33 protein-coding genes and 2 pseudogenes (2 of these 35 cut by a window edge) are annotated in these 57,671 nt (G+C 71.0%); 19 read left to right on the top strand and 16 right to left on the bottom strand.

Translation table 11 applies throughout. The features are described from left to right. Window positions 1-134 carry the 5' end (the start) of a hypothetical protein gene (locus NQZ70_RS40610; RefSeq protein ID WP_129579009.1) on the bottom strand. 541 nt of this gene lie to the left of the window's left edge, so only the first 134 of its 675 coding nucleotides appear in the window; its start codon is at window positions 132-134; its stop codon lies beyond the left edge, outside the window. Between the two features lie 203 nt (window positions 135-337). Here NQZ70_RS40610 and NQZ70_RS40605 point away from each other — a divergent pair, with 203 nt between their 5' ends. From NQZ70_RS40605 to NQZ70_RS40595, 3 genes are all read left to right on the top strand, one after another. Continuing rightward, window positions 338-976 (top strand): hypothetical protein, encoded by a 639-nt coding sequence (locus NQZ70_RS40605; RefSeq protein WP_237244497.1) that lies wholly within the window; start codon window positions 338-340, stop codon window positions 974-976. Window positions 977-1,071: 95 nt separating this feature from the next. Next, window positions 1,072-3,864, top strand: a complete 2,793-nt coding sequence (locus NQZ70_RS40600; protein WP_129579008.1) for a tetratricopeptide repeat protein — start codon at window positions 1,072-1,074, stop codon at window positions 3,862-3,864. 277 nt (window positions 3,865-4,141) lie between these two features. Continuing rightward, window positions 4,142-5,623, top strand: coding sequence for a hypothetical protein (locus NQZ70_RS40595; RefSeq protein WP_129579007.1), 1,482 nt, complete (start codon window positions 4,142-4,144; stop codon window positions 5,621-5,623). 217 nt (window positions 5,624-5,840) lie between these two features. Here NQZ70_RS40595 and NQZ70_RS40590 read toward each other — a convergent pair. Further along, window positions 5,841-7,370 (bottom strand): annotated as a pseudogene (locus NQZ70_RS40590) (ATP-dependent DNA ligase); the annotation flags it as partial. Between the two features lie 1,076 nt (window positions 7,371-8,446). Here NQZ70_RS40590 and NQZ70_RS40585 point away from each other — a divergent pair. Further along, window positions 8,447-9,484 carry a D-alanine--D-alanine ligase gene (locus tag NQZ70_RS40585; RefSeq protein WP_129579006.1) on the top strand — a complete coding sequence of 346 codons (1,038 nt, stop codon included), beginning with the start codon at window positions 8,447-8,449 and terminating at the stop codon, window positions 9,482-9,484. A 98-nt stretch (window positions 9,485-9,582) separates the two neighbouring features. On the opposite strand, the gene NQZ70_RS40580 is transcribed toward NQZ70_RS40585, so the two are convergent. Both NQZ70_RS40580 and NQZ70_RS40575 read right to left on the bottom strand, forming a co-directional pair. Next, a complete protein-coding gene (locus tag NQZ70_RS40580) occupies window positions 9,583-13,734 on the bottom strand; it encodes a kelch repeat-containing protein (RefSeq protein ID WP_272826574.1) in 4,152 nt (1,383 codons plus the stop codon). Between the two features lie 111 nt (window positions 13,735-13,845). Next, window positions 13,846-14,331: a hypothetical protein gene (locus tag NQZ70_RS40575; protein WP_129579005.1), complete on the bottom strand. Its 486-nt coding sequence runs from the start codon at window positions 14,329-14,331 to the stop codon at window positions 13,846-13,848. A 224-nt stretch (window positions 14,332-14,555) separates the two neighbouring features. On the opposite strand from NQZ70_RS40575, the gene NQZ70_RS40570 reads away from it, so the two are divergent. After that, window positions 14,556-15,578, top strand: a complete 1,023-nt coding sequence (locus tag NQZ70_RS40570) for an NADP-dependent oxidoreductase (RefSeq protein WP_129579004.1) — start codon at window positions 14,556-14,558, stop codon at window positions 15,576-15,578. Window positions 15,579-15,674: 96 nt separating this feature from the next. Here the strand turns inward: NQZ70_RS40570 and NQZ70_RS40565 are convergent, their stop codons facing one another. Then, window positions 15,675-18,053 (bottom strand): alpha-amylase family glycosyl hydrolase, encoded by a 2,379-nt coding sequence (locus NQZ70_RS40565; RefSeq protein WP_272826573.1) that lies wholly within the window; start codon window positions 18,051-18,053, stop codon window positions 15,675-15,677. Between the two features lie 353 nt (window positions 18,054-18,406). Here NQZ70_RS40565 and NQZ70_RS40560 point away from each other — a divergent pair, with 353 nt between their 5' ends. Continuing rightward, window positions 18,407-19,114: a glutathione S-transferase N-terminal domain-containing protein gene (locus NQZ70_RS40560; protein ID WP_129581869.1), complete on the top strand. Its 708-nt coding sequence runs from the start codon at window positions 18,407-18,409 to the stop codon at window positions 19,112-19,114. A gap of 812 nt (window positions 19,115-19,926) precedes the next feature. Here the strand turns inward: NQZ70_RS40560 and NQZ70_RS40555 are convergent. Beyond that, a pseudogene (locus tag NQZ70_RS40555) lies at window positions 19,927-20,577 on the bottom strand (right-handed parallel beta-helix repeat-containing protein); the annotation flags it as partial. A 606-nt stretch (window positions 20,578-21,183) separates the two neighbouring features. On the opposite strand from NQZ70_RS40555, the gene NQZ70_RS40550 reads away from it, so the two are divergent. Together NQZ70_RS40550 and NQZ70_RS40545 are read left to right on the top strand one after the other, a co-directional pair. Then, on the top strand, window positions 21,184-22,032 hold the full coding sequence (locus NQZ70_RS40550; protein ID WP_129581868.1) for a glycoside hydrolase family 11 protein: 849 nt from the start codon (window positions 21,184-21,186) through the stop codon (window positions 22,030-22,032). Between the two features lie 174 nt (window positions 22,033-22,206). Further along, the gene (locus NQZ70_RS40545; protein ID WP_165374410.1) at window positions 22,207-22,626 is read left to right on the top strand and encodes a peptidase inhibitor family I36 protein; all 420 of its coding nucleotides are present in this window, start codon (window positions 22,207-22,209) and stop codon (window positions 22,624-22,626) included. A 331-nt stretch (window positions 22,627-22,957) separates the two neighbouring features. Here the strand turns inward: NQZ70_RS40545 and NQZ70_RS40540 are convergent, their stop codons facing one another. The 4 genes from NQZ70_RS40540 to NQZ70_RS40525 form a co-directional block, all read right to left on the bottom strand. Next, the gene (locus tag NQZ70_RS40540) at window positions 22,958-24,157 is read right to left on the bottom strand and encodes a glycoside hydrolase family 11 protein (protein WP_129579000.1); all 1,200 of its coding nucleotides are present in this window, start codon (window positions 24,155-24,157) and stop codon (window positions 22,958-22,960) included. A 571-nt stretch (window positions 24,158-24,728) separates the two neighbouring features. Further along, entirely contained in the window at window positions 24,729-24,866 is a 138-nt protein-coding gene (locus NQZ70_RS40535) for a hypothetical protein (protein ID WP_237244494.1), read from the bottom strand. A 111-nt stretch (window positions 24,867-24,977) separates the two neighbouring features. After that, window positions 24,978-26,159 carry a cytochrome P450 gene (locus NQZ70_RS40530; RefSeq protein ID WP_129578999.1) on the bottom strand — a complete coding sequence of 394 codons (1,182 nt, stop codon included), beginning with the start codon at window positions 26,157-26,159 and terminating at the stop codon, window positions 24,978-24,980. 180 nt (window positions 26,160-26,339) lie between these two features. Continuing rightward, window positions 26,340-27,377 carry a sigma 54-interacting transcriptional regulator gene (locus tag NQZ70_RS40525; protein WP_129578998.1) on the bottom strand — a complete coding sequence of 346 codons (1,038 nt, stop codon included), beginning with the start codon at window positions 27,375-27,377 and terminating at the stop codon, window positions 26,340-26,342. Between the two features lie 422 nt (window positions 27,378-27,799). Between NQZ70_RS40525 and NQZ70_RS40520 the strand changes: the two genes are divergently transcribed. The 10 genes from NQZ70_RS40520 (at window position 27,800) to NQZ70_RS40475 (ending at window position 46,159) form a co-directional block, all read left to right on the top strand. Then, window positions 27,800-28,144: a DUF2934 domain-containing protein gene (locus tag NQZ70_RS40520; protein ID WP_129578997.1), complete on the top strand. Its 345-nt coding sequence runs from the start codon at window positions 27,800-27,802 to the stop codon at window positions 28,142-28,144. A gap of 280 nt (window positions 28,145-28,424) precedes the next feature. Next, the gene (locus NQZ70_RS40515) at window positions 28,425-32,306 is read left to right on the top strand and encodes a serine/threonine-protein kinase (protein WP_129578996.1); all 3,882 of its coding nucleotides are present in this window, start codon (window positions 28,425-28,427) and stop codon (window positions 32,304-32,306) included. A 443-nt stretch (window positions 32,307-32,749) separates the two neighbouring features. Next, on the top strand, window positions 32,750-39,979 hold the full coding sequence (locus NQZ70_RS40510; protein WP_129578995.1) for a DUF6972 family protein: 7,230 nt from the start codon (window positions 32,750-32,752) through the stop codon (window positions 39,977-39,979). After that, window positions 39,976-40,191, top strand: a complete 216-nt coding sequence (locus NQZ70_RS40505; protein WP_129578994.1) for a hypothetical protein — start codon at window positions 39,976-39,978, stop codon at window positions 40,189-40,191. The genes NQZ70_RS40510 and NQZ70_RS40505 overlap by 4 nt, the downstream gene beginning before the upstream one ends. Before the next feature lie 508 nt (window positions 40,192-40,699). Then, entirely contained in the window at window positions 40,700-40,930 is a 231-nt protein-coding gene (locus tag NQZ70_RS40500; RefSeq protein WP_237244493.1) for a hypothetical protein, read from the top strand. A gap of 367 nt (window positions 40,931-41,297) precedes the next feature. Next, window positions 41,298-42,164, top strand: coding sequence for a hypothetical protein (locus NQZ70_RS40495; protein ID WP_207217610.1), 867 nt, complete (start codon window positions 41,298-41,300; stop codon window positions 42,162-42,164). Window positions 42,165-42,481: 317 nt separating this feature from the next. Beyond that, window positions 42,482-43,048 carry a hypothetical protein gene (locus NQZ70_RS40490; RefSeq protein WP_129578992.1) on the top strand — a complete coding sequence of 189 codons (567 nt, stop codon included), beginning with the start codon at window positions 42,482-42,484 and terminating at the stop codon, window positions 43,046-43,048. Further along, window positions 43,045-43,770 (top strand): hypothetical protein, encoded by a 726-nt coding sequence (locus NQZ70_RS40485; protein WP_237244492.1) that lies wholly within the window; start codon window positions 43,045-43,047, stop codon window positions 43,768-43,770. The genes NQZ70_RS40490 and NQZ70_RS40485 overlap by 4 nt, the downstream gene beginning before the upstream one ends. A 100-nt stretch (window positions 43,771-43,870) precedes the next feature. Next, on the top strand, window positions 43,871-44,980 hold the full coding sequence (locus NQZ70_RS40480; RefSeq protein ID WP_129578991.1) for a hypothetical protein: 1,110 nt from the start codon (window positions 43,871-43,873) through the stop codon (window positions 44,978-44,980). A gap of 78 nt (window positions 44,981-45,058) precedes the next feature. Continuing rightward, complete coding sequence (locus NQZ70_RS40475) at window positions 45,059-46,159, top strand: hypothetical protein (RefSeq protein WP_129578990.1); 1,101 nt, start codon at window positions 45,059-45,061, stop codon at window positions 46,157-46,159. Window positions 46,160-46,201: 42 nt separating this feature from the next. Here NQZ70_RS40475 and NQZ70_RS40470 read toward each other — a convergent pair whose 3' ends face one another. From NQZ70_RS40470 to NQZ70_RS40460, 3 genes are read right to left on the bottom strand one after another with little or no spacing between them, the layout of a single operon-like run. Next, entirely contained in the window at window positions 46,202-47,728 is a 1,527-nt protein-coding gene (locus NQZ70_RS40470) for a hypothetical protein (protein ID WP_129578989.1), read from the bottom strand. Between the two features lie 37 nt (window positions 47,729-47,765). Then, window positions 47,766-49,406, bottom strand: a complete 1,641-nt coding sequence (locus NQZ70_RS40465) for a hypothetical protein (RefSeq protein ID WP_129578988.1) — start codon at window positions 49,404-49,406, stop codon at window positions 47,766-47,768. Window positions 49,407-49,426: 20 nt separating this feature from the next. Further along, complete coding sequence (locus NQZ70_RS40460) at window positions 49,427-50,530, bottom strand: PEGA domain-containing protein (protein WP_408022404.1); 1,104 nt, start codon at window positions 50,528-50,530, stop codon at window positions 49,427-49,429. A gap of 242 nt (window positions 50,531-50,772) precedes the next feature. On the opposite strand from NQZ70_RS40460, the gene NQZ70_RS40455 reads away from it, so the two are divergent. After that, the gene (locus NQZ70_RS40455; protein WP_129578987.1) at window positions 50,773-51,858 is read left to right on the top strand and encodes an RNA polymerase sigma factor; all 1,086 of its coding nucleotides are present in this window, start codon (window positions 50,773-50,775) and stop codon (window positions 51,856-51,858) included. Between the two features lie 124 nt (window positions 51,859-51,982). Here the strand turns inward: NQZ70_RS40455 and NQZ70_RS40450 are convergent, their stop codons facing one another. The 3 genes from NQZ70_RS40450 to NQZ70_RS40440 all read right to left on the bottom strand — a co-directional run. Beyond that, window positions 51,983-53,452, bottom strand: coding sequence for a right-handed parallel beta-helix repeat-containing protein (locus tag NQZ70_RS40450; RefSeq protein ID WP_237244491.1), 1,470 nt, complete (start codon window positions 53,450-53,452; stop codon window positions 51,983-51,985). Between the two features lie 920 nt (window positions 53,453-54,372). Next, complete coding sequence (locus tag NQZ70_RS40445) at window positions 54,373-55,827, bottom strand: ATP-binding protein (protein WP_237244490.1); 1,455 nt, start codon at window positions 55,825-55,827, stop codon at window positions 54,373-54,375. Window positions 55,828-56,425: 598 nt separating this feature from the next. Next, window positions 56,426-57,671 carry the 3' portion of a M23 family metallopeptidase gene (locus NQZ70_RS40440; protein ID WP_129578986.1) on the bottom strand. Its footprint extends 224 nt past the window's final position, so only the last 1,246 of its 1,470 coding nucleotides appear in the window; its start codon lies off the right edge, out of view; its stop codon occupies window positions 56,426-56,428.

Below are 57,671 nucleotides of genomic sequence, written 5' to 3'. Positions count from 1 at the left end.
AGCTTCGTCAGGAAATCGATCCTATCTGGCGGCAGCGACGCGATCCGGTTTCTCAGCTCATCGCGATCGCTGGGATCCACGATGGAGCAGCCGCAGGCAAGCACGACGAGCAAGACGCCGCACCGATGGTTCATCGGTTTCCCCTCCCCAATTGACCGATCCACCTACTCGAAGATGGTGGCCGACCTTACCAGAGCCCCCCTGGCCGGTCAATGCCCGAAGGGCCACAGCACGAACGCTCCCGCCGCTCCGCCTTGGCTTCGAGCGCACGGAACCGGCGGTGTCCGCCCCGGAGCCCCGCACCCGCCGCACCCGGTTTCGATTAACATCCGGTCTCATGGGTTCTGTTCATCGCTCCGGAGGGATCGGTCTCTACATGAAGGGCGCCCGCGCGCTGGCGCTGGCAACAGGGATGCTCGGCGCCCTGCTCTGCGCCGCCTGCGCCGCTGATCCCGAGCCCGCGCCGCCCGAGATCTCGGTCGGTGCGGTCGACGGCACCGACGCCGTGCTCGCCGTCGTGCGCGGCGAGGGCGGCGTCACGCTCTACGTCTGCGGGGGCGCGAGCAGCTACGCGACCATGACCCGCTGGTTCGAGGGGCCCGAGGACCCGAGCGGCGCGTTCTCGCTCGAGAGCGTCGGGTGGACGGCCACCGCCGATCCCGGCGGCGAGTCCGGCTGGTTGCGCACGCCCGAGGGCGCGGAGCTCGCCTTCCGCGCGCGCCCCGCGGCGCTCGACAGCATCGAGGGCCTCTACGCGGCAGACGACGGCGGCTGCCGCACCGGCGCCGTCGTCTTCACCCCCGAAGGCGCCGAGTCGCCCGCGCTTCAGGGAACCTGGTGCGCCGTCGGCGACCGCTTCGCCCAGGTGACGCCGCTCCGGCCCCTCTCCGTGCTCGATCGACGCGGGATCGAGGTGCAGGTCGAGCTCGAGGGCGCACGGAAGAACCTGCTCGTGACACCGCTCGGGCGACCCTGAGCCGCCGCCGCGCCTCGGCCGCCGCTCCCGCCGCACCCCCGCCGCCCTCCCGCTCCGGCGTTGAGTTCCGCTCCCGCCTGATCGAGAGTCAGCCCATGGCCGACGCAGCCCGGCCGCGCAGGCGGCACCTCGCCGTGCCCGCGTCTCGCTTCCTCGGCCGTGAACGCGAGCTCGCCGCGATCGCCGAGCTCTTCCGCCGCGGCGAGCGGCTCGTGACCGTCTGGGGGCCGGCCGGCATGGGCAAGACGCGGCTCGCCCTGGAGCTCGCCAGCCGCTGGGACGAGGCGCGGCCGGCCGAGGCCGTGTGGCTCTGCGAGCTCACCGCCTGCCGCGACCTGCGCGCCGTCTGCGGCGCGGTCGCGCGCGCGATCGGCGCGCAGGTCGCGGCCGGGCGCCGGGAAGCGACGCTCGTCGAGCGGATCGGCCGCGCCCTCGCGACCGAGGGGCCGGCGCTCTTCGTGCTCGACAACCTGGAGCACGTGCTCGAGCAGGCAGCGCCCGCCCTCGACGCGTGGGTGCGCGCGGCGCCCGAGGTCCGCTTCCTCGCGACGTCGCGCGAGCGCACCCGCCTGCCCGGGGAGATCGGCTGCGAGCTCGGCCCGCTCGCGCTCCCCGCCGAAGGCTCGGCCGAGCGCAGCGCAGCCGTGGCCCTCTTCCTCGACCGCGCCGCGGCCCACCGCGGCGGCGCGCCGGCCGGCGACGAGCGGCTCGCCGACGTCGCCGCCTTGGTGCGGCGGCTCGAGGGCATCCCGCTCGCGATCGAGCTCGCGGCGGCGCGCGAGGGCGTGCTCGGGGTGCGCGGCCTGCTCGCGCGCCTCGGGAGCCGGCTCGACCTGCTCGCGGGCGCGGCGCGCGGCAGGGAGGCGCGGCAGGCGACGATGCGCAGCGCGATCGAGTGGTCGTGGGACCTCCTCGACGACCGCGAGCGACGGGCGCTCGCCTGCTGCTCGGTGTTCCGGGGGCCGTTCACGCTCGCGGCGGCCGGGGCCGTCCTCGCCGAGCCGGACGCCGCCGCGGTCGACCGGATCGAGGCGCTGCGCGACAAGTCGCTGCTCCGCGCGGCGCCCCCGGGGAGCGACGGGGCGACGCGCTTCGCGCTCTACGAGGCGGTGCGGGAGCTCGCCGCCGAGAAGCTCGCCGAGCGCGGGGAGCGCGGCGCCGCGGCCGAGCGGCACGCGGCGTTCTACCTGGCCGCCGGCGAGGCCGCCGCCGCGGATTTCGAGCGGCGCGGCGCGCTCGACGCGCTCAACCGCATCGCCGGCGACCTGGAGGAGCTGCTCGCCGTCGCCGAGGGCGCGCTCGCAGCGGCGGCGACGCCCCGCGCCGGGGACGGCGCCGCGGTCGAGGACGCGGTCGCCGCCGCAGCGACTCGCGCCGCGGCCGAGCGCGCGCTGCGGGCGCTCTCCGCCATCGAGCCGGTGCTCAGCACCCGCGGCCCGTTCGGCGCGCAGCTCGAGCTGCTCGACCGCGCGCTCGCCGCGGCCGAGGCGCTCGCGGCCGATCCGGGCGTCGCGGCCCGCGCGCTCGCGGCGCGGGGGCGCGCGCGGCGGCTGCGGGGGCAGGCGGAGGCGGCGCTCGATGACCTCGAGCGCGCCCGGGCGCAGGCGGCGGCGCTCGGCGAAGCGGCGCTCCTCTCCGGGATCCTCGCGGACCTCGGCGTGCTCCACCACGGCCGGCGCGAGATGGAGCGCGCGCGAGACCACTACGAGCAGGCGCTCGCGCTCCACCGCGCCCTCGGCGACCGCCGCGCCGAGGGGCGCGCGCTCGGCAACCTCGGGGCGCTCCACCACGACGAGCGCCGCGAGGCCGAGGCCGCCGCCTACTACGAGCGGGCGATCGCGATCGCGGCGGAGATCGGCGACGGCCGGCAGGAGGGGATCTTCTCGACGAACGCCGGCCTGCTCGAGCAGGAGCGCGGCGCGCCCGCGCTGGCGCGGCGGCGCTACGAGCGCGCGGCCGCGATCCTCGGGGAGGTGGGCGACCTGCGGCTGCTCGCGATCACGCTCGGCAACCTCGGCGCGCTCCACCACGAGGAGGGCCGCCTCGCCGACGCGCGCGCCTGCCACGGCCGCGCCGTGGCGCTGCTCCGCGAGGTCGGGGATCGCCGCTCCGAGGCGATCGCGCTCTGCCGCCTCGGGGCGGCGCTCGCGTCGGTGGGCGAGGTGGGCGAGGCGCGGCGCGCGCTCGAGCCCGCCGAGCGGCTGCTCGCGCAGCTCGGCGACGAGCCCGACGTGGAGCTCGCGCGGGTGGCGTCGGGCTTCGTCGACCTCGCGCTCGCCCAGGCGGCGCGCCGCGCCGGGCAGGGCGACGAGGCCGCGGCGCGCGTGGTCGCGGCGCGGCGCAGGATCGCGCGCGCCCGCGAGGGGGCGCCGTCGAGCGCGAGCCGCTCGGACGACGTGCGGTTGCTGCTCCGGATCCTGGAGCGCAGCCTGGCCGCGCTGGGCGGCCTGGCCGAGGCGCGGGCGGGGGCCGAGCGCGAGCTCCTCCTGACCGAGGGGGCGCGCTTCGTCCGCCCGCCGGGCAGCGGCTGGCACGATCTGCGCGAGCGCCACGCGGCGCGGCGCCTGCTCCTCGCGCTGGCCGAGCAGCAGCGGTGTGCGCCGGGGCGGGGGCTCTCCCTCGCGGCGCTGCAGGAGGCGGGGTGGCCGGGCGAGCGGATCTTGCCGGAGGCGGCGGCGAACCGGATCTACGTGGCGATGAACCAGCTGCGGAAGCTCGGGATGAAGCCCTGGCTAAGGAGAGACGCAGAGGGGTACTCGCTGGATCCGGCGCTGCCCGTCCACTACGTCGCGGTGGAGCCGGGCACGAGGGGAGGGGGCGATGCGCGCGGGGGGACGGGCGAGGGCGAGGGCGAGGGCGAGGGCAGGGGCGGGGGGAAGCGGCGGTAGGGGCAGTTGCCGGCTGGACGGCCCCCGGAGAGGGTGATCGTGGGGCGGGGCGGGGTGGGGGCCCCGCCGAACTCGGCAGAGACATGGCGCCGGAGGCGCCATGTCTCTGCCTCAAACATCGGCCCATCCCCCACCCCGCCCCGCCCCACGATCACCCTCTCCGGGGGCCTGCGGATAGCGGTGGGTGACGGCCCGGAGGAGCGCGCGAGTCGCTTTAAGAGAGGATTAAGGGGCGACGCTGCGGCGGGGACATAGCCTGTTCGGCGGAGGTCTCACCATGCGCATCACCACTTCTGCTCTGCTGATCCTCGGCCCTTCGATCATCCTCTCCGGCTGCAGGGAGATCCGTGAGACCGAGCCGGCCGCCAGCTCGAGCGGCAACACGAGCGCTGGATCGTGGGGATCCGGCGGAGGCGCGGGCGGCGACGCCGTGGGGGGCGGGGGCGCGGGGGGGAGCGGGGGATCGCCTCCGGCAGAGGAGGCATGGCACCGGCAGATCTCGGGGCCCGACATGGAGGACGCCATGGCCCTCGCGATCGACTCCGGCGCGAACGTCGTGCTGGCCGGCAGCTCGCGGGGAGCGGCCGACTTCGGCGCGGGCGCGACGCCGCTCGCCGGCTTCGAGGACCTCTTCATCGCCAAGTACGCGGACGACGGCGTCCTGCGCTGGGTACACCGCTTCGGCGGCAGCCTGGTGACGGCCACGGGGATCGCGGTCGACGCAAACGACGGCATCGCCGTCGTCGGCCACATCTCGAGCGGACCGCTCGAGGCCGGCGATCTCTCGCTGGATGAGCCGGAGCGAAACGACATCTTCGTCCTCGCGCTCGACCGGGCCGGCGCCCCGCGCTGGATGCACCGCCTGGGCGGCGCCGGCTTCGATTTCGGAGGCCGTGTGGCCACCGGTCCCGACGATGACATCGTCGTCGCCGCCCAGTCCGAGGGTCGCCTCACGCTCGCCAGGTTCGCCGCCGACGGGACGGCCCGCTTCGCGAGGGACCTGGGACACCTGTCCGGATACGCTTCGTCCTTCGCCCCGATCGGCGGGGTGGCCGTGGACCTGCACGGCGACATCCTCGTCGCCGGGAACTTCTCGGGCGGCGCCGATCTCGGCGGGGGCGCCATCACCGGGCTGAGGGGCGATCAAGCCTGGGTGGCGAAGTACTCGGGGGAGGACGGCGCCCACGTCTGGTCGAGGCACTTCGGCGCGCCCGAGGACCACGGCATGGGCCTCGGCGACAAGGCGCAGACCCTGCTCGTGGACGAGCGCGGCGACGTGCTGATCGCCGGCCAGTTCGCGGTGGGCGCCGATCTCGGGGAGGGGCCGATCGGCGAACCGGGCGGCGCGTTCCTCGCGAAGCTCGCCGGCGAGGACGGCGCGGTCCGATGGGCGAAGCCGCTCCCGGCCGCCGGCGTCGTCTCGACCAGCCTCTCGTTCACCCCCGACGGCCGGGTCGCGCTCATCGCCTCGCTCAGGGCGCCCTTCGACCTCGGCGGCGGCACGGTGGACGAGCGGGGAAGCTACATGGCCACCTACGAGCCAACCACTGGCGCGTTCGTCGCGCAGCGGCGGATCGTCGAGGTCGGCACGATGATCAGCGACACGCAAAACGGGTTCTTCGGCATGGGCGCCTCCGCGATCGACGCGAAAGGGAACCTCGCGATCGTGACGAGCTTCTACGAAGAAGCGCAGACCGGCTTCGGCGCCCTGAAGAGCGAAGGCTGGGGCGACATCCTCCTCGCGCACCTTCCGCTCTGAGGCGGACGGCGGTCATCAAGCTTCCTCCGTCCCCCCATCACCCGTTCCCCGTCTCCCGTCCTCCGTCTCCCGTCTTCGTGCTCGTGCTCGACTTCGCCCCCGTATTCCGTGCTCGCCCCCCTCTCACCTTCCGCTCATCCTCTCCCCCCTCCCTCCCACCCATCTCTTCTCCTCCTCCTCCCGCCTCCCTCCTCTCCGCCGCCTCATGCGCCAGCGCCCCCGCATGGATGGCCCTCACCTCGTCGATCGTGCTGGCCTCCCCCGCCGCCTTGTCAGGCCGGTACCGCTTCACCCGCGCGAACCGCAGCGCGACCCCCCCCGGGTACTGCGGGCTCGCCTGCACGCCGTCGAACGCAATCTCGACGACGACCTCCGGCCGCACATACACCGTGTACGCGTCGCGCGCGATCTCGAGCTCGAGGAACCGCTGCGTCTGCCATGCGAGCATCTCGTCCGTCATGCCCTTGAACGTCTTGCCCAGCATGACGAACCCGCCGGCGCCGGGATCGCGCGCGCCGAGGTGCAGGTTGCTGAGCAGCCCCCGGCGCCTGCCGCTGCCCCACTCGACCGCGAGCACGACGAGGTCGAGGGTGTGCGCCCGCTTCACCTTGAGCCACGAGCTGCCGCGCCGGCCGGCCTCGTAGGGCGCGGCGAGCGACTTCGCCATCACCCCCTCGTGGCCGCGGGCGAGCGCGTCGGCGAAGAACGCCTCGGCCTCGGCCCCCGTCGGCAGCTCGATGCGCGGGACGCGCAGCGACCGATCGAGCGCCTGCCGGAGCGCGGAGGCGCGCTCGCTGCCGGACCGATCGAGCAGGTCCTCGCCGTCGAGGTGCAGCACGTCGAAGAACAGGGCGCGCAGCGGCAGCTCGGCGCGCAGCGCGGCCACGTCGAGCGTGCGGCCGAAGCGGCGCATCGTGACCTGGAACGGGTGGGGCGCCCCGTCCGCGCGGAAGGCGATCGCCTCGCCGTCGAGCACGATCGAGCGGACCGGGAGCGCCCGCACCGCCTCGACGACCTCCGGGACCGCCTTGGTGACGGAGTTCAGGCTGCGGCTGAAGACGCGCACCTCGTCGCCGGCCTTGTGCACCTGCACGCGCGCGCCGTCGAGCTTCCACTCCAGCGCCGCCGCGCGGAGCTCGCCGAGCGCCGAGGCGACGTCGTCGGCCCCCTGCGCCAGCATCGGCTGCACCGGGCGGAGCAGCTGCAGCGAGAAGCGCTGGAGGCCGGGCGCCCCCTCGAGCAGCGCGGCCTTGGCCACCTCGGCCGCGTCGCCGGCGAGCATGACCGCGCGCCGCAGCGAGGCCGGCGGCAGCCCCGCGGCGCGCGCCACCGCCTCGATCATGACCGCCTCGAGCGCCCCCTGGCGGAGCTCGCCGACGAGGAGCCGCGCGAAGAAGTCGCGCTCGAGCTCGGTGGCGCGCGCGAAGAGCCCGCCGAGCGCCGCGCGGCGCTGCGCCGCCGACCCCGAGCCCGAGGTGCGCGCGACCTCCGTGAACACCGCGTCGGCCTCCCCCAGGGTGAGCGCGGGCTCGACGGCGGACGGACCAGCACGGCGGGCCTCGGTGACCATCGCAGGCCCGAGCCCGATCCGGCCCTGACGCAGCCGCCCGGCCAGCCAGTCGACGCCGATCCGCACCTCCTCGGGCGAGAGGCGGCGCAGGAGATCGGCGAGCGCACCGATCTTTTCGAGACGGCTGGAGGTCGTGGCGACACGATCGGAAGTGGCGACGAGATCGGAAACGAGCACGCAGGTATCCTACCGTGGCACCTCGAGGGCGCACGCTCGGGGTCCTAGGATGAGGCCGCCGCGGTGTGTCCTTTGCTACCGAGCGCTACCGAGCGCTACCGAGCGCTACCGAGCCGAGGAACTCCGCAGGATCAAACCTGACCCACAGGCGCCAAGAGCTCTCCGCATGGGCTGAGAGGGAGCCTACCAAAGGGTGTAAGGCCGCGGGACAGAAAAGCGCTCTTTCGTGCCCGATTCGCGGCCGTTCTCCTTTGCGGCCACTTACGGAGAATGGTGGCGAATTATCAGACTATCTCGGGCGACTCGAACGACGACAGACACCTGAGCTGACGGCGGCGCCGGCGCCGCCGCGCGCCGGGCGCTCGATCCGAGCACGCGAGCCGACGGCGCAGTCGCGCCAACGATTCAGCACGGAGACACGTAAGCAGGGAGGGCAACGAACGTAAGCCGGAACGCAGAAACCGGAGGCGGCGGTCCCGCCGGGGACCAGGCAATGGGGTCCTTCGCGCGGCTCTCGAGCGCCTTGCAGTACAAGGTGACAAGGAGCGTCTCCTTCTCCTTCGTGAGGTCGACCTTCTCGGTGCCCATGAGTGCCTCCGTTCCTCCGGTGCCCGCGCCGTGAGCCGGCGAAGGTGCTGCCCACCTTCCCAAGATCCGGTGTGCCGCTCGTGGCGAGTCGTCGGGCGCGAAGCGCGCGACGCGCCAGCGCCACCCCGGCGCGGAGGGCCGCGCGGAGCAGCCCCGCGACTCCCGAGCACGCCGCGAGCGGGGCCCGCGAGACGGCCCGGCCGCGTCCGCCGTCCGACGGCGCGATCGCTCCGTTTAGTTGACCTCCGCCGCCGGCCTTGATACCGGGTTGGGCGTCAGCGCGCCGTGGGCAGGTGAACACGGCGGGCGGGCGCAGTTTTCCTCAACCACAGCTCAGGAATACCGCCCTCCGCTGCAAGGCCGCCGATTTTTTGGCCTTGAAAGCAGCTGGCTTGGTTTTTGCGCGGCACCTCTCCGGCAGTTTGACTGGAACGGGAGGCGCTGGCGTGGCGTTGGTGTCCTCACGAGAAGGCGACGGAGGTTCTTCGATGGTGGAGCGGCAAGTCCGGAGGCGGGTCGGCGTCGTGATGGGCGGCTCGTCGGGCGAGCGCGAGGTGTCCCTGCGCTCGGGCGCGGCCGTCGCCGAGGCGCTCGAGGCGCGCGGGTACGATGTCGTCCGGATCACGCTCGGGGATCGGTTCGGCACGGAGCTCTGCGCCACCCTGCAGCGCGCGCGGCTCGACGCGGCGTTCCTGGCCCTGCACGGGCGGCTCGGGGAGGACGGGTGCGTGCAAGGCGTCCTGGAGCTCGCCCAGATCCCGTACACCGGGTCCAGCGTGCTCGCGAGCGCCCTCGCGATGGACAAGCTCAAGGCCAAGGAGATGTTCCGGCTGCACAACGTGCCGACGCCTCCCTACTACACTGTGGGTGCGCACCAGGACCTCGATGAGCTCGAGGCGATCCACGGCTCGTTCGGGTTTCCGGTCATCGTCAAGCCGCGCGGCGAGGGGTCGAGCCTCGGGGTGACCAAGGCCGGGTCGCTCGAGGAGCTCCGGTCGGCGATCGCCCTGGCGTTCGAGTTCGACGACGCCGCCATCGTGGAGCGGTTCGTGGCGGGGACCGAGGTCAACGTGGGGATCCTGGACGGGAAGGTCCTTGGCGCGATCGAGATCGTCCCGAAGAAGGGGCTTTACGACTACGAGGCCAAGTACACGCCGGGGATGACCGAATATCACATGCCGGCGCGCCTCCCGCCGACCCGGTACCGCGGGGTCCTGAACCTGGCGGAGCGGGCGGCCCAGGCGCTCGGGTGCACCGGCGCGGTGCGCGTGGACCTGCTCGTGACCGGCGGAGAGAACGAGTACGTGCTCGAGGTGAACACCCTGCCGGGCATGACGCAGACGAGCCTCCTGCCGAAGATCGCGGCGGCCGCAGGCTACGAGTTCGGCGACCTGTGCGAGGCCATCCTGGCGAGCGCCCGGCTGCACCAGCCGGTGCGGCGCCGCGCGCCCGCCGCGTCGGAGCTCCGGCTGAGCGAGCGGGGACAGGCCGAGAAGCGGCTGCGGCTCGTGAAATCGGCGATCTGACGGCGGACGCCCCCGCGGGGGGCTGAAGGCGGGCGCCCCGCGCGGGGCGCCCGGCAGCAATCTGGCACCGACCTCATGCCATTGCCCTCAGGGGCAGATCAGCGCGACGTCTGAACCGTAGGTCCGGGGGCAGGGGACCGCATCGCGTGTGGACCGCGGCCCGGGCGCCGCCGCCGCGTGGCGGCCAGGGCCACGGCGAGCAGCCAGGGCGCGGCCGAGCCGAAGGGGCCAGGGCCGGTGTCGGGCGCCGCGGCGCAGCCGTTTCCGTGCAGGTGCGGCGGGCCGCTCCCCTCCGGGACGGGCCTGGGCGGCGCACCGCCGTCGCCGCTGGAGCCGCCGTCGCTGGAGCCGCCGGCGCCGCTGCTGGAGCCGCCGGCGCCGGTCGACGCGGCGGCGCCGCCATCTCCGCCGGCGCCGCCGGAGCCGCCGTCGCCCCCCGCGCCGCCGTCGCCGGAGCCGTCCGCGAGCAAGCAGCCCCCGGCGATGCACTCGCCGCCCGGACAGGGCGCGCGATCGAGCTTGTAGCGCTGTCCGCAGTTGCCGGTGGCCCGCTCGCAGACGGCGACCCGGCAGACGGCGAGGTCGGGCTGCGGGCAGACGAAGGGATTGCCGCCGATGCAGGCGCCGTTCTGGCAAGTATCGGTCTGCGTGCAGGCGTTGCCGTCGTCGCAGGGGCTGCCGTCGGCCTTGCGCGGGCTCGCGCAATCGCAGGCGTCGCCGATCCCGTCGCCGTTGGCGTCGGCCTGGTTGGGGTTCGGGATGAGGGGGCAGTTGTCCGCCGCGTCGGGATGGCCGTCGGCGTCGTCGTCGTCGTCGCAGGCGTCGCCGAGAGGGTCGCCCGCGGACAGGCCACCATCGGTGTTGGCCTGGGACGTGTTCGGGACCTCAGGGCAGTTGTCCTCGTGGTCGGCGACCCCGTCACCGTCGCTGTCGCGCGCGCAGACGCCGGCTTGGCACAGGCCGCTGAGGCACTCCTTCGGGAGCGCGCACGCGGCGCCGTCGCGCTTCTTCGGCAGGCAGTCGCCGCCGGTCGCCGCGCAGTAGGCGGCCTCGGCGCACTGGGTGTCGAAGGTGCAGCCCGCGAGGCAGGCGCCCGAGACGCAGCGGTAATCGCCGCAGGACCGGGTGTCGCTCTTGGCGCAGACGCCGAGCCCGTCGCAGAGGGGGGCTTCGACGACCTCGGTGGCGCCGTTGCACGAGGCCGCGCCGCAACGGGTGCCCTGCGCCTGCAGCTGGCAGGCGCCGCGGCCGTCGCAGAAGCCGGTGGCGCCGCAGGTGGTGACCGGCGCCGCGGCGCAGTCGCCGTCCGGATCGGCGCCGGCCTGGACGGGCCCGCACTTGCCGTCGGGGCCGGCGCCCTTCTTCGCGGCGGAGCAGGCCATGCAGGCGCCCGCGCAAGGGGCGTCGCAGCAGACGCCATCGACGCAGGAGTCGCCGGCGCAGTCCGCGTCGGCATCGCAGGGAGCGCCGGGGAGGACGGGGGAGTAGATCTCGGCGCTGGCGAGGATGCCGCCGGGGCCCTCACCGCCGGCGACCAGGATCTTGCCTTGGCGCAGCAGGGTCGCTGTGTGGCCAAATCGCTCGGAGTACATCGTCCCTGCCGGAGACCAGCTGTCCGTGGTCCGGTCGTAGACCTCAGCGCTCGCGCCGCTGAGGCCCTCGGTTACGGCCTTGCCCGCGACCAGGACCCGCCCGTCCAGGAGCCGCGTTGCCGTGTGCAGGTATCGCCTGGTGCTCATGGGAGCCCGCGCCGTCCAGCGATGGGTCGCCGGGTCGTACACCTCCGCGCTCGAGAGGTCGACGTACTCGGCCCCGTAGCCGCCGGCGACCAGGACTTGCCCGTTGTCGAGCAGCGTCGCCGTGTGGTGATAGCGCGCGGCGATCATCGGTTCTGCCGCCGCCCAGGTGCCCGTCGTGGGGTCGAAGATCTCCGCGCTCGCGCTGGAGATATAGTCGGTCCCGTAGCCGCCCGCGACAAGGACCCGCCCGTCGTCGAGGAGCGTTGCCGTGTGCTGGTTGCGCGCGGCGTTCATCGGTGCTGCCGCCGTCCAGGTGCCCGCCGTGGGATCGAAGATCTCCGTGCTCGCGATGGGGATGTAGTCGGCCCCGTAGCCGCCCGCGACCAGGACCCGCCCGTCGTCGAGGAGCGTCGCCGTGTGCTCGGAGCGCGCGGTGAGCATCGGCGCTGCCACCGTCCAGGTGCGCGCGTTGGGGTCGAAGACCTCCGCGTGCGCGATTGGGACGTAGCTGGACCCTTCGCCGCCCGCGACCAGGACCCGCCCGTCGTCGAGGAGCGTCGCCGTGTGCTCGTGGCGCGCGGCGAGCATCGGTGCTTCCTCCGTCCAGGTGCGCGCGATGGGGTCGAAGATCTCCGCGCTCGCGATTGGGGTGTGGTCGATCCCGTAGCCGCCGGCGGCCAGGACCCGCCCATCGGCCAGCAGCGTTGCCGTATGCCGGTTGTGCGAGCGGATCATCGGCGCTGCTTCCGACCACGGGCTCGCGCCCGACGGGTCGTAGACCTCGGCGTTCGCATCACCGCCCTGATTGCCGCCCGCCACGAGCACTCCGCCGCCCGGGAGCAGCGTCGCGGTATGACCGCTGCGACCCACGGCCATCGCCGGCGCATTCGACCACGACCCCGCCGTCGGATTGTAGATCTCCGCGTTCGCCAGGTACCCGGACCACTCGGACTCGCCCATGACCGTGGAGCCGCCCGCGACGAGGACCCGCCCGTCCACCAGCAACGTCGCCGTGTGCTGAGAGCGCCCGAAGCTCATCGGCGCCGTCAGCGCCCAGCTGCCGCTCACCGGATCGTAGATCTCCGCGCTCGCGAACTCGCCCTCTCTCGCCTCCTCTTCTTCCTCCTCTTCTTCCTCTCCCCAGTAGATTTCGGCGCCGCCCGTGACCAGGACCCGCCCGTCATCGAGCAGCGTCGCCGCGTGCCGATGACGCCCTGCGCTCATCGGTTGCACCGGCGTCCAGCTGTTCGCCGCCGGGTCGTACAGCTCCGCGCTCTCCACCGCGTCCAAGCCGTCGTAGCCGCCCGTGACCAGGACCCGCCCGTTGCCGAGCAGCGTCGCCGTGTGCCCGTAGCGTCCGGTGCTCATGGGCGCCGCCGCGGTCCACGTGTCCTCCCGTGGGTCGTACAGCTCCGCGCTCGCGAGATGGGTGCCGTCTCTCCAGCCGCCCACGACGAGGATCAACCCGCTGTCGAGCCGCGTCGCCGTGGCGCCCTGGCGCGCGTCGCTCATCGGCCGCGCCGGTGTCCAGCGGTCCTCCGCCGGGTCGTACAGCTCCGCGCTCGCCAGCGTGCCCGAGCCGTCGGAGCCGCCCACGACCAGGACTCGCCCGCTGTCCAGCAGCAGGGCGGCGTGATCGTGGCGCGGGCCGCTCATCGGCTGTGCCGGCGCCCAGCTCTCGTCCGTCGGGTCGAACAGCTCCGCGCTCGCGAGATAGGCCTCGCCGCCCCAGCCGCCCACGACCAGCACCCGCCCATCGTCACCGCCGAGCCGCGTGGCCGTGTGCCCCCCGACCCGCCGCTCGACCATCGCCCCGACGGGGCGCCACAGCGGATCCACGAGCAGGAGCTCCCCCGACGCCTCGGCCAGCAGCGCGATCTCCGCCCCGCGCGCCTCGAGGCGCACCGCGACCGGCCGTCCGCCCTCCGCGAACGCTCGCGGCGCGGTGACGCGCAGCCGCGGCACCCCCGCCGCGTCCACCACCTCGACGGCCTCGCCGCGCTGCCGCAGCGCCGCGCCGTCCACCTCCCAGACGGCCGCGGGCGCGCCGGCCGGCGCGGCGCCGGGCTCCACGGTGAGCCATTCCTCGATGCCGCCGGCGGCCGCCCGCCAGAACGACGCGCCGCCAGCGCGGCCGTAGATCACCGCGCCGTCCACGATCGCCCCCGGGCCGGAGGCGCCGGTCTCCCGCACCCGCACCTCGAAGCCGCCCAGGCCCGAGAGCCGCACCCAGCCGCCGCCGTCGCGCGGCAGCTCGGCCTGGAGCCGCGGCCCGCGCCCGGCCGGGCCAGCCGCGCCCAGCGCGAAGCCTCCGTCCCTCACCGACGGCGCGTCGAGCGCGCTGCCGCCCAGCACCTCGGCGGCCTGCGCAGGGAACCGCTGCTGCACCTGCGCTGCCGCTGCGGCGGCGCGGTCGCGCCCCCCCGCGCAGCCGAGCGCGCTCATCCACCCCGCGACAGCCAGCACCAGGACGACCACGGCCAGCACGCGAAAAGCCCACCCAGCTCGCATGCCAGCGAATGTCTCACGCCGGCCCGCCAGCCACAACGGCGCCGCGAGCGCCCCACCGCCCGAGCCCCGCGGCGCGCGCCGCTCACCCCCGAACGGCGCGGCCCGCGCGGCTCACACGAGCGATGTGCAGATGCCGATCTTGGGATGATAGACGCCGACTCTGCGCTTCCCCCTCGTCGTCTCCGGCGTCACGAGCACCACCATGCTCTTGAGGAGCGGCGCGTCCGCGCGAATCCGCACGTGCTGGCCGGCGACGACGACGTGCCAGACGTTCACCGTCCCGAACCTCGTCACGACGACGCCCTCGTAGATCTGCGCGGCCGACGGCGCGCCGCGCAGCGCCAGGCGGCAGGCGGTGTAGCTGCCCAGCACCTGATACAGGAGCACGAACGGCATGACCGCGAAGGAGAAGGCGAGCAGCATCGCGACGAGATCGATGTGCCGGTAGAGCGAGCCGACCCCGAGGAGCCCCGCCCAGACGAGCAACGCGTAGCCCACGCCAGCCAGCTGGTGCCGGGCGTGCCGCAGCGCCGCCCAGGGGCGCGGGGGCGGCTCGCGGAGCTCCTCGGGCAGCTGGATCGCGTTGAGTGACTGCATCGTGCGGCCTCGGCATACTCGCGACGGCTGCGGAGCTCAATCGGACAGCGCGGGCGCGGCGCATTCCTCAGGTCCTTCGCCGCCCGCCGCCCGCCGCCGCGGGGCAGCCCGCCGGCCGCGAGCGCCGCTCCTCGGATCCCCGCGCCTCGCCGAGCTCGCCGGATCCCTGCGCCTCGCCGATGCGCTCTGGCAATCGCGCGCGGTTCGGCCAGGATCGACGGACCATGACCTCCCTGCGCAACCGCAAGATCGTCCTCGCCGCCCGGCCGGTCGGCGAGCCCAAGCCGTCCGATTTCAAGCTGATCGAGGAAGAGCTCGCCGAGCCCGGCGAGGGCCGCGCGCTGCTGCGCACGCTCTATCTGTCGCTGGACCCGTACATGCGCGGCCGCATGAGCGCCGGCCCGTCGTACGCGCCGCCGGTCGAGATCGGCGACGTGATGGTCGGGGGCACCGTGAGCGAGGTGCTGCGGTCGAGCGTCGACGGCCTGTCGCCGGGAGACCTCGTCGAGGGGCGGACCGGTTGGCAGGCGTACGCGATCACCGATGGGAGCGGCCTGCGCAAGGTGGATCCAGCGCTCGGCCCGATCTCGACGGCGCTCGGGGTGCTGGGCATGCCGGGGATGACGGCCTACACCGGGCTGCTCAACCTCGGCCAGCCGAAGCCGGGCGAGACGGTGGTGGTCGCGGCGGCCTCCGGGGCGGTGGGCTCGGTCGTGGGGCAGATCGCGAAGATCAAGGGCTGCCGCGCGATCGGCGTCGCCGGCGGGCAGCGCAAGTGCGACTACGTGGTGCGCGAGCTCGGCTTCGACGCCTGCGTCGACCACCGCAGCCCCGACATGGCAGCGCGCCTGAAGGAGGCCTGCCCGGGCGGGATCGACGTGTATTTCGAGAACGTCGGCGGCGCCGTGTTCGAGGCGGTGCTGCCGCTCCTGAACCCCTTCGCCCGCGTGCCGGTGTGCGGCCTCATCGCGCACTACAACGACACCGCGCCGCCCCCCGGGCCGGATCGCCTTCCGGGCCTGATGAAGCAGGTGCTCGCGAAGCGCCTCTCGCTGCGCGGCTTCATCGTCGGCGACTTCGCCGAGCAGCGCCCCGAGTTCCTCCAGGAGACGAGCCGCTGGATCCGCGAAGGTCGCATCAAGTACCGCGAGGACATCGTCGACGGCCTGGAGAAGGCGCCCGAGGCGCTGATCGGGCTGCTCAAGGGCGAGAACTTCGGCAAGCTGCTGGTGCGCGTGGCGTCGTGAGCGGCGCCGGCGCCCTCGCCCGAAGGCCGGGCCGGCGCGGGCGAACCGGCGTGAGCTCGGCCGGCGGAACGCCGGGCCACCCGCCGGAGGCACGGATCACGGCGCGAGGATCACCGCCCCGCCCGGCGGGATGCTCATCGAGAGCATGCCGGTCTCGGAGACCACCTCGGCCCCGCCGCCGAGCGCGTCCGTGAGCCCGGTGCCGGCCGGCAGGCCGAGCGCCTCGGCCACCTCGACCGAGATGCGCTGCGCCGTCGCCGCGCGCGTCAGCGCCACGACCGCGGACCTCCCCCCGGCGAGCCGGCGGCCGAAGACCAGCGTGTCCTCCGTGGCGGTGAGGTTCACGTAGGCGCCGCGGCGGAGCGCGGGGATGCCCCGGCGCGCGGCGCCGAGCTGGCGCACGAAATCGAGCGTCTCCCGCTCGTCCGGCGTGAGCTCCTCCTCCGGACGCCACAGGCTGCGGTTGTTCGGGTCGACGCCGCCCCACTCGCCGTACTCGTCGCCGTAATAGAGCAGCGGCGCGCCGGGGAGGCCCAGCAGCCACGCCATCGCGAGCCGCACGCGGGCATACGGCTCCGGCGACCCCGGGCTCCCCGCGGTGTCCGACCACTGGCGGCCCGGGACATCCCGGCCGTGCGCGATGTCCTGGCCCCGGTAGTCGGCCAGCGTCGCGAACCGGGCGGTGTCGTGGCTGCCGATGTACGGCGTCATGATCGCGCCCTCCGGCCACCGCTTCTGCCCGTCCTCGACCCAGTACGCGGCGTGCAGCATGCCCCGGTCGCCCCAGGCGAACGTGCGGTACGAGACCCCGTGGTAAAGGACGAAATCGAACTGGCCGTCCAGCCCCTGAGGGCCGATGTACCTCGCGATGGTCCCGTAGTTCTCGTCGTTGCACGGCGCGGCGCAGTCGTTCCAGCCCATCGCCGTCTCGCCCATCAGGAAGTAACGGGTGCCGGCCGGCTCGAACGTCTCCCGGACCTCCGCGGCGAGGTTGCGCGTCGCGATCTCCTCGACGTGCTTCACGGCGTCCACCCGGAGCCCGTCGAGATCGAACTCGTCGAGCCAGTAGACCGCATCCGAGACGAACGCGGCGTTGGCCTCCGGCACCGTGTGGTTCACGTCGGGCAGATAGCCAGAAAACATGCAGTCGAGCGCGTGCGACGTCCAGTCGCAGCCGTCCGTGCCGCAGACGCACCCCGTCCGGAACCAGTCCGGGTGCGACGCGACGTACTCGTGGGCTTCGTGGACGTGGTTCACCACGAAGTCCTGGAGCACGCGGATCCCGTGGCGGTGCGCCTCGGCCACCACCGCGCGCAGCGCCTCGGCCCCGCCGAGCCGCGGATCCACCTCGCGCGCCTTGATGGGCCAGTACCCGTGATATCCGGTCACCTGGTGGACTCCATCGCTCGCCGGGTACGCGCCGGCCGGGTTCTCCTGGAACGGCGTGAGCCAGATGGCCCGCACGCCCAGCGCGTCGAGCGTGCCGTCCTCGATCGATCGCCGCAGCCCCTCGAGATCTCCGCCGGCCCAGTCGCCCCGCGGATCGGCGCCCGGCGTGGCGGGCGCGTTCAGGGCCGGATCGCCGTCGCGGTAACGATCGGTGACGACCATGTAGATGAGCGCGTCTTCCCAGGAGAACGGCTCGGCCTCGACCCAGAAGACGAGCCGGAGCGGCTCGCCGACACGGCCGCTCCGGGTCGCCCCGCGCAGGGTGATCCGGTACTTGCCGTCGTCGAGGCCCCGCACGTCGATCCGCACGTCGCCGCGCTCGTCCACCGAGAGCTCCTGCTCGGTGAGCGGGCGCGCGTCGCCGTCCTGATCCTGCAGCATCGCCTCGAACGCGTCCGCGTCCGGGCCCGCGCCCTCGATGCCGTCCCGGTACGCGAGCCGCGCCTCGAAGGCGCCCTCTCCGGCGGCGGCGCGGGCCACCTGGCTCGAGGCGACCGAGAACGCCGGAAGGCGGCAGTCAGGGACCTTGACGGCGGAGTTCTCGATCCCGTCCACGTACTTGCGGCGCCCCTCGGCCGGGTCGAGCACCCACGCGAGCTCGCCGCCGTATCGATACGTGATCTTGTAGGCGTGCAGCCCGGGCGGCAGATCGACCGTGGCCACGAGCTGCCCCTGTGCGCCGCCCTCGCGGAGCTCCGGGGCGGTGTCGAGATCGAAGCCGTTCCACTCGCCGGGGACGCGGACGTCCGTCGCGCCCGGGGGCGCGTTGAACGCGAACGAGGTCGGACAGAGCACATCGCCCTGCCAGGTGGCGCCGCCGCTGCCGCCGGCCCCGCCGCTGCCGCCGGCCCCGCCGTTGCCGCCGAGCCCGCCGCTGCCGCCGGCCTCGCCGGTGCCGCCGAGCCCGCCGCTGCCGTCGGCCGCCCCGCCGCCGCCGGTGCCCTTTCCCTGACCGGCGTCGAGCTCCTGATCGTCCCCGCACGCGAGCGGGACGGCGAGGAGCATGGCGGCGTAGACAGCGGACATCACGAAGGCATTGCGGCGGCGCGACATGGCCTCGAGGAGTATCCGATCACGGGAGGCGTGTCAGCGCATGCGTCGCGGAGAATCGCCCCAAACGGAGCGGAGAAAGGCGACGCTCCGCCCATGCTGTCGCGTCGCCAACCGGTGAGGCGCCGGTTCCGCCGGAGCTCCGCCCCGTACTCGGGCGTTCGCCTCGCGCCCCCGGCGAGTCAAGCCGGGGCGCGTCCCTCGGCGGGGGCTTGACGCCTCCGAACCGTTTCGATTTCCTCTCCCGCGGGCGCGAGAGTGCCTCGCGTCCCGGCCGCGAACCGGCCGACGTGGTTCACACCGGCGCTTCCAACAACAAGAGATCCCGTATGACCGATTTGTCTTCCTACCCCATCACACGCAAGTGGCCTGCGCAGCATCCCGATCGCATCCAGCTTTACTCGCTGGCCACGCCCAACGGCGTGAAGGTGTCGATCGCGCTGGAGGAGATGGGCCTGCCCTACGAGGCCCACCTTGTCTCCTTCGATACGAACGACCAGCTCTCGCCAGAGTTCCTCTCGCTCAACCCGAACAACAAGATCCCGGCGATCCTCGACCCGCAGGGCCCGGGCGGCAAGCCGCTCGCGCTGTTCGAGTCCGGCGCGATCCTGCTGTATCTGGCGGAGAAGAGCGGGCAGCTGCTGCCGCAGGACGCGGCGCGCCGCTACGAGACGATCCAGTGGGTGATGTTCCAGATGGGCGGCATCGGCCCCATGTTCGGCCAGCTCGGCTTCTTCCACAAGTTCGCCGGCAAGGACTACGAGGACAAGCGGCCGCGCGACCGCTACACCGCGGAGTCGAAGCGGCTGCTGGGCGTCCTCGACCGCCACCTGCGCGGGCGCGCGTGGATGCTGGGCGATGACTACACCATCGCCGACGTCGCGATCTTTCCGTGGGTGCGCAACCTCGTGGGCTTCTACGGCGCGGGGGAGCTGGTGGGATTCGACGGCTTCAAGGAGGTGAAGCGCGTGCTCGACGCCTTCGTCGCGCGGCCGGCGGTGGTGCGCGGGCTGGACGTTCCGTCGCGCAACGGCTGACCGCCGACCGGCGGGCGGCGCCGGCCGCCGCGCGCCACGACGGCCGCGCCGATCACGAGGCCCGCGATCCAGCCGAACGAGCCCCGAGCGCCGCCGCCGCCGCCGACCCGGCACCCGCAGCTCCCATCCTCGCCGGCGCCTCCGTCGTCGCTTCCGCCCGCGCCTCCGCCAACGCCTCCGTTTGCGCCCGTGCCTCCGCCGCTGGCGCCGCTGCCTCCTCCGCTCGCGCCGGCGCCGCCGCTGCCGCTCGCGGCACCGCCGCTGCCGCTCGCGGCACCGCCGCCGCTGCCGCCCGAGCCTCCCTCACCGCCGACCTCGTAGGCGCCGATGTCGATCGTGCCGACCGTCGTGCGCCCCGTGGCGCCGGCCGGGTGCACGTAGTGGAACTTGGGGGTCAGATCGATCCCGCCGCCCATCCCCGGCGCCTCGCCCTGATCCACGCAGGGCGAGCCGTCCTGCAGCCGGTAGTCGAACGCGGCCTGGTCGACGAACCTCGGATCTCCCTGGAAGTTCGCCCCGAGGCTCGCGTCGCCCTGGTTCGTCAGCGTTCCCGGACCGGCGAAGATGTTGTTCCGGACGACCGCTGGGGCCGCGCTCGCGTCGATGTTGAGGAACGTGCCGCCGTTCGGGCGCTCGTTGACGAACGTGTTGTTCACGACGAAGAGCTCGGTGTTCGCGTTCGCCCCGCTCGACTCGAGGCGATACGCCACGATGGAGCCGTTGCCGGTGCTCGGCCCCTGCTGGACGAGATTGCCGATGATGAACGTCAGGCCGCCGCTCGGGACGTCGATCTCATAGCTGCCAGTGCCGTCCTCCTGCGTGAGGCGGTTGTAGAGCACGTGGTTCTCGAGCGCGCGCGTCTTCAGCAGGTGGCCGGCGTTCGAGGCGTGCGAGTAGTTGTGCTGGAAGATCAGCTTGGCGACGTGGTTGATGTAGAGGTTGTGCGACTGGCCGTCGCCGGCGCCGTTCCTCGCGAACTCGGTGTGCTCGACGAGGATCGTGCTCGACGCGTTGTCGCCCGCGAGGATGCCGTTCTCGTTGTCGTGGAAGAAGCAGCCGCGGACCGTGAGATTCGCGCCCTCCTGACGGATGCCCGCGCCGTTTTGATCCGGGACCGCGGCGCCCGTGAACTCGATGTTCTCGACGACCGTGTCGTCCCCGGCAATGACCCAGATCGCCTTGCCGCCCGAGCTCTTCCCCGCCGCGTCGATCTTCGCGAGCCCACCGACGCCGCGCAACGTGAGCCCGTCCTTCGACCAGCCGCAGACGTCGCCGGCGTAGCTGCCGGCCGCGTCGATCTCGATCGTGTCGCCGTCGCTCGCCGCCGCGATCGCCTGGCAGGGTGTCGCGTGCGTCTTCCCCGGGCCCACGGTCAACGTCGCCGCCGACGCCGCCTCCGCCGCGAGCGCGCACGGCGCCGCGACGAGGACCGCCCAAAGCTCCTTCGAACCCCTCCGCGTCATCATCGTCAAGACCTCCTGCTCACGCGTCGTCCGCCGCGCGCGCGGCGCCCTGCGCGGCACGCCGAGCTCGCCGACCAGCGCGCGCCTCGCGTTCGTCCGGAGAGCAGCCAGCCGTTCTCCCTGCCAACGAGGGTTCCCACGGGATCGTCCCCAGCCGTTCCAATCTCCAGCCGCCGTAGCACGGGCGCGCTATGCTGGGGAAGGCCTCGCGGGAGCGAGGCGGCTCGCTCGAATCGTTTTGCTTTTTCTACCCCCTTATGCCATCCGGTCGATCGCGGGCGGATCGTCTCGGTAACTGTTAGTAAACCAACCTTAATCGGTTTTGCGGCCTTGTTCGCAGCTTGGCCAGGTCGAGCCCTGAGAGCGGGCCCTGGATCGGCGGCTGGAACGCCCCTCTGGGTCGTTGCGGCGCCAAGCGCTGGTGCCAGCCGTGATCACAAAGTCGGCTGCCGGGAATTAGCGTCATCAAGCCAAGGAGGATCTGTGCGTCTAGCTTCACTACAAACTTTCACTTTGGTTTTAGGGTTCGCTGTCGTGGGTTGCGCGGGGTCGGACGATTCCTCTGGGGATCCCGGGTCGGGCGGCAGCTCGGCTGGGCCGGGGAGCGTGACCACGGGCGGCGTTACGAGCAGCGGCGTAACGACGACGACGACGACGACGACGACGAGCGGGGCCGGGGGCTCGGACGCGTCGAGCAGCGCGACCACGGGCGTCACGACCAGCAGCGGCGCGACGACGACGACGACGAGCGGGGCCGGGGGCTCGGACGGGACCGGGGGCGCGGGCGCGACCACGAGCGCGGGCGCGACCACGAGCGCGGGCGCGACCACGAGCTCGAGCTCGACCGGCGGCATGCCTGCGGCGTGCACGGAGCCCGACAGGGAGGTCTGCAACAATGGGACGAACACCCATTGCGGATACACCTACGAGTACTGGAAGGACTCGGGGAGTGGATGCCTGACCAACAAGAGTGATGGCTTCAGCGTAGATTGGAACAACATCAACAACTTGTTGGGTCGTAAAGGCCTGAGGCCCGGGTCCAAGGACCAGATCGTCACCTACGAAGCCAACTATCGCCCGAACGGGAATTCGTATCTGTGTGTCTATGGGTGGACCAAGGGCCCGCTCATCGAGTATTACATCGTCGACAGCTGGGGCACCTGGCGTCCGCCGGGCGGAGAGGGGTTCATGGGTACCGTCGACAGCGACGGCGGCTCCTATGACATCTACCGGACCGAGCGGAGGAACCAGCCTTCCATCGAGGGCACCGCGACCTTCTATCAGTTCTGGAGCGTCCGCAAGGAGAAGCGCACGAGCGGCACCATCACCGTTGCCAACCACTTCAACGCATGGCAGCGCCTCGGGATGAACCTGGGGAGCCTGTACGAGGTCTCGATGACCGTGGAAGGGTATCAAAGCAGCGGGCAGGCCGATGTAAAATTCTCGATGGAATGAACGCTGGGCCTTGAGCGCCGCCGCGCGCGGCGCGGATCCCGCCCGCCGAACATCCCGCGTGTCTTTCCTGTCACGGTTTGATAACGGCCGTCGAAGGCCGGGAATGCGTGAATGGCCTCCGGTGCTGGTGGCTCCGTAGTACCTGCCCATGGGTGGGCAGGAGGAGGAAACCACATGCACTGGCTCGAGCACGTTCAGAACCTGCGTCGTCTCACTCCGTCCCGCTCCCTGGGCTTGCGTGCCCTGGTCGGCGTCGGCCTCCTCGCGGGGGCAGGCCTGCTGCTCCCCGAGGTGGCCTCGGCGCAGGAGGAGGACCCCGTTCCCTGCCCGTTCGACGGCGTCCTCTGTCTCTTCGAGGAGGAGGGCTACGGCGGGGAGATCTTCAACGTCCGGGCGCTGAACCCGCAGGTGGGCACGTGCGTCAACCTCCCGGAGCACGGCTGGGAGGGAAGGGCGCACTCGGCCTACAACACCAACGGCGTCGGCGCCGCGATGTTCCCGAACGAGAACTGCCTCGGCTACCCGTACCCCATCTCGGCGGAGAGCGGCCTCAGCCCGCTGCCGTTCATCCCCAAGAGCGTCTACGTCTTCTGACGCCACGATGGGTGGAGCACCGCCTCCGCTAGAACGCTGAGGCGAAGATCCATTGATGAGAAGAGGACCGCGAGCGCGCCAGGGACGCGAGGGGAAGATCGGACGTCCCTTACAGCTGAACGCGGCCTGGCGGCCCTCGCAGCAGCCCTCGCCCCGCAGCCCGATCACGGCGCGCCCGCCCCGGAGACCTCCGGTCGACGGGGCGGGCGCCGTGATCGCGCTCGGGTGTCAGGGAGCCCGGCCGATGTGGATGAGCTGGTTCGGGAGGCGCTCGTGATCGCGAGCGCCCAACCCGGTGAGGGAGAGGGAGTCCGAGCTCAAGGCCCGGCGCTCATCTCATGGAGAAGTGCACGTTGGCAGAGCCGCTGCTCTGATACCCTTCGACGAGCATCGAGACCTCGTACAGGCTCCCCAGGTTCATCCCCAGGCGCGTCCATGCGTCGAAGTGGTTGCCGACGGTGATGGTGCCGCTCGTGCGCTTGTCCTTGCGGACGCTCCAGTACTGATAGAAGGTCGTGTTGCCCTCGATGGAAGGCTGATTGACGCGCTGGGTCCGGTAGATGTCATAGGTGCCCCCATCGCTGGTGACGGTACCCATGAACCCCTCGCCGCCCGGCGGACGCCAGCTGCCCCAGCTGTCGACGATGTAGTACTCGATGAGCGGGCCCTTGGTCCACCCATAGACACCCATGTACGAGTTGCCGTTCGGCCGGTAGTCGGCGGTGTAGTTGACGACCGTGTTCTTCGTGCCGGGCCTGATGCCTTTACGGCCGAGCAGGTTGTTGATGTTGCTCCACGTCACGTTGAAGCCATCGTTCGTGTTGGTCAGGCATCCGGTCCCGGTGTCCTTCCAATATTCGAAGGTGTAGCCGCAATGGGTGCCAGTTTGATTGGAGCAGAACTGGTTGTCGGCAGCCGTGCACGTGCTGCCGCCGCCCGCGCCGCCGCCGCCGCCCGCGCCGCCGCCGCCGCCCGCGCCGCCGCCGCCGCCCGCGCCGCCGCCGCCGCCTACGCCGGTGGTCGCCGAGGAGCTCGACGAGGAGCTCGTGGTCGAGCTCGAGCTGCTGCTCGACGAGGAGGATGTGGTCGTGCCGCTGGTCGTGCCGCCGCTGCCGGTGACCGAGACGATCGAAGGCCGCCCGGTGCCGTTCGCGCAGAACCCGAACTCCGTCGAGCGGCCCATGGGCACCGCTCCGTTATGGTCCACGTTCGTGGTGGTGATCTGCCCGCTCGATCCCGAGGGCTTCGCGTTCCACACGTTGTTCGTCGTCGAGCCGTTGAGCCCGATCACCACGCTCCAGCCGGTGGTCCCCGGGTTGCGGGTGTTGTTCTTCACCGTCACGTTCGCGCAGTAGCCGCTCCCCCAGTCCGACGTGACGGCGACGTTCGCCGTCATCGAGCGGTCCGAGCTGTCCAACGCGGAGTCGAGGAGCGCGGCGTCCTCGTCGTCCGCGATCTGCTCAACGCTGCACGCCAGCAGGCTGCATGCGACCGTAGCGGATAAGTAGCCAAGTAAGGTAGCGATGCGCATTTAAGATTTCTCCATGATCGAACCGGTTGAGCCGCGGTCTTGTGGTCGAGATGGATTTGTGAACCATCAAGACGCCCGCGAGCCCTCCGATTCTTTGGTTAGCGTTAACATTTTCCAGCCCGCGTGCTCGTGATCCGGTGATCACGAATGCTCCCGCGGGCCTGCGCCGACCACATGCCTGGCAATCACGATGTCTGTCGGGCAGCTGCTCACATCCGAGTACCGAGTGCGATAGGGCCGGGCATCACTCGGAGAAAGCAAGAACGACTCGGACGAACAGCGACGAGAAGCAAGCAACCCCGGCAAGTAGCATCACTCGGAGTCGGCCCTCGGCGGTCCTGCAACCGACTGCGCCGCCCGGCCGAGAACGGCCCGGACCGCCAAGAGGGATTAGGATATTCATACATACGTGGGGGGAAAGTCAAGAGTCTTTTCTATCCCCCCCCATCGCTTGTCCATGCAGCGCTCTCTGCAGCGCCGTGCAAGGTACAGTCCCGTTGCGCGCGCGGGTTCGATCCTAGAACCGGGGTAACCGGTTTTGTGGTGGAAATTCGTGCAGATACGCGCCGGATCATCGGGGGCGGCCTGATGCATCCACCTCGGGGCCGACGCGCCCAGGGCGCTCCGGATCGAGCAGCATCTCTCGAGCGTCGAGCCCGTCGATGCGATAGCGGAGCCGCCCGGAGACAATGTGGTTTACACCCCACACACCGGGTTTGATCGCATGGTTATTTTTCGCGGGCCGCTCGGGATCGAGCCTGCGTCGGACTCTGCCGTTCGCTCGTGCGCGACCGCCCCGTCGGGCACCGCCGGGCGCGGCTCAAAGCACGTACCGCACCCAGCACTCCTTCAGACCTCGCATCAGCAGCGAGAGGTTCCACGCCGGCGCCCGCCCTGTCCGCTCGAACCGCCCCGGGAGGGACGCCAGCACCTCGAGCCCGATCTTCGCCTCGGCGCGCGCGAGCGCCGCGCCGAGGCAGAAGTGGACGCCGTGGCCGAACGACAGCCCCACCTGCCGCTCGCGGTCGATATCGAACCGATCCGGATCCGGGAAGACCCGCTCGTCGCGGTTGGCCGAGCCGATGAGCGCCGCCACGAACGCGCCGGCCGGCACCTCGACGCCCCGGATCTCCACATCGGTCTTCGCCTGCCGCAAAGCGATCTGGGCCGGCGGCTCGAACCGCAGCGCCTCCTCGAGGAAGGCCGGGATCAGCGCCGGGTCCGCGCGGATCCGCGCGTACACCTCGGGGTGATCCATGAGGAGCACCAGCGCGGCGTCGAGCAGGTGGGTCGTCGCCTCGAACCCGGCGGCCAGCAGCAGGAAGAGGAAGCTCACGAGCTCGCGCTCGGTGAGCGCGACGCCGTCGAGCCGGGTCGAGAGGAGGTCGCTCACGAGATCGTCCCGCGGGGCGGCGCGCCGCGCCGCGATGACCTCCAGGAGGTACCGCTCGAGCTCGACGATGGTGGCGCGGATGCCCGGCCTCATCTCCGGCGTGGCCGCGGCGGTGGCGACGAAGTCCGCGGTCCAGCGCTGGAAATGGGCGCGCAGCGCCGGGTCGAGGCCGAGGAGATCGGCGATGGCCGCCGCCGGGAGGGGCATCGCGAGCTCGGCGTAGAAATCGAGCTCGCGCCCGGGCGTCAGCCGCTCGACGAACTCCCGGGTCACCGCGCGCAGCACGGGCTCGATCCGCGGGATCACGCGCGCGCTGAACGCGCGGGTCACGATGGCCCGCGTCTTCGTGTGCTCCGGCGGATCCATGAGCAGCAACGAGTCGGCCATCGGATTGCGATCGAGCCAGGGCGGGAGCACCCCGACCCGGCCGCCCTGCGCCGAGAACAGCTCGGTGTTCTTGAGGGCGAAGGCGACGTCGTCGTAACGGCTGAGCGCCCACAGACCTCCCGGATCGACCTGGCATACAGGAGCGGAGCGGCGCAGCTCCGCATAAAAAGGATACGGGTTCGCGCGCAGCTCCGGAGAGAGCAGATTCAGGCGATGGCTCATGCATCCTCCCTGGCGTCGGGCAGTTCGACGAAGCCCCTCATGGTCCGCGAACGCGCGGACAGCGTCAATGCGCGGGCGTCCGGGACGAAGGAAATGACCCCTTCGATCCATGGGCGGGTTATTGATACAGCGCCAATTTTCAGGAGGGCGGCGAAGCGCGTGGAAACGCGCGACGCGGCGCTAACGGCTGCTGAGCGGCTCCTTGTCGCGCGCCTCCGCGGCGAGGTATTGGCGCAGGTGACGGCGGAGCGAGACCCGCGTGATCCCGAGCGCGCTCGCCGTGCGGGTGACGTTGCCGCCCTGCGCGGCGTAGACCGCGAGGATGTGCCGGCGCACGGCCTCCCCGAGCGACGCGCTCCCCCGCGCCGGGGGCGACGGCCGCAGCGCGCCCGGCGGGCCCGAGCGCGGCGTCGCGGCGGCCGGCCGCGGCGCCGCGGCGATCTCGGGCGGCAGGTGCTCGAGATCGAGCGGCGCGCCGCGGGCGAGGAGGGACGCGCGCTCGACCACGCCCCGGAGCTCGCGGACGTTCCCCGGCCAGGGGTACGCCTCGAGCTGCGCGAGGGCGCGCGGGGTGATCCCGCCCCGCGGGAGCCCGGCGGCGGCGCTCTGGCGCTCCAGGAAGAGCTCGGCCAGCCGGCGCACGTCGCCGTCGCGCTCGCGCAGCGGCGGGAGCGAGAGCCCGAGCGCGCCGACGCGCTGGTGGAGCCCCTCGTGGAACGAGCCCTCCACCACGAGAGCGCCCAGATCGCGCGCCGTGGCGGCGATGACGCGCACGTCGGCGACCAGCGCCTCCCCGCCGCCGATCCGGCGGAACGGCGCGCCGTCGAGCACGCCGAGGAGCGGCGGCTGGAGCTCGAGCGGGAGCGCGCCGATCTCGTCGAGGAACAGCGTGCCCCCGTCGGCGAGCTCGAGCAGCCCGGGGCGCGCCGCGCGCCGCCCGTCCGCCCCCGCCTCCACGCCGAAGAGCTCCTCCCGCAGGCGCTCGGCCGGGAGGCGCGCCGCGCTCACCGCCACGAACGGCCCGCCCGCGCGCGGGCTCGCCGCGTGGAGCAGCCGCGCGCAGAGCTCCTTGCCCGTGCCCGGCTCGCCCGCGATGAGCAGCGGCGCGCGCGCGTGCTCCGAGAGCTCGCGCAGCCGCTCCATCGCGCGCGCCCAGCGCTCCGACGCGCCGACGACGCGCACCTCGCTCTCGTCCTCGATCCACAGGACGCGCGTCATCCCGCCACCGAAGGAGCAGAGGTGTTCGGTGCGCCGGGAAGGGGCTGCGCTTGCTTCCACATCGCATCTCCTCGATTCGTGAGCGACTCGTGGCAATTCGCGGGCAGACGGCGAGCGGCGCGTCTGCCGTTGTCGACGTCACCGCGCTGCCCTCGGCGCAGGCGGCGGCCGGGGATGAGCTACCGGGGACGACGACGGACGCTGGCGGGCGGCCGGCCACAATGATCAACGAAGGACGGTGACTGACAGATGCCGGATGATGTCACCCGGACAGCGACAACCACTCTACCGCGGATCAAGGTCGTGTGGGAAGGGAGAACCCGAGGGGGGCGACCGGCGCCGAAGAACTACGTGCTCAAAATTTGTGCGTGCGCGCGGACCTGGGTTAGTCGACCCGTGTACCCGAAAGGAGAGACGACGAGATGAGCTCGAAGCGCAAGACCCCGGCCCGCACGAAGACCACGAAGGTCCCGAGCCCGCTCGCTGCCCCCGCCGCCGCGACGCGGCCGGCCAGCGCGGTCTCCGCCCCCGCCGCCGTCGAGAGGCCCTCTCCGGCCGTGGAGCAGCTCGCGGCCGAGCGCGCGCGCGTCGAGGCCCCGAAGGCCGCGCCTCCGCCCCCGCGCCCGTCGCGCGAGGAGCGGCACCGCCTGATCGCCAAGGTGGCCTATGGATATGCCGAGAGGGCCGGCTTCCGGAACAACCCCGTTGAGGACTGGCTGAACGCCGAGCGAGAGGTCGACGCGCGGCTCGAGCGCCTCGCCAGCTGAGATCCTGCGCAGGCGGCCCGCGGCGCCGCCGCGCGCCGGCCCGCGCGCGGTCGACCGGCACGCTGGCGAGATCCAGCGAGGGTGTCCGCGGAGGGGGGAGGAAGGGGGGAGGGGAAGGAGCGCTGCGCGACGCCGCCGCGCTCCGGGGGCCGTCGAGGCTCGTAGAGGCGCCGCGGGATGGGTATCCTCGCGATGGACGTGGGCGATGGGCCCACGGATCGCGGTCCACGCGCGCGCCGGTCGCCTGGACCGCGAAGCTCCGCACCCCGATACTTTCGCCATGCATTCAGGTCACGTCCTCGCCAACCGCTTCCAGCTGGAACGCCTCGCGGGCTCCGGCGGGATGGGCGCGGTGTGGCGGGCGGTCGACCGGCAGAGCGGCCAGGCGGTGGCCCTCAAGGTGATCTTCAACCAGGGCCGGGAGCACGTCGTGCGCTTCCAGCGGGAAGCGCGCCTGCTCGCGGAGCTCGAGCACCCCGCCGTCGCCCGGTACATCGACCACGGCGTGACGGCGGACGGGCTCTACTACCTCGCCATGGAGTGGCTCGAGGGCGAGGACCTCGGCGCGCGGCTGTCGCGCGGGCCGCTCGGGATCGAGGCCAGCCTGATGCTCGTCGGCCGCGTCGCCGAGGCGCTCGCCGCCGTCCACGCGCGCGGCATCGTGCACCGCGACCTCAAGCCGACGAACGTGTTCCTGCCGCGCGGCGACATCGGGAGCGCGAAGCTCATCGACTTCGGCATCGCGCGCCAGGCGGACGCGACCTACGAGCTCACCCTCACCGGCTCGGCGATCGGCACGCCCGCCTACATGGCGCCGGAGCGGGTCCGCGGCGATCTCGACGTCGACGCGCGCGTCGACCTCTACTCGATCGGGTGCCTCCTGTTCGAGTGCCTCACCGGGCGCTCGCCGTTCGTCGCCCAGCACCCGCTGTCGGTCCTCGCCAAGGTGCTCTTCGAGGCCGCGCCGCGCCCGAGCACGTTCTGCCCGAACATCCCGCCGCCGCTCGATCTGCTCGTGACCCGGCTGCTCGCCAAGAACCCCGCGGAGCGCCCCGGGGACGCGGGCGAGGTCGCCGCCGAGCTCCGGATGCTGAGCGTCGTCGAGGGCAGCATGTCGAGCGGCACCGGCCTGCCGACCCCGGCGCTGACGAAGAGCGAGCGCCGGCTCGTCAGCGTCGTGCTCGCGGCCGAGATGAGCGCCGGCAAGCGCGGGCCGCCGTCGGGCCGCCCGCACGGCGCGGCGAGCCCGCCCCCGCGGGCCAACGACACGGTGCTGTCGGGCCACCACGCCACGGTCGTGTCCGGCAGCAGGGAGGCGCTGCCCGCGGACCTGTTCGCGCCGGCGCCGCCGGTGCGGCCCCGGCCCGCGCCGCCGCCGAGCACGCCGTTCCACGAGGTCCGGCAGGCCGCGCAGTCGCACGGCGCGGTCCTGGAGGTGCTCGCCGACGGCTCGGTCGCCGCGGTCGTCGCCGGCGCGGGCTCGCCGACCGACCTCGCCGCGAACGCCGCCCGCTGCGCCCTCTCGATCCACGCGCTCCTGCCCGGGGCGTGGGTGGCGCTGGCGACCGGCTGGGACGTCATCGCCGGGACGCAGGCGGTGGGGCAGGTCATCGACCGCGCCGGCGCGCTGCTCGACGCGCGGGTGCGCCACGCCTCGGACGACCCGTCCTCGGGCCGGCCGGTGCTCATCGACCAGATGACGGCCGCGCTCCTCGGCGATCGCTTCGAGATCGCCGCGGGCAGCCAGGGCCCCACGCTGCTCGGCGCGCGCGACCCGCAGGACGGCGGGCGCCGGGTGCTCGGCAAGGCCACGCCCTGCGTGGGGCGCGAGCGGGAGCTCCGGGCGCTCGAGGACCTGCTCGACGAGTGCGCCACCGAGGGGGTCGCGCGCGTCGTGCTGGTCACGGCCGGGGCCGGCGTCGGCAAGTCGCGGCTCGGCGGCGAGCTGATCCGGCGGGTCGAGGCGCGCAGCGAGCCGATCGCGGTGTGGCGCGCGCACGGCGATCCGATGCGCGGCGGGGCGCCGCTCGGGCTCGTCGCGGCGCTCGTGCGGCGGGAGGCGGGCCTCGTCGACGGCGAGCCGCTCGAGGCGCGCCGGGAGAAGCTCGCGGCGCGGGTCGCGCGGAACGTCGGCGCCGCCTCGCGGGAGCGGGTCGCGGAGATGCTCGGCGAGCTCTGCGACGCGCCGTTCCCGGAGAGCCCGGCGCTGCGCGCGGCCCGGCAGGACCGCGCGGTCCTCGAGGAGCAGATGCGGCGGGCGTTCCTCGATTTCCTGCGGGCCGAGTGCGACGCGCAGCCGGTGCTGATCGTGCTCGACGACGTGCAGTGGAGCGACCGGAGCTCGGTGGACGCGCTCGACGCGGCCCTCCGGCACCTGCGGCACCAGCCGCTCCTCTTGCTGGCGCTGGCGCGCCCCGGGGTGCGCGAGGCGTTCCCGGATCTCTGGGAGGACCGCGAGGCGACGGAGATGCGGCTCGGGGAGCTGTCGCGCCGCGCGTGCGAGCGGATCGTGCGCGAGGTCCTCGGCGACGCGCTCCCGGCGCCCGAGCTCGCGGCGCTGGTCGACCGGTCGGCGGGCAACGCGTTCTTCCTCGAGGAGCTCGTGCGCGCGACGGTGGAGCGGCCGGCGGGCGGGCTGCCGGAGACGGTGCTCGCGATGATGCAGTCGCGGATCTCGGCGCTCGAGCCCGAGGCGCGGCGGGTGCTGCGCGCCGGGGCGGTGATGGGCGAGGTGTTCTGGCGGGGGGGGCTGGAGGCGCTGCTCGGCGGGGGCGGGCAGGTGCCGCAGCTCGAGTCGTGGCTGCTCACGCTGGAGAAGCGCGAGCTGCTCGAGCCGCGGCCCGAGTCGACGCTGCGCGGGGAGGTGGAGCTCGCGTTCCGCCACGCGCTGGTGCGGGACGCGGCCTACGAGATGCTGACGGACGCGGATCGGGCGCTCGGCCACTGGCTCGCGGCCGAGTGGCTGGATCGCGTGGGCGGGGACGATCCGAAGGGGCTCGCGATGGTGGACCGGCACCTCGGCCGGGCGGCGGAGGAGGCGCTCGCGCTCGGCAACGCCGACGGCGCGGCGGGGCACCTCGCGCGCGCGGCGGGGGTCCGCGCGCGCCTGGGCCAGTTCGACGGGGCGATCGCCGCGATGACGCGGGCGTTCGAGCTGGCGGACGTGGCGCGGCGCGACCCGGGCGAGCTCGGCGGGTGGGTGGAGATCCTCTCGAAGGCGGTCGGCCACGGGCGCCGGGCGCCGTCGCTCTCGGCGGTGGCGGACCGCATCCTGTCGCGGGTGGACGCGGGCGCCTCGCTCGAGGTGCGGGCGAAGGTGCGCATCGAGCTCGCCCGCGCGCTCGGGGCGACGAACCTGTTCCGGATGTCGCACGACCTGCTCGACGACGTTGTCGAGATGGCGGTCGGGCGCCGCGAGCTCCTGCGCGAGGCGCTGACGGTGGACGTGGAGGTCTCGTGCCTGCAGGGGCAGTTCGCGCGCGCGCGGCGCGCCGCGCTCGACCTCGGCGCGCTCGGGCCGATCGAGGATCTGCGGGGCCTCCTGTCGGTCGCCCTGGCGCGGGCGACGTCGGGCGACCGGGCGGGCGCGATGGAGGCGCTGTCGCGCTCGGAGGCGGCGTCGGAGCCGGGGGATCGGGTGGCGGAGGCCGTGCGGGCGAAGCTGCTCGCGATGATCGAGCTCTACGCCGGGGATTTCCGGGCCGCGGTGCGGGCGTGCGAGCGCGCGCTCGAGCTGGACCGGGCGCTCGGGCTCCGCTTCGACGGGGTCGTCAATTTGCACAACCTCGCGTACGCGTGTGTGCGGCTGGGCGATCACGAGCGGGCGAGGGCGCTGTTCGCGGAGTCGCTGGAGCGGGCGGACGAGGCCGGGTACGACCGGGTGGCGGCCTCGAACCGGATGTACATCGCGTACCTCGACGGGGTGGAGGGGGTGGGGGACGCGCGCGAGCGGCTGAGGGAGCTCATCGCGCGGGCGGAGGAGCAGGGCTACTGGCACGACGTGCTGCAGGGCCGCTGGGCGGCGGCGATGCTGCTGAAGAACGCGCGCAACGACGCGCTCGCGCGGCGCGAGTTCGAGGACCTCCTGGAGCTGTCGGTGCGGCTCGGGGATCCGCTGCTGGAGAAGGACGCGCGCGCGTGGCTCGACCGCGCGGAGCGGTGAGGGGCGGCGGGGGCGCCCGGCGGCGCTCCGGACGTGCGTGATCCAGCGACCCGGAGAAGAAGACCGCCGAGGATTTTGGACACGCGGGGCTTCGTACCGGTTCGATCCGGCATCCCGGCACCACGCATACGTCGAGCCTACGACGATGGCCGTGCGATTTCCCATGGCCGGCGACAGGAAGCTGCGCGTGCCGGTCCACCGCGTGCGGGTCGTGGACGTACCGCGGGATCATCGAATGGCCGGGGCATCTTTCGTCATGTGGGACGAAGCGCGCCGTGATAGTTCATGTCCAGTCCTGCATGCGGTGCCCGAGGGCGGGCCGCGGACGCTCATAAGGATCGGATCACGCGATCGAGCAGTTCGACTCGGCGACCGACGCCGTGTGCCGGAGCGAGGCGCTCCGGGCGCGTGGGCCGCCCATTGCCATGGGAAGGGGCAGACCGATGAACATCCGTGAGCCCAAGGACGACAGCACCGCTGCTCCGAAAGCATCACCGGCCGCGCCGGACGCCGGAGCGCGCGGCAAGAGCCGAGACCCCGCGTCCATCGCCCGGGACAGGTCCGGTGGAGACACCGAGGCTCCGAAGGGCCTGCCCGGCGCGCCCAAGGCGCCGGCGCTGCCGGCGCCCGCGCTGCCGAAGGGCGGCGGCGCGATCCGCGGCGTCGACGAGAAGTTCTCGGCGAACCCAGTGACAGGCGCCGGCTCGTTCTCGATCCAGCTGCCGCTGAGCCCCGGCCGCGCCGGGTTCGGGCCAGCGATGGCGGTCACGTACGACTCCGGGGCTGGCAACGGCCCGTTCGGCGCCGGTTGGCAGCTGTCGATCCCGCGCATCACGCGAAAGACCGACAAGGGCCTTCCGCGTTACGACGACGCTCATGAGACCGACGTGTTCGTGCTGTCCGGCGCGGAGGATCTCGTGCCCGCGCGGTCGCTCGACGGCGCCGAGCTCGACCGGTACCAGACGGAGGACGAGCGGGTGATCCGCTACCGTCCCCGCGTGGAGGGCGCGTTCGCACGGATCGAGCGCCGCGAGGTGAAGGCGAGCGGGAATGTGTACTGGACGGCGACGACGCCGGACAACATCACGAGCGTCTACGGGCGGAGCTCGGAGGCGCGGATCGCCGACCCGGCCAGGCCGGAGCGCATCTTCTCGTGGCTGCTGGAGGAGACCCGGGACGACAAGGGCAATGTCGTTGCCTACGCGTACAAGGCGGAGGACCTGACCGGCGTGGCGCGCGACGAGGCGGCGGAGAGCCACCGCCACGCGGGCCGCGCGGCGGTCGCGAACCGCTATCTCAAGCGCGTCCGTTACGGGAACACCGTGCCGGGCGACGCGGAGAGCAGCCTGTTCGAGGTCGTCTTCGATTACGGCGAGCACGACGCCGCGGCGCCCACGCCCGAGGAGAGCGCTTCGTGGCCGGTCCGCCAGGACCCGTTCTCGGTGTACCGCGCCGGCTTCGAGATCCGCACGTACCGGCTCTGCCGTCGCGTGCTGATGTTTCACCGGATGTCCGAGCTCGGCGAGGCGCCGTGCCTCGTCCGGTCGCTCGACCTCACGTATGCGGAGAACGCTTACCTCACGCGCCTCGCCACCGCGACGCAGGCCGGCTATGTGCGCGATCCGCAGACCCAGGCGTACAGCCGCGAGGCGCTCCCGCCGATCGCGCTGACGTACAGCGAGCCGGCGATTCACCGCGAGGTGAAGTCGCTCGACCCCGAGAGTCTGCGCGACCTGCCCGGCGGCGCGACGGGGGCTGGGCGGCGGTGGGTCGATCTCGACGGAGAGGCGCTGCCCGGCGTGCTGATCGAGGAAGGCGAGGCGCTGTATTACAAGCAGAACCTCGGCGGGGGCCTCCTGTCTCCGGCGCGGCCGCTGCCGTCGCGGCCGGCGATCCTGAACGGCGGGCAGCTGCTCGACGTCGACGGGGACGGGCGCAAGGAGATGGTGGTGTTCGAGCGACCGGTGGCGGGCTACTTCGACCGCACCGACGCGGGCTGGGCGGCGTTTCGGCCGTTCGCGTCGCAGCCGAACGTCGACTGGAGCGACCCGAACGTCCGTCTCATCGATCTGAACGGCGACGGCCACGAGGACATCCTGATCACGGGGCCGGACACGTTCACGTGGTATCCGTCGCTCGCCAAGGGCGGCTTCGACCGGCCTATCACGATTGCGCGCCCGAGCGACGAGGAGCGCGGGCCGGCGCTCGTGTTCGCCGACGCGGCGCAGAGCATCTTCCTGGCCGACATGAGCGGCGACGGGCTGGTCGACCTCGTGCGGATCCGGAACGGTAACGTGTGCTACTGGCCGAACCTCGGTCATTGCCGCTTCGGCGCGAAGGTGCAGATGGGCGGCAGCATGCGGTTCGATTACTCGGACCGCTTCGACCCGAAGCGCATCCGGCTCGCGGACGTGGACGGCTCGGGGACGACCGACATCGTTTACCTGCACCCGGACGGCGTGCGCTTCTATGCGAACAACGCCGGCAACACGCTGGCTGCGCCGGTGATCCTGCCGCGGCTGCCGGACGTGAGCGAGCTCGCGGCGGTCGACGTGATCGATCTGCTCGGCTCCGGGACCGGGTGCCTGGTGTGGGCCTCGTCGCTGCCCGGGGCGCGCCCGGCGGTGCGCTACATCGATCTGCTCGGGAGCAAGAAGCCGCATCTGTTGACGTCGGTCGCCAACAACCTCGGCAGAACCACGACGGTGACGTATGCGCCGTCGACGAAGTTCTACCTCGCCGACCGGGCGGCGGGCCGCCCCTGGGTGACGAAGCTGCCGTTCGTGGTGCACGTCATCGAGCGCGTCGAGGTGTTCGACGCGATCTCGCGGCATCGCTTCGTGACGACGTATGCTTACCACCACGGCGACTACGACGGGGTGGAGCGGGAGATGCGCGGCTTCGGCATGGTGGAGCAGCGGGACACGGAGTCGTTCTCGGCGTTCAGCGGGACGGGCTTCGCGCCGCCCGCGGCGAACGCCGATCCCGAGCTGCACCTGCCGCCGGTGCTGACGAAGACGTGGTTTCACACGGGCGCCTGGGTCGAGGGTGCGAAGATCTCGGCGCAGTACGAGAGCGAGTATTACGCCGGCGACGCAGGGGCGGTTCGCCTGGAGGATACGGTGCTTGCCGAGGGGCTCAGCGCCGTGGAAATGCGCGAGGCGTGCCGGGCGCTCAAGGGACGGCCCCTCCGCCAGGAGGTTTATGCGCTCGACGGCTCGGCGGAGGAGCCGCGTCCGTACGTCGTCACGGAGAGCAGCTACGGGCTCCGGCGGCTCCAGCCCGCGGTGGGCGGTGCGCACGCCGTGTTCTTCGCCCATCCGCGCGAGGCGCTGGAGTACCATTACGAGCGCAACGAGAGCGATCCGCGCGTGGCGCACGCGCTCACGCTGGAGGTCGACAACCACGGCGCGGTCAAGCGGACGGCGCAGATCGGGTATCGCCGCCGGGCGGCGTGGGCGGAGTTCCCCGAGCAGGAGGAGGGGAAGGCGACGCTGACGGAGCACGAGGTGGTGCACCTGGTCCCCGACGAGGCGGGTGCTTATCGGATCGGGGTCCCGACCGGGAGCCGGACCTACGAGCTGCACGGCCTGCCGCTCGGCTCGGACGGTGTGCTCGCGTTCCAGGACGTCCTCGACGCGGCAGATGGCGCGGCGGACCTCGCTTACGACGGGACGCCGAGCGGGGCCTTCCAGAAGCGCCTGCTGCAGCACACGCGCACGAGGTACTGGAGCGACGATCTCACGGGGCCGCTGCCGTTCGGCGAGATCGGCAGCAGGGCGCTGCCGTATGAGAGCTACGCGAAGATCCTCACGCCCTCTCTGATTACATCCGTGTTCGGAGCCAGCGTCACGAGCGGCGTGCTCGCGGAGGGCGGCTACCTGCAGCTCTCGGGCGACGCGGACTACTGGGTGTCCTCGGGGCGGGCGGTGCCCTCGGCGGCCCACTTCTACCAGCCGACGGCGTTCGTCGATCCGTTCGGCAACACGTCGCAGGTGGCCTATGACGCGTATCGCCTGCTCGTGACCCAGGTGACGGATCCGCTAAGCAATGCCGTGATTGCCGTCCCCGACTACCGCGTCCTCGCCCCGTGGCAGCTCACCGATGCCAACGGCAACGTGAGCGAGGTGCGCTTCGACGCGCTGGGCAGGGTCACGGCGATGGCGGTGATGGGCAAGCCGGGGGCCGGCGAGGGCGACACGCCCGAGGACCCGACGGTCACGTTCACCTACGATCTGGAGCGATTCCAGAGCACTGGCAAGCCGAACGTGGTGCACGCCCGCGCCCGCGAGCAGCACGGCGCTGGCAACACGCGCTGGCTGGACACGTATACGTACTCCGACGGCTCGGGCAACGAGGTGCTGCGCAAGGTGAACGCCGAGCCGGGGCTGGCGCCCGAGCGTGACGGGAACGGCGCGCTGGTGCACGACGCGCAGGGCAACCTGGTCTTCTCGCACGCGACGCCGCGCTGGGTCGGCACCGGGCGCACGGTGCTGGACAACAAGGGCAATCCGGTCAAGCAGTACGAGCCGTTCTTCAGCGCGACGTACGAGTACGAGGACGAAGCGGAGCTCGTGGAGTGGGGGGTCACGCCGATCCTGCGGTACGACCCGCTCGGCCGGCTCATCCGGACCGACCTTCCGAACGGAACGTTCTCGCGGGTGGTGTTCGATGCGTGGAAGCAGACGTCGCACGATCCGAACGACACGGTGCTGGAGAGCGCGTGGTACGCGGCGCGCCAGGCGCTGGCTGCGGGCGACCCGGAGCGGCGGGCGGCGAACCTCGCGGCGGCGCACGCCGGGACGCCGGCGGTGAGCCACCTGGACGCGCTGGGGCGGGTGTTCCGCGCCGTGGCGGACAACGGGGCCGAGGGGCAGTACGTCACGCAGAGCACGCTGGATATCGAGGGTCAGCCGCTCCTGATCACGGACGCGCGCGGCAACCAGGCGATGCAGCACCGGTTCGGGCTGGGCGGGCAGCTGCTGGTTCAGAACAGCAACGACGGCGGGGAGCGGCGGATGCTGGCGGGCGCGACCGGCCAGCGGCTGCGGGCGTGGAACGGGCGAGGGTTCGCCTACCGCTCGTCGTACGATGTCCTGCGCCGGCCGACGCACGAGCACGTGCAGCTGGGCTCGGGCAGCGAGCGGGTGGCGCGCCGTTACGTCTATGGCGAAGCGCATTCGCAGGCGACGTCGCTGAACCTGCGCGGTCGGCCGTACCAGGTGTATGATGGCGCGGGTGTGGTGACGAGCCAGGCGTACGACTTCAAGGGCAACGTGCTGGAGGCGTCGCGGCGGCTGCGGAGCGACGTGCACGCGGACGCCGACTGGTCGGTGCTGGCGGGGCTGACGGATGTGTCTGCCATCGCGACGGCGGCCGAGCCGCTGCTGGAGACGGAGAGCTTCGGGACGCAGACGGCGTACGACGCGCTGAACCGGCCGACGAGCGTGACGGCGCCGGACGCGAGCGAGGTGAAGCCGACGTACAACGAGGCGGGGCTGCTGGAGCGGGTGGAGGCGCGGATTCGCGGCGCGGTGGCGTGGACGACGTTCGTGGGCGACATCGATTACGACGCGAAGGGGCAGCGCGAGCGGATCGAGTATGGCAACGGCACCTTCACGGATTATACGTATGACTCGCTGACGTACCGGCTCTCGCGCCTGAAGACGACGCGGAGCTCGGACAGCGCGGTGCTGCAGAACCTGAGGTACGTGTACGACCCGGTCGGGAACATCGTGGAGATCGGGGACAGCGCGCAGCAGATGGTGTTCTTCAACAACGATGTGGTGTCGCCGAGCGCGCAGTACGTGTACGACGCGGTCTACCGGCTGATCGAGGCGACGGGGCGGGAGCACGCGGGCGGGCTGTCGGACGCGCCGCGCGACCAGAACGATCTGCCGATCCAGTCGCTGCCACACCCGAACGACCCGCAGGCGCTGAGGAACTATACGGAGCAGTATGTCTACGACGCGGTGGGGAACCTGCTGAGGATGGTGCACCAGGCGGGGACGGGGTGCTGGACGCGGCGGTATGCCTACGAGGCGACGAGCAACCGGCTGCTGAGCACAAGCCTGCCGGGGGACCCGATGAACGGGCCCTACAGCGCGACATATGCGCATGACGCGCACGGCAACATGACGGCCATGCCGCACATCACGGAGCTCACCTGGGATGAGAACGACCAGGTGCGGAGCACGGATCTCGGAGGCGGCGGCGATGTCTATTACGACTACGACGCTGCGGGGCAGCGCGTGCGCAAGGTGTGGGAGCACAGCGGGCTGGTGGAGGAGCGCATCTATCTCGGCGGCTACGAGGTGTACCGACGGCGCAACGGGTCGGGGCTGGTGCTGGAGCGGCAGACGCTGCACGTGATGGATGGCGCGCGGCGGGTGGCGATGGTGGAGACCAAGACGGTCGACACGGCGGGACCGTTCACGGTGACCCCGCGGGTGCGCTACCAGCTCGACAACCACCTCGGGTCGGCGTCGCTGGAGGTGGACGGGGCGGGGCTCGTGATCGGCTACGAGGAGTATCATCCCTACGGGACGACGGCGTACTGGTCGGCCAGCAGCGCCGCGGAGGTGAGCCGGAAGCGGTACCGGTACACGGGCAAGGAGAAGGACGAGGAGACCGGGCTTTACTACCACGGGGCGCGGTACTGCGCGCCGTGGCTGGGAAGATGTACGAGCGCGGATCCGGCGGGGATGGCGGATGGACCGAACTTGTATAGTTATGTGACGGGGAATCCCGTTGCGATGATTGACCCGAGTGGCATGGCCGGCGACGAGCCGAACTATGGACTTGAATCGCTCCAGCACATCAACACAGTGAACGCGGCGGACCTGGGGCTCAAGGGCGCAACGGAAGAAGAAAAGAAGGCACAGCTGGCGCAGGCCAAGAGGACCCCCGTAAAGGTAACGAAAGCGCCCGCTCTCCCGGTCCAGGAGATCCGCCCCGAGCACCCGCTCGCCGGCGACATGGAGAAGGTCCGACGGGCGGCGGAGCTGTCGTCCATTCCACCCGACCAGAGAGAGCTTCGAGAGGCGGCTGCGCGGCACCTTCGCTATGGTCCAGTAGAGGCCGTCCTTGTCGAAGGTGAAGCGGCCAAAGAAAGGATCGAGGCCGAGATCGAGTCTCTCGAGGCGAAGGAGGCGAGCGTCCATCCGAATGCGATCAAACTCCAGGTGGAGCTTGAGAAGCAGGGCGTGCTCCCGCCACGGCTCACGGGGCCGAAGGGGGCCATCCTACCCGGACCAATCGAACGAGATCCGGCTGGGGGTTATCGGATTCAGCAGCCGATCCCGTCGCTCGTTCCGGGTAGCGACGTGAGCATCACGCAGGCGGTTCGTGATGATGCTTACACGTTGTCGCGACATACCCTCGGCGGGGCGCAGGTCGCGAGAGATCTGCGACGAGGGAGGGAAGCCCACGTGTTCAACGAGGGAGTGGATCTCGCGAGGCTGGAGGCCGAAGTTTGGGCTAGAGGCTCTGCGGGGGGCATGATCCGAGATGCAGAGCGGTTCTCGGTTACTTTCGACCAACCGATCGGGAGGCGAATTCAGGCAGGCCGGCCGGACGTGCCGCTTCGTACGGTCGAGATCAAGGGCCGTTTAGATCCTGTGATGAACGTATGGAAGTATCACCTTGTACCAAGGCCGAGGCCAGCGCGATGACGAAAGAGACGTGGGTTGAGATCTGGATAGAGAGCTCCTCCCGGGGCCGGTACCTCCTCGTACTGCGGCCATGTGATGAGGGCGGTTTCGAACTGCGGGATCCGCAGAAGGGCGGCGAAACCGTGGAGAGGTTTGCGACCTATGAAGATGCGGTTCACTGGTTGAACGAGGACGAATATGATCTCGTCGAGGGTCGTTGGCACTACGAGTGATCCGCGTCTGGGTGTGGCGGTAATTGGCCGTCCTCCTATGGGGACGCCGAGTCCAAGCGGTGAGTACCATTTGCGAACCTCCGATAGCACTCGGCCTTAAGTATAGATTTATACTTCGGTAAGGCAGAGGGCCCCCTCCTGCCCTGCAGGGCTGCGGGGCGGCGCGTCTCGTGCATAGGCACCGCCCCGCCACGGACAGCTCGGCGCCCGGCTCGGTCGGACGCAGCGCTCCTGCACCAACCCGCAGCGCTCAATGAGGTCTGGGCATGCGCCTGGGGAGGGGTTGTCGAGCGCGCGGGCAGCCACCTCCACACGACCACGGGGGAAGATCAGCTCGCCGGGGTGGTGAAGCTGCACAACCTCGCGTACGTGTGCGTGCGGCTGGGCGATCACGAGCGGGCGCGGGCGCTGTTCGCGGAGTCGCTGGAGCGTGCGGATGAGGCCGGGTACGACCGGGTGGCGGCCTCGAACCGGATGTACATCGCGTACCTCGACGGGATGGAGGGGGGTGGGGGACGCGCGCGAGCGGCTGAAGGAGCTCATCGCGCGGGCGGAGGAGCAGGGCTACTGGCACGACGTGCTGCAGGGCCGCTGGGCGGCGGCGATGCTGCTGAAGAACGCGCGCAACGACGCGCTCGCGCGGCGCGAGTTCGAGGACCTCCTGGAGCTGTCGGTGCGGCTCGGGGATCCGCTGCTGGAGAAGGACGCGCGCGCGTGGCTCGACCGCGCGGAGCGGTGAGGGGTCGGGGGGGATGGTGAGGGCGGGGGGTGGTGAGGCGCGGCGCCCCTGGCATCCCGCAGAGTGACACTACGTGTGTCCGGACGTTTACAGGAGAGCATCCGGAGTGACACTACGTGTACCCGGGCGTTTACAGGGGAGCATGCGTAGTGACACTACGTGTGCCCGGACGTTTACAGGAGAGCATCCGGAGTGACACTACGTGCGCTCGGAAGTTCACAGCCAGGGGGGCCGGCGAACCTGCGCGCCTGGTCCGAGCGGTGCCGAGGCTTCCTGCCGAGGACGCGCGCGTTCCTTTCTTGCTCCTGGCGGTGGCGATCCGGCTCCGAGCTTCACGGCCGCGCTCGGCTGCGGGTACACCCTCAGAATGGCCAAAGCCAAGACCAACAACAAAGACACGGGGAAGGCGCCTGCGTCGCCTCCCATGGGGAAGCACTCCTACCGCGCTTGCTACAAGCGCTTCGCCCCGGCGGCCCTCGCGCTTCCGGACCGGGAGGTCGAGCTCTGCCGCGCCGACGTGCGGATCGCCTTCGCCAACGTGAAGCGGGGCGTCGAGGCGGCGTGCGTTGATCCGGCGCGGATCCGCAGGGCCCTGCCGGAGCTGCCGCTCGATGACGTGCTCGCGCTGCCGGATCTCGGCCGGGCGCTCGTGTTCGCGTCGACCCTCGTGACGGCCAGGCCGGCCAGCAGCCGCGAGATCGAGGCGAAGCTCAGGATCGTGGCCGAGCTGCGGGAGCCGATGCTCTCGCTCGCCGAGACCCTCGCCAGGCGAGGTCTCCTGCCCGGGGACGTCGTGGCGGAGATCCGCGCCGGCAGCGGCAAGTACGACATGGCCAGCGACGGCATGGCGCTGGCCCACCTGTATGAGGAGCACGCGGACGCGCTCCGCGGGAAACACCCCTTCAGCCGGGAGGAGTTCGAGCTGCTGCGGGAAGCGAGCGAGTGGCTTCTCGACAACCTCACGCCCGACGGCGCCCGCCGGCCCGCCGCGAAGCAGCGCGGCGAGGCCGAGGCGATGCGCGACCGGCTCTGGACGCTGCTGGTCCGGCGCCACGCGGATCTGCGGAAGATCGGATACTACTTCCACGGTGATGCCTTCGAGGATGTGACTCCGAAGCTCCAGTCGCGGGTCGTCAAGGGCGCGGCGGAGGAGGCCGAGGAGGAGGCCGGCGAAGAGGAAGAGGCCGACGAGGAGGAAGACGTCGACGAGGAGCCCGAGGAAGCGTCGCCGTGAACGGCTCGCGACCTGAGGTCACGGTTCATCTCGCCTGATAGCTCACCGGGGCGGGCGGGTCTCCGCCGCCCGCCTCGGGAGCTCGCCGCCGCCTGCCTCGGCGGCGAGCGCCTTCCAAGAACCAGCTGCCCTGCTCGATGCTGCGGAGGTCATACCGCTGCCAGGAGGCCGACAAGCGCTCGCGCCTCGCAGGCCGGTGCGCGACGGCGCACGCTCTGGACGGTACGACCCACGTTCGTGGTGGTGTTATCGCCTAGATTCCGTTTGACGCCGAATCCTGCCATCCGAAGAATGGCCCGCGTCGCCACGTTGCTCGCGTGTTTCGGAAGATGGGGACGGAGACGATGAGGACGGCAGGCCGGCGGATCCCATGGGCGGTCCTGGTCGTCCCCCCGCTCGTCGTCGTACCGACGCAAGGAGAAGCGTCCGAGCTGACCGCCGGTGTGAGCCTCGGGTGGCTCCAGGCCGGCACAGCGTCGCGCCTCGCGGTCGGGCCGCATGCGGGGATCTCGTGGCGCATCACGAGGGAAGTCCTCTTCAAGGTTCACGACCAGTGCAGCGTCGTGCCCCCGATCCAGATCGGTGGGGCCGGCGTTTACAATCACACCTCCGTCGCCATCGGATATGCCTGGGCGGACGGCGATTTCAGCGCGGGGCCATCGGCTGCGATCTATTTCATGCCAGCGTGCGGCAACGACCTGTGTGGGCGCGTCGCAGGGATGGCCGTGGGCGGTCACGCGCAAACCAGCGCGTACGTTGCCGGACCGCTCGGCGTGTCGGTGAGCGCAAATGTGGATTGGGTCGGCGGGAGCAGTCTTGTGCTTCCAGGTCATTTGTCGGTGCTTGTCGTTGCCGGTCCCGTGCTTCGGTGGAGCGTGAAATGAGCATGAACAAAAGATGTTTGCTGGTGATTGCGGTTGTCGCCGTCTGGGTGCTATCGGCGTGCAACTGGACGGTAGGGGACTGCTATCCCCGCGAGGAGTGGGAAAAGGGCGGAGGTGCCGGTGGACCCGTCGGGCCGCCCGTTCCCGTCATCACCTCCGTCGCGTCGGGGGACTTCGGGGCGGAGCCGCCGGAGGGCCCGCAGGGTGGCAGGAAGGAAAAGATTCAGTGCAACAAGACGGAGGACGACGACGAAGACGAAGAGGAAAGCCCGAGCGACAGCTCGGAGAGGCCGACAGCTAGCCCGACGAGCCCGCCGGATCCCTGCCAGCAGAGCGGCACTCCGCAGATGGGTTGCAACGTCTCGGTGTTCGAACCGTCGATGTTTCAGTTCGTTACGTTCATAGCCTACGACGGTACCGTGGCGGGCGGTTGGCAGGAGGCGACGACGGGGTTGGTGTTCAGACGAAATGGCCGAGGCGTCGACGCGTGCACGGTTCACATCGGCATGCCATTGCGATCTGCGGCTTGGGGGGATATCTCGGCGGAGAGGGCAGCGCTCATCAGTTCCGATATGGTGAATCAGATAGCTGCAAAGTTTTATGAAGAAGGGCTCACCGATCTTCCGCCTGGTGTATTCTGCGATAGATTCAAGGGTGAGATGCGCACACGGTTTCAGAAAGGTGTGGATTACAAGGGCCTCGGTGCCAGGCTTATGAATTGATCCTACCCTGCTTCCCCGGACGCCCCGAGGTCAATTATGAGGTGGGACGGAGAAGGAGGAAAACATTCGTGCCCGAACTCAAGGTGGAGGCGGTACGGCTATGAAGCACAGTATTAGAGAGCTGCTGGACGTCGTCTACAGGTATTACCCGCGTGGGATTGATGTTGTCGAACAAGCCGACATTCGTCGATACAAGGAAACCGAGGAGTACGTCCGTCTGGTGGCCGCGCGGCGGCGGGCGGCGGCGGACGAACGTTGGCCTGCCTTGCTGCGTCGGATCGAAGAACGATTCCCTTCTGTCATTGTTACGAATGATTCATTTCACCTGCCTACGGGGTCCTTGGACGCTTGCTACCGATTTTCGGTTTCTCTGCCAGATGCGACTGGCGGCCGGACGCTGTGGTTTCACATTGGCTTCCTGGTTCCTTACTATTTTGTTTATGGTTGGCATCGGGTCCAGTTTGTGAGGCAGCCTGAAAAATTTAGAGTTGTCCTTGGTGGCGTGAATTTCTTCGTTTCGCGAAGTCCGCGTGATCTGGAGCTCGTGTCAAATGCGGATGATGAAAGGCTAAAGAGCGTCACGTTTGATGAGTCGTATATCGATTTCGAGCTGTCGGCCGACGAACTTCCGTACGCGGAGTGGATTTTTCGCGCCATCGAAGCGACCTTCGGTTGTGAACGCATGCCGCAGGAGGTCGGCATGGTGCTCGTGCCGGATGTGGCGGTGAACCCACGGGCTCTCGGCGAGGCTAGACTCTACGATTTCCTGTTTACGGCCGGTCACGAATGGGTGCCCCCTTCGCCATGTGAAGTGCGGACACCTGGCGTAGAGGTCGATGCGAGAAACCTGACAGGACGATTGGCCGCAGTCCTCAAGGTATTGGCAGCGCTCTACAAGATCTTGTGGAGCTTGATGCCAGACGCGCAGGGCGCCTTTTTCGGGGGGGTGACAACAGATGGGGTCCTGCGTAAAGAGGAAGTGCTGAGCGTGCTTGCAGAGATCCGGGCGCTCATGGATCCGCCGAAGACCCCCCGCGGCATCGCTTCCAAGCGTGAGCTCGAAGCTGCCATCCGCGAGCTCGAAGCGCTGGTCGATGGGTGGGATGGTGAAGGCGATCTGCCAGTCTCCATGGTCGCTTGGGCCTCCAGCTTCCTGGAGAGTTGGCTCGTGGACTCGGAGCCCAAAGCCTCCCCGTCGCGGTCGCGTTGATCCGCGCCGCCGTCCGTTTGTTGCAGTGCCCGCTATTGGATGACAGCACACGCACACCGGCTCCAGGATTTTGAATCTATGAACCACAATATCGACGAGCTGCTCGACATCGTCTATCGTTATTATCCTCGTGGGGTTGGGATCACCGAGGATGGTGACATCGACGATCAGCTCTGCATGGGTACGGAAGAGCACGACCGGCTCGTGCGCGCGCGGATCCAGGCGTCGAAGAGCGACCGATGGCGCTCGATGCGGCGTCGCATCCGAGATGGATTCCCTGGTAGGTTCATGGACCATTCGCTGCATCTCCCCGCCGGCGGCTGCGATGCCTGTTACTCTTTTTCGATCGACATGCCGGAGTCTACGGGGCGAACGCTGTGGTTTCATGTAAGCTTTCTGGTTCCTTACTACATCGTCCATAGCTCGCGCACGGTCGATATCGTGAGGCAAACAAGGGACTTGTTCGTGGTCGCGTTTCGAGGAACACGTTTCGTTGTCTCGCTCAGCCCGTTCGATCCGAGGTTCGTCGCACGTCCAGACGATCGCCAGAGGTTCACCGTCGTCAGGAGGGAATACGCCACTTTCGAATTGTTGCCCGAGGAGCAGCCGTGCGCGAAGTGGATTTCCGGCGACATCGAAGCGACCTTCGGTTGCGAACGCATGCCTCCGGAGATCGGGACCGTGCTCGTGCCGGATGTGATCGCAGGCTTGCGTCTCCCCGGGGAGGTTAGACTCTACGATTGCCTGTTCGCGGACCATCACAGGTGGGTGGAGCCATCGCCGTCTGACGAACCGGCACCCGGCGTCGAACTTGAAGCGAGCAACCTGACGGAGCCGCTGGTCGCGGTGCTCACCGTGCTTGGGGCGCTCTATGACCTCTTGTGGACCCTGATGCCAGAGCTGCAGAGCGGCGCTTGTTACTGCGTGGTGCGGACGGATGGAGTCCTGCACAAAGAGGAAATGGTAAAGGCGCTGGCGAAGATTCGCGTGCTCCTTGAGCCACCGAAGACTGCCCGCGGCATCGCTGCGAAGCGCGAGCTCGAAGCCGCCACGCGCGAGCTCGAAGCGCTGGTCGCTTCGTGGGACGGTAAGGGCGCGCCGCCCTCAGCCATGGTCGCCTGGGCCTCGAGCTTCCTGGATGGCTGGCTCGTGGACGCAGATCCCGGAGCCTCCTCGTAGCCGTCGCCGAGATCTGCGCCGTCCTCCCGGGCGTGACCGCGGCTATTCGGGAAAGCGAAGCGTCTCGTGGGCCTCGCCGCTCTCTCCCACCGTCGTGCTGCCATCGTAGTTCCAGCTGGTCCCGCCCTTGCCTGGCCGTCCGGTCTCGATGGTGACGCCCTCGAGCGTGAGCTGGTCCTCGTCGAGATAGGCGATGCCGATCGAGTCGCCGCCGCGCCCCGGGCCGCCGTAGCCGCCGGGTCCTCCTTGGCCGCCCTCGCCGCCGGAACAGGCGGCGAGTTCATCTCTCAGCGTTCCGCCCGGTGCGCCTCGACCGCCTCGGCCGCCGTCCTGGGGTTCACCGCCGTTGCCGCCGTGGCCGCCGAAGTCCGCCGTGATCTTTGTGTCGCGCACGGTCAGCCGGGCGCGAAGCACGAGGACGCCGATGGACGGCTGTCCGTTCGCTCCCCCGCGGCCTCCTCGGCCCCCGCAACCGCCGGCTCCGCCCGAGCCTCCTCCTGGGCCTCCCTTCGAGGCCGCGCCGCACCGGGCGAGCCCGCCCCGGCGACCGCCGCCGCCGCCGCCGCCCTGTCCCGGCGTGCCCCAGGTCCCCTCGCCCCCGGTGTCGCCCTCCCATCCTGTCTCGGTGAGGCGCCCGATGCCCTTGCCCGGTGCGCCCTGTGTTCCCGGAGCCCCCGCGCCCCCAGCGAATCCCTTGGAGCAACTGACGTTCTCCCGCTCCCCGAGGCCGCCGCTCGAGGGCGAAGCATAGGCGGGCTCCCCGTCGCGTCCATCCTCGGCGCCGTCGGGTAGCCCGTTCCCTCCCTTGCCGCCGACGCTCGCGAGCCCGCTCTCGCATTGGTTCACGGCCGCAGGCCCGCCGGCGACGGCGGCCGACGAGCACGCGTCTCCACCGAACATGCCATCCGGCCCGTCCGGCTGCTTGTATGGCCACCTCTCGCCAGCGTTGCCTTGCACTCCTCCACTGGCGGAGATCTCGCTCCGGAGGATTTCCACCTCCGTGTTGGACTGAACGAGCACGCCGACCGGTCCCCATGATGGGATGTAGAGGTCGGCGAGCGTCGACACCCCGTCCACGGCCCCGCTGTCCTCGGGGCCCGCGGGCTCGACGATCACCTCGGGGCCGAGGACCGCCCTGTGGTTCAACAGGGTCCGCGGGAGCAGGGCGTCGCGCACCCAGTCCCAGCAGTTGAAGCCCCCGCGGAGATCCACGCCGGAGGGGAGCCTGATCTGATTCACGATGAATCCCTCGTTGCAGAGGAACACGCGCCCTCGTCCAGCGCGCGCGAGCTCGACGGCGCGTTCGATGGTGTACACCGGGTTCGCCTTCGTGCCGGGGTTCCTGTCGTCGCCGCCACCGACGTTCCCGGCGACGAACACGCCGCAGCCGTCGTCGAGGATGTCGGCGGCGACGTGCTCGACGCAGACCGACTCCGGGGGCGGCTCGTCCTCGCACGAGGTGCCTTCGCAAGGCGTCGCGCCAGGGTCGTTCGCGCTGGGCGCAGTTCCGCAGCCCGTGGCCCACGAGGACAGCAGAAGGACCAAGGTCGTCGCGGTGCTCTTTCTCATGGGCGTCTCCTGATGGGTGCCGCGAGCGCAGGGCGGATCATCGAGGCGGTTCCGTGGCCGGCGCATCGAACCGGTACCAGAACAGCGCAATCCCGCCTTCCCCTTGGCCGAGCTTACTCTCCGGGGATGCATTGGCGCCGAGCCCCCCGTTGCCGGCGTGGCCCGGCGAGACCGTCGCATCCTGCAGGATGGCCACGGAGGCGCCCACGGAGCCGATGCCGAGCGAGTGGCCCCCGAGACCGCCGCCAGCGTCGCCGCCGCGACCGCCGTCGCCGCCAAAGCCGCCGCGGCATCCTGGCGACGTGTCCGTCAGAAATCCGTTGCCCCCGAGGCCGCCGGCAACGCCAAAGCCTCCCCACTGGCCCGTTCCGCCGACTCCGCCATCGCCGCCCTTGGACCCGAGGACCGTGCTGGCCGCCACCGTGAGGTCGCTGCCCTGCAGGGCCACGATCGCGATGCTGGCGCCGCCGTAGCCGCCCCCCTGGCCCCCCTTGCCACCGCAGCCGCCACTTCCCCCCGATCCGCCGGCCGCACCGGCGTGGGGCCGACCTGTCGGACACGCGTTCCTGGTGGGGTCGCGCCCTTTGCCGCCGCCACCTCCGCCACCGCCCTGGCCGACACCGCCCTTTTCCCCATCTTTACCGCGGACACCAACCCATCCGTCGAGGCCCAGGCGGCCAGCGCCAACCGCTCCGGCAGCGCGCTCCGCATCGGCGCCGACTGCTCCGTTCTCCCCCGGCTTGCACGGCATGCTGACCGCGCCGGAGCCGCCCCGGCCGAGGTTGGGCGGATTCCCGGCCGGTTCCGGCAGCCCTGAAGCTCCATCGCGGCCCGCCTCGAGGCCTCCATCGCCCCCCTGGCCACCCGTCGACTCGATGCCGTCGCCGCACACCGTTACGACCGGATGGGCGCCCGGCGCCACGTCCGCGGTGCAGGCGTCCGCGCCGTTGTTCCCCACAACGCCGGAGCTCGCGCGGAAGCTCGGCGCGTCCTCGCCCGGCTCTCCATCCTTGCCGTCGCCGGCGAGGATCACGCTCGACTGCACGATCGCCCTTGCCCCATGCTCCAGGATCATCGCGATCGACGACTTGCCGTCGCTCGCCGAGGCGTCGGCCGCCACAGCGCGCACGCCGAAGATCACGGACACCGCATCATCCCCCGCGATGACGGCGTCGTCCCCCCCGAGGACCCGCACCGGGATCCCCACGGGCGGCGCGATGACGGTCAACGCGTTCTGCCCGTCGAGCGGCCCTCCGTAGGACCACTCGCCTCCGGCACACAGACGCCCGCCCCAGAGGTCGACCCCCGAGGGCAGCGCGATCGCCTCCTCGAACGCCCCGCCGCACGCGTACACGCGCCGGGTCGGCGCCTCGCCGTTGCCTCGCCCGCGCGCGGCCAGCCCGATGGCGTGCTGCAACGTCCTCACCGGCGCGCCCTTCGTGCCGGGGTTGTCGTCGTCGCCGCCCTCGCTCACGAACACCCCGCATTCATCGAGCGCCGGCGCCGTCTCAGGCGCTCCCTCGCACGGCCCGGGCGGCGGCTCCGGATCGGGCGCGCACGCCTCCACCTCCCAGCAAGGGTCGGAGTACGGGCACCCTGCCAGCGTGCTCGCGCCGCACGCCCAGATCGCGACCGCGACGGCGGACCTCGCCGCGCGCCGGCCTTTCTTGGAACGCATCGTCTCGGCCCCCGAAGTCCTCACCACAGTCCCTCGATCCTCACGCCGAGCTCTCGCCCGGTCGCCACCGGCGACGCGTGGATCCGATCCCGAGCCGGCGCGAGCCCCAGGAAGGAGAAGTCCGTGAAGAACGACGCGGCGGTCGCTGCCCCGATCACGCCCCCGGCGATGAGCATGCCCACGCCCACGCCCGCGGACAGGTTGCGCTCGTCTCGGAGGCGGAGCAGGTCAGCGCACGCCGGGCGGTCCGACGCTTGCCAGCACCTGGACCCGCTCGCCGCCGCACCGCCGTTGAGCCCGTCGCGCCGTTCGCTCAGGTCACCGTCGAGATTGGTGGCCCGGATCATGAGAAGGCCGCCCGCGGACAGGGTGGCCGTCGTGACGGCGATCCCCGCGATGCGCAGCGTCGCCGGCCACGACGCCGGCGGCCCGGGAGGCTGCGGGCGCAGAGAGGGCGATGCGCTCGCGGGCTTCGCCGCCGCGGGCGCAGCGTCCTTGGCGCTGTTCACCGCCGCGCGCGGGAGCTGCATCGAAATGTTGTACTCCGTCTTGGCGACCGCGCCGAACGACTGAAACGCTTCCTCGCGCCCCGGCGCACGGGCCCGCACCATGTGCTGGCCGGGCTCCAAGAACAGCGTGTAGGTCCGCGCGGTCCGGCCGATCTCCTTGCCATCGACCAGCACCTCGGCGTCCGGCGGATTGACGGAGAGATAGAGCTTGGCGACGTGCGGCGCCGCGTCGCGCTGTCCCGCCTCGAACCGCTTCTGCAGCGCGACCGGCAGCGCCTCGCGCTGCTCGAGGCCAAGGGCCAGGTGCTCGGCCGCGTCACGGTATCTGCGCAGCGCGAGCTCGCAAAGGCCGAGCTCGCCGGCGAGCTCCGCGCGCTCTCGCTCCGTGACAGACCCCGGAGCGGCCGCCTCGAGAGCCGCCTTGTACGCGGCATACGCCTCGGTCCACCGCCCCGCGTCGCGCGCTCGGCGGGCACGGCGAACATGATCCTTGAGCGTGGAAACGTCGCTCCCTCCCGGCGACGGACGCAACTCCGCTGCGCCGGCCGCGCTGGCCAAACCCGTTGACGCGAAGGCGGCCAGCAACATCGAGAGCACGTGCACACGGCAACGCATGCAAGGACAGTAGTGACACCCGGCGCTCGGCGTCAACCGGCGCGAAAAAGGCCTCAACGGCGCCCTCTGAGCGGGAATCCGAGGCCAGATGACGGAATGCCCCCCCGGCCCGCTCCGTCCGGCGGCGATGGTGCAACCGAGATCGAACATCGGATGGCACGTTGTACTACATCGTCCGACCAAAGTGAGCTCGTCCGTGCACTTTGCTGACTCCGAGGGGGCCGCTCAGGTGTGCTACCGGCGTGGGCAAGCCATCGGGCATCTCCAGCTGCTTCGAGCTCCTGCGGCGCATCGCGAGGCGTCATGGTGTGCCGGCGCGGAACGCCGAGGACGTGGCGCAGGACGCGCTCCTGCGCTGGCTGGAGGCGGACCAGGGGCTCGAGCCGGGCGGAGACGCGGCGGCGTACCGCGCCGTGATCGCGCGCAATCAGGCGCGCAACCATGTCCGCGATGCGCGCCGGCGCGGAGAGGTCCTGACGTCGTTCGAGGAGCGCGAGCTCCGAGCCGAGTGCCCGACGCCGGAAGAGCTCCTCCGCTGCCGGCAGCGCGAAGAGCTCACGCACCGCCTCATTGGCGAGGTCGACCCGAAGTACCGGGACATCTTGATCAAGCACGACCTGGAGGGCATCCCGCTCGTCCAGATCGCCGCGGAGCTGGATCTCCACCCCGATGCCGTCAAGACGCAGCACCGTCGCGCGCGCGAGCAGCTCGATGCGGCGGCGCAACGCTTGAGAGCGAAGCAACGCTCGCGCGGGTGGGAAGACGCCGCCTGCGTCGCCCCGCTCGGGCTCTACCGCCGCGAGGGGCGGATCCGCCGCCTGGGCCGCTGGAGCCTGAGGGTCGTGGTTCAGGGGGCGACCCTCGTGACCACGAGCGCCATCGTCGCTGCGCTCACCTCCCCGTCGAGCCTGGAGCCGTGGCTCCGTTGGGCCGTCGGTGAACGCTGGGCGGAGCCGACGGAGCAGGCCTCCGTGCCGCGCTCCGAGGAGCCGAGCGACGGGCGGTCTGGGGCGCCCATCGCGGCGCCTCCGGGGACAGGCATGGTGCCGCTCCCGATAGAACGAGGCGACGGGCACGCCGGCGCCGAGCCGAACGGGACACAGGCTCCGTCGCTCGCGACATCCCGTGTTGCCTCGCGGCCCGTGAGCTCGATGCCGAACATCAGCGCGCGCGAGAGGAGCTTGATCAGCCAGGCCCGAAGGGCCATGGAGGCTGACACGGCGGAGGCGGACCTCGAGGCGCGACGGCTGCTCGAAGCCCACGCGCAAGAGTTTCCGCGAGGTCGGCTCGCCGCGGAGCGCGAGGCGATGCTGAGGCAGCTCCGCTGAATCGCCGGCTGTTCAGCGACCGCCGAGCAAGGGGCATGTGCAGGCGCTGATCGAAGAAGGGCTCAATACGTGCCACAGCGCCCGCCGGGGCTCGATGACGCGCAGAACCCGTGGACTGCTCGGCTCAGTCATAAGGACAATCCGCTATCTCTGGATCGGACGTTTCGGTCGTGCTCACGCCCGACACGAGGTTGTCCGTCGGGTAGAAGAGCGTATTGTCCGGGCCTGCCCTCCAGCAGATCTGTTGGACGGACTTGCCCTGCTCCACGCGCGCCATGTTACAACGCGCGACATCGCCGTCGAGGACGGTGACGTCGCTGGCCTCGATCCTGATCCCCGGGTTGTTGGGACCCGACCCGAAGATGAGGTGGTTGTCGAAGACGAGCGGGTCCTCCAGGAGCACGTCGCCGATGCGGAACGTGCTGGCGGGCAGCGTCGACTTCGCGGTCAGGTACATGCCGTAAGATCCATTGCCCCAGGACCAGACGTCCTTCATCTCTACGTCCGTGCCCGCCTGGATGTTCACGCCGTAGTACTTGTTGTAAGCGGACTTGACCCTATCGAACCGGATCCCCGTCGGAACGTAGCCCGGCGTGGCGCTCGCCAGCACGACGCCGGAGCCGGCGTTGTGGTGAAAGTAGGTGTCCTCGATCCAGATGTCTTCGGGCACCGCGACCGGGAGGCTGAGCGGCGCCTGGGTGAATATCTGTATCCCGTGCCCGCCGTTCGCCCCGATGGATCCATCGGCGGGATGAAGCTGGTTGTGGTGGATCTCGCAGTTCCTCACGCTCGCGTTGGCGGCGATGATCTTGAGCGCGGTGGCTCCGACCGGACCGTTGATGTTCTTGAGCTCGCAGTTCTCCACCTCGATCGATGGCGCGCCATGCGCGGCAGCGTCCGACGCCAGGTAGATGCCGCCCTTCGGTACGCCGTCCACGATGACGTTGCGGATCGCGCCGCCGGATCCCAAGGCGAACGTGATGCCATCCAGGTTGGACGGCTTGCAGGAAGGCAGCTCTTCCACGAGGGGCTCGTATCGCATGATGATGTTCTCCACCAGGCAGTCCGAGCATCTGTTGACGTGAATGCCGCTGTTGGCCCTCAGCCGTGGACCGTCCGTGAGCGCGACCTGGAAATTGCGAATCCAGACCTCGTTGATGACCTCGGGGATGGTATTGTCCGCCCTGAGGGCCGTGTCGACCTGGACTACCCCGGGAAATTGCTCCGGATTGCAGGGGACCGCCACCAGGGTCGCGGTGCCGGGATCGCCAGAGACGGCGTCCGCGGACAGCTCCGGTCCCGTGAGGGTCAGATCGTCGTAGTGAGGTCTGATCGGAGTGCGCACCACGTATCGCCCGGCAGGGAAATATACGGTGCGCCTCGGGGTCGAGAGCGACGCTGCGCATTCGATGGCCGTCGCGATGCCCGGGCTGTCGTCGACGGTGCAGCTATGGTCGACGTCGGCGTCGGCAGAGAACGGCCATTCCGTCGGCCTCTGCAGGTAGGGCAGGACATTCACCACGCCATTCGAGAAGTCGACGGACCCCGGCTCGCAGCAGTCCTCCCCATCGCAGCCGTTATTCCTCTCATGCACCTCCACGGTCCCCGGGCACTTCGGGGTTGGGGTGGCAGGCGAAGTGCAGCACTTCTGTTCGCATGTGGAGGGCGCCTCGTTGGGCTCCGCGCAGGGCGAACACGTGACCGTGGGGCAGAAAGGTCCCTCGCACGTCGGCGATATATCAGGAACACCAGCGCATCCGATTCCAGTGAAAGAATCTCCAGTGAACGGCGTCTCCTCGTAGTCGTGGTAGCTGCACATCGCCTCGTACGTGGTGCTTTCCACCGTGGGAGGGTCGTAGCCCCAGGCGGCCGGAGGCGGGTCCGCCCCGGCTGGGGCGGAGGCGAGCGCGAGCGAGGCTCCTGCGCAGATCGTTGTAAGCCGCTGCGTCAAGCGCATAGGTTCTTCGGTTCCTTGATGAGGGTCGTACGGTTATCGTCAATATCACGGCAGAGAGCACCGACGAGCCGGTGCACGGCGGCCGTGCGCCGTGACGATGCCGCGGTGCATGGGCGCATGCCCCTGGCATGCGCAGGCGGCACCCCGGGCCGCGGCGCGCGCTTCGCGGCGCGCAGACCATTCAAGGTCGTCTTCTGTCTGTCCCTTTGGCATCGCCCGGAGGGCTCGTCAGGCAACGATGATGCCATCCGACGCTGCCTGGCCTCGCGGCGGTGCCCGGCGCATGAGCGTAAAGCCCGCGAGGCAAGGGCCGCGAACCCAGCCCAGGAGCACGGTTCCAGCGCGGCAGCGCGCCCCCGCGCGCGGCGAGCCCATGGCAGGAGCGCGCCGCCGATGTCTCATGTCACGTGACATGTCACGCCGCCGACGTCTCATGTCACGTGACATGTCACGCTGGGCGAGTCCGGTCTTTCTGCTGAACCGGGGCGACTTCCCGCAGTAGCGCTGGCGCGTCCTCGCGCTGCCTGCGGAGCAGCCGGGTCGCAGCCTCCCGGAGGTCACGCGCCGGTGCCGGAGTCGACGTCGGACGCGCGCGCCGCCTCGGCGCTCGCCTTGGGCAGCTCGAACCAAAAGAGGCTCCCCTTGCCCACGACCGTGCGGAGCCCCACGCGGCCGTCGTGCGCCTCGGTCAGGCGTTTGACGGTCGCGAGGCCCAGCCCCATACCCGGCACTCGAGCGCCTTGCGCTCGGACGTAAGGCTCGAACACCAGCGGCTCGATGGCTGGCGCGATGCCGGGCCCCGTGTCCTCCACCTCGATCCGCACGGCATCTCTGACATCGAGCACCCGGATGACGACGCGACAGTCCGCCGAGTCGCCGAGGTACTTGAGCGCGTTGCGGATCAGGTTGGCGAGGATGCTGGTCAGCACGCCGGGGCTCGCGGCCACCGCGCACGGGGCGAAGGGCTCGACGCGGAGCTCCGCGCCGAGATCCACCGCGACGGGGACGAGCTCGACCATGAGGTCGTCGATCACGGGGCGCACCTCGGCGCGCGCGCCCGGCTCCGGCCTCGCGCCCGCGCGGGCGAACTCCAGGAGCCCGTTGGTGATGAGCTTGACCCGCATGACGGCCTGCCGGCCACGCTCGATCGACCTTCGCGCCGGCTCCCCCTCGCCGCACCGCCGCAGGGCGAGGTCCAGCGCGAGCGCGACCGCGCCGAGCGGGCCGAGCACGTCGTGCGCGACCCGGCCAGCGAACTGCTCGAGCTCATCCGCTCGACGCTCCAGGAGCACGTTCTGCTGCCAGAGCAGCCTCACGTTGCGCCGGATCTGCACGGCAGCCGCCGCGCAGGCCAGCAGCGCGAACGCCACGCTCGCCGTGTTGAGCGCCAGCGCGATCCGGCGCGACCGAACGCGTTTGGCCGCGATCTCGACCGCCATGCTGCGTACGTGCTGCGCGTTGAGCTCGATGCTGGCCATCACGGCCTCGCTCGTCGCGTCGAAGTCGGCTCGCAGCGCGTCGTCCATGAGCTTGTTGGCCTCGGCCGGATGGCCGCTCGCCGCCAGCGAAAGGACCCGGTCGATGTCCAGGCCGAGCTTGCCGAGCTCCTTCGCGACGGTCTGCCACTGCTTGAGCTCTCCCGGATAGACGGGCAGGACGAGATAGGCGTCGAGGCTCCGGGATAGATTGTCGCGCGCCTCATCGAGCTCGTGGCGGTCGAGCGGCCGGCCCAGCACGGCGTTGTTGACCAGGTCGCTCAGGAGCGCCTGGGTATGCCTCAGCTCGGCGCGCGCGGCCGCCAGGTACATGACGCTCGGCGCGGCGTTCTCCGCCAAGCTCGTCGCCGCCGCGTCGATGTCGGCGGCTCGGTGCTCTGCGTAAGCGGCCGAGATCACGAAACTCGCGATAGCCGCCAAGAACGCCGCAAACAGCGACAGCAGGATGGACGGCAGCCGCTCGATCATGAGAGAAGATTTCGACTTCGTCCGGTCCTTCGGCCATCGCATCTCCATGCCGGAATCCTGTTACGCCGTCCGCCCGAGCGCAACGCGGGAAGAGCGCCGGCGCCGCGGCGGATCGCCCGCGCCGCATCGGCGGATGGTCCGCCGGGCTCATGTCGAGTGATAAGGTGAAACCGCGCTGGCCAGTGGTGCTACGGTTGTACATACGGCGACCGGGTGGCCACGGCGCCGGTAGCGGCGGCTGCGTGCCAGCGCCTGGTGATGCCGCCGCCACCAGGACCAGCGCAGGACCGCATCGGTGTAAAGCGTCAGTAAAAAGTCGGTGTCGCTCGACACACCAGCGCTCCGTCCGGTGCGCCTCTACCGTCTCGGCCGCCGCGCTGGGGTGGCCCGCCATCGCCGCCCCTGCCGCCACGGTCCGCCGTGATCGTGGGGTCGCGCGGTCACGGGGGTGGAGCCGCTGCTTGGGCCGCTCGGGCCTGAGGGGCGTGGTTTAGGCGGCGACCCTCGTCATTACGAGCGCCATCGTCGCCACGCTTACGTCCCCGTCGAGCTGGAGCCCTGGCTCCGTTCGGCCGTCGGTGATCGCTGGGCGGAGCCGGCGGAGCAGGCCCCTGTGCCCTCGGCGCACGGCTCGCTTCGGCGACCGCTACTCGGCGGTGGTCACCACGGTGACGAGGCCGGCGTTGTAGACCTTCTGCGCCGTGGTCCACTCCGACGCCAGGGTGTCGAACGTCCGGCCGGGATGGAAGCCCTGCCCGCCTTGACCGGGGCCGAACAGACCGGCGTACCGGGTCTGCCCACCCTCGTTGTAGATGCGGAACGCGCGCATGTACGCCGGGGGCGATTGCTGTCCCAGGGCGATCCACAGATCGTAGAACTGCTGGTACGTCTTGTTCGACACGAAGTGCTGGCCGAGGTTGCCCGTGCCGAACAGGCCGGCATAGCGCATCTGCCCGCCCGAGGGATACACCTGGAAGGTGATCATGTCCCTGCCGAGCAGCCCCTGCGCGATCCACTCGTCGACGAAGTCCGATTGCGTGAGCCCTCCCTTGAAATCCTGGTCAGCGGTGCCGGGGCCGAACAGCGCGTCGAACCGCCTCGTGCTGCCGTCCATGTAGGTGTCGAACGTGATCATCACCTGCTTCGTGGGCGCGTTCGCCAGCTCCGTCCGCTTGTCGCGCAGCTGCTGGTAGGTGAGGCCCGGGAAGAAGCTCTGGCCGGCGCTGCCGGGGCCGAAGACGCCGGCATAGCGCCTGACGCCACCCTCGAGGTACGTGTCGAAATCCTTCATGTACTGGGCCGGAGAGCTCGTCCCGAGATCGACCCACGCGGCGAGGAAGTCGTCGAGCTCCATCCCGGCGAGGAAGCTCTGCGTCCCGGTGCCCGGCTGCATGAGGGCAGAGAGGGGCACGGATGTCACCGTGTTGTTGGAGGCGAGCGAGTTGCCCACGAGCGGGCGCCAGCACGTGTGATTCGCGTCCTGGAACCTGATCTTCATCGTGTTGACCCACGAGTCCCAGTCGGTGAATGAAGGGTGAACGTCGAAGTGCAGGTGAGGCGCGAAAGAGTGCCCCGTGTTGCCGGAGAGCGCGATGACCCGACCACGCGGCACGTACTCGCCCTCCCTGACGAACACCTGGTCCTGCTGCAGGTGCGCGTACGCTGCAGCCGTGTCGTCCAGGTGCCGGATGACGACGAGGTTGCCCTCTCCACGCTCCAGGTCAGGGTCTCCTGGGGCCGTGTACGGAACGGTGGTATTTATGCTCTGAGCGCTGTGTACAAAGGCCACCCTGCCCGCGCGGGCGGCCCGGACCTCGGTGCCCACGGGCGCGAGGAAATCGTACGAGTACGATTGTGCTTGCCCGTCCGATGCCGTGTGTTTGGCGCCTGGG

The organism is Sorangium sp. So ce836, from assembly GCF_028553905.1.
Classification (GTDB): domain Bacteria; phylum Myxococcota_A; class Polyangia; order Polyangiales; family Polyangiaceae; genus Sorangium; species Sorangium cellulosum_D.
This window is presented reverse-complemented; position numbering and strand designations above follow the sequence as displayed.

Excerpts from the sequence above, each read along its gene's own strand:
- NQZ70_RS40605 (WP_237244497.1), top strand. The coding sequence starts at position 338 with ATGGGTTCTGTTCATCGCTCCGGAGGGATCGGTCTCTACATGAAGGGC.
- NQZ70_RS40600 (WP_129579008.1), top strand. The coding sequence starts at position 1,072 with ATGGCCGACGCAGCCCGGCCGCGCAGGCGGCACCTCGCCGTGCCCGCG.
- NQZ70_RS40595 (WP_129579007.1), top strand. The coding sequence starts at position 4,142 with ATGCGCATCACCACTTCTGCTCTGCTGATCCTCGGCCCTTCGATCATC.
- NQZ70_RS40585 (WP_129579006.1), top strand. The coding sequence starts at position 8,447 with ATGGTGGAGCGGCAAGTCCGGAGGCGGGTCGGCGTCGTGATGGGCGGC.
- NQZ70_RS40580 (WP_272826574.1), bottom strand. The coding sequence starts at position 13,734 with ATGCGAGCTGGGTGGGCTTTTCGCGTGCTGGCCGTGGTCGTCCTGGTG.
- NQZ70_RS40575 (WP_129579005.1), bottom strand. The coding sequence starts at position 14,331 with ATGCAGTCACTCAACGCGATCCAGCTGCCCGAGGAGCTCCGCGAGCCG.
- NQZ70_RS40570 (WP_129579004.1), top strand. The coding sequence starts at position 14,556 with ATGACCTCCCTGCGCAACCGCAAGATCGTCCTCGCCGCCCGGCCGGTC.
- NQZ70_RS40565 (WP_272826573.1), bottom strand. The coding sequence starts at position 18,053 with ATGTCCGCTGTCTACGCCGCCATGCTCCTCGCCGTCCCGCTCGCGTGC.
- NQZ70_RS40560 (WP_129581869.1), top strand. The coding sequence starts at position 18,407 with ATGACCGATTTGTCTTCCTACCCCATCACACGCAAGTGGCCTGCGCAG.
- NQZ70_RS40545 (WP_165374410.1), top strand. The coding sequence starts at position 22,207 with ATGCACTGGCTCGAGCACGTTCAGAACCTGCGTCGTCTCACTCCGTCC.
- NQZ70_RS40540 (WP_129579000.1), bottom strand. The coding sequence starts at position 24,157 with ATGCGCATCGCTACCTTACTTGGCTACTTATCCGCTACGGTCGCATGC.
- NQZ70_RS40530 (WP_129578999.1), bottom strand. The coding sequence starts at position 26,159 with ATGAGCCATCGCCTGAATCTGCTCTCTCCGGAGCTGCGCGCGAACCCG.
- NQZ70_RS40525 (WP_129578998.1), bottom strand. The coding sequence starts at position 27,377 with ATGACGCGCGTCCTGTGGATCGAGGACGAGAGCGAGGTGCGCGTCGTC.
- NQZ70_RS40520 (WP_129578997.1), top strand. The coding sequence starts at position 27,800 with ATGAGCTCGAAGCGCAAGACCCCGGCCCGCACGAAGACCACGAAGGTC.
- NQZ70_RS40515 (WP_129578996.1), top strand. The coding sequence starts at position 28,425 with ATGCATTCAGGTCACGTCCTCGCCAACCGCTTCCAGCTGGAACGCCTC.
- NQZ70_RS40510 (WP_129578995.1), top strand. The coding sequence starts at position 32,750 with ATGAACATCCGTGAGCCCAAGGACGACAGCACCGCTGCTCCGAAAGCA.
- NQZ70_RS40505 (WP_129578994.1), top strand. The coding sequence starts at position 39,976 with ATGACGAAAGAGACGTGGGTTGAGATCTGGATAGAGAGCTCCTCCCGG.
- NQZ70_RS40495 (WP_207217610.1), top strand. The coding sequence starts at position 41,298 with ATGGCCAAAGCCAAGACCAACAACAAAGACACGGGGAAGGCGCCTGCG.
- NQZ70_RS40485 (WP_237244492.1), top strand. The coding sequence starts at position 43,045 with ATGAGCATGAACAAAAGATGTTTGCTGGTGATTGCGGTTGTCGCCGTC.
- NQZ70_RS40480 (WP_129578991.1), top strand. The coding sequence starts at position 43,871 with ATGAAGCACAGTATTAGAGAGCTGCTGGACGTCGTCTACAGGTATTAC.
- NQZ70_RS40475 (WP_129578990.1), top strand. The coding sequence starts at position 45,059 with ATGAACCACAATATCGACGAGCTGCTCGACATCGTCTATCGTTATTAT.
- NQZ70_RS40470 (WP_129578989.1), bottom strand. The coding sequence starts at position 47,728 with ATGAGAAAGAGCACCGCGACGACCTTGGTCCTTCTGCTGTCCTCGTGG.
- NQZ70_RS40465 (WP_129578988.1), bottom strand. The coding sequence starts at position 49,406 with ATGCGTTCCAAGAAAGGCCGGCGCGCGGCGAGGTCCGCCGTCGCGGTC.
- NQZ70_RS40460 (WP_408022404.1), bottom strand. The coding sequence starts at position 50,530 with ATGCGTTGCCGTGTGCACGTGCTCTCGATGTTGCTGGCCGCCTTCGCG.
- NQZ70_RS40445 (WP_237244490.1), bottom strand. The coding sequence starts at position 55,827 with ATGGAGATGCGATGGCCGAAGGACCGGACGAAGTCGAAATCTTCTCTC.